Annotated in this window: 48 protein-coding genes, 1 pseudogene and 1 riboswitch (2 of these 50 cut by a window edge); of the genes and pseudogenes, 26 read left to right on the top strand and 23 right to left on the bottom strand. The window is 73.7% G+C overall.

Features of this window, described 5'->3' with window-relative positions:
• Positions 1-465 carry the 3' portion of a GNAT family N-acetyltransferase gene (locus ACSUPT_RS07240; protein ID WP_361664462.1) on the top strand. The gene continues 33 nt to the left of window position 1, outside the view, so 465 of the gene's 498 nt are visible here — the last part of the coding sequence; the start codon falls outside the window, past its left edge; the stop codon is at positions 463-465.
• A gap of 31 nt (positions 466-496) precedes the next feature.
• Here the strand turns inward: ACSUPT_RS07240 and ACSUPT_RS07235 are convergent, their stop codons facing one another.
• Together ACSUPT_RS07235 and ACSUPT_RS07230 are read right to left on the bottom strand one after the other, a co-directional pair.
• Positions 497-748, bottom strand: coding sequence for a hypothetical protein (locus ACSUPT_RS07235; RefSeq protein WP_403504633.1), 252 nt, complete (start codon positions 746-748; stop codon positions 497-499).
• A gap of 205 nt (positions 749-953) precedes the next feature.
• Complete coding sequence (locus ACSUPT_RS07230; protein ID WP_361664476.1) at positions 954-1472, bottom strand: DUF4240 domain-containing protein; 519 nt, start codon at positions 1470-1472, stop codon at positions 954-956.
• A 122-nt stretch (positions 1473-1594) separates the two neighbouring features.
• Here ACSUPT_RS07230 and ACSUPT_RS07225 point away from each other — a divergent pair, with 122 nt between their 5' ends.
• Positions 1595-2545, top strand: coding sequence for an SDR family oxidoreductase (locus ACSUPT_RS07225; RefSeq protein ID WP_351967946.1), 951 nt, complete (start codon positions 1595-1597; stop codon positions 2543-2545).
• Between the two features lie 205 nt (positions 2546-2750).
• Here the strand turns inward: ACSUPT_RS07225 and ACSUPT_RS07220 are convergent, their stop codons facing one another.
• The 6 genes from ACSUPT_RS07220 to ACSUPT_RS07195 all read right to left on the bottom strand — a co-directional run bounded on the left by ACSUPT_RS07220 (position 2751) and on the right by ACSUPT_RS07195 (position 13064).
• Positions 2751-3728, bottom strand: coding sequence for a helix-turn-helix transcriptional regulator (locus ACSUPT_RS07220; protein WP_436943753.1), 978 nt, complete (start codon positions 3726-3728; stop codon positions 2751-2753).
• 109 nt (positions 3729-3837) lie between these two features.
• Positions 3838-6525 (bottom strand): pyruvate dehydrogenase (acetyl-transferring), homodimeric type, encoded by a 2688-nt coding sequence (gene aceE / locus ACSUPT_RS07215; RefSeq protein ID WP_351967948.1) that lies wholly within the window; start codon positions 6523-6525, stop codon positions 3838-3840.
• 442 nt (positions 6526-6967) lie between these two features.
• On the bottom strand, positions 6968-7597 hold the full coding sequence (locus ACSUPT_RS07210; protein ID WP_351967949.1) for a GntR family transcriptional regulator: 630 nt from the start codon (positions 7595-7597) through the stop codon (positions 6968-6970).
• A gap of 168 nt (positions 7598-7765) precedes the next feature.
• Positions 7766-9622, bottom strand: a complete 1857-nt coding sequence (gene sucB / locus ACSUPT_RS07205; protein WP_436943751.1) for a 2-oxoglutarate dehydrogenase, E2 component, dihydrolipoamide succinyltransferase — start codon at positions 9620-9622, stop codon at positions 7766-7768.
• 59 nt (positions 9623-9681) lie between these two features.
• Positions 9682-11070, bottom strand: coding sequence for a dihydrolipoyl dehydrogenase (gene lpdA / locus ACSUPT_RS07200; RefSeq protein WP_351967951.1), 1389 nt, complete (start codon positions 11068-11070; stop codon positions 9682-9684).
• Positions 11071-11543: 473 nt separating this feature from the next.
• Positions 11544-13064: a leucyl aminopeptidase gene (locus ACSUPT_RS07195; protein WP_436943748.1), complete on the bottom strand. Its 1521-nt coding sequence runs from the start codon at positions 13062-13064 to the stop codon at positions 11544-11546.
• 305 nt (positions 13065-13369) lie between these two features.
• Here ACSUPT_RS07195 and ACSUPT_RS07190 point away from each other — a divergent pair, with 305 nt between their 5' ends.
• From ACSUPT_RS07190 to ACSUPT_RS07170, 5 genes are all read left to right on the top strand, one after another.
• The gene (locus ACSUPT_RS07190) at positions 13370-15433 is read left to right on the top strand and encodes a hypothetical protein (protein WP_361660662.1); all 2064 of its coding nucleotides are present in this window, start codon (positions 13370-13372) and stop codon (positions 15431-15433) included.
• Positions 15434-15905: 472 nt separating this feature from the next.
• Entirely contained in the window at positions 15906-17438 is a 1533-nt protein-coding gene (pelF, locus tag ACSUPT_RS07185) for a GT4 family glycosyltransferase PelF (protein WP_351965534.1), read from the top strand.
• Positions 17438-19075, top strand: a complete 1638-nt coding sequence (locus tag ACSUPT_RS07180; protein WP_436943746.1) for a hypothetical protein — start codon at positions 17438-17440, stop codon at positions 19073-19075. Before pelF ends, ACSUPT_RS07180 begins: the two co-directional genes overlap by 1 nt.
• Positions 19076-19108: 33 nt before the next feature.
• A complete protein-coding gene (locus ACSUPT_RS07175) occupies positions 19109-19726 on the top strand; it encodes a spherulation-specific family 4 protein (protein WP_351965536.1) in 618 nt (205 codons plus the stop codon).
• Positions 19723-20571, top strand: a complete 849-nt coding sequence (locus ACSUPT_RS07170; protein WP_351965537.1) for an endo alpha-1,4 polygalactosaminidase — start codon at positions 19723-19725, stop codon at positions 20569-20571. Before ACSUPT_RS07175 ends, ACSUPT_RS07170 begins: the two co-directional genes overlap by 4 nt.
• 141 nt (positions 20572-20712) lie before the next feature.
• On the opposite strand, the gene ACSUPT_RS07165 is transcribed toward ACSUPT_RS07170, so the two are convergent.
• Complete coding sequence (locus ACSUPT_RS07165) at positions 20713-21525, bottom strand: adenosylcobinamide-GDP ribazoletransferase (protein WP_436943744.1); 813 nt, start codon at positions 21523-21525, stop codon at positions 20713-20715.
• Between the two features lie 80 nt (positions 21526-21605).
• On the opposite strand from ACSUPT_RS07165, the pseudogene ACSUPT_RS07160 reads away from it, so the two are divergent.
• Positions 21606-22349 (top strand): annotated as a pseudogene (locus ACSUPT_RS07160) (hypothetical protein); the annotation flags it as partial.
• Here ACSUPT_RS07160 and ACSUPT_RS07155 read toward each other — a convergent pair.
• From ACSUPT_RS07155 to ACSUPT_RS07145, 3 genes are all read right to left on the bottom strand, one after another.
• Positions 22346-23284, bottom strand: coding sequence for a hypothetical protein (locus ACSUPT_RS07155; RefSeq protein ID WP_436943743.1), 939 nt, complete (start codon positions 23282-23284; stop codon positions 22346-22348). The pseudogene ACSUPT_RS07160 and the gene ACSUPT_RS07155 sit on opposite strands and share 4 nt — an antisense overlap.
• Positions 23285-23411: 127 nt before the next feature.
• A complete protein-coding gene (gene cobT, locus ACSUPT_RS07150) occupies positions 23412-24503 on the bottom strand; it encodes a nicotinate-nucleotide--dimethylbenzimidazole phosphoribosyltransferase (RefSeq protein ID WP_399217317.1) in 1092 nt (363 codons plus the stop codon).
• A gap of 30 nt (positions 24504-24533) precedes the next feature.
• Positions 24534-25733, bottom strand: coding sequence for a bifunctional adenosylcobinamide kinase/adenosylcobinamide-phosphate guanylyltransferase (locus tag ACSUPT_RS07145; protein ID WP_351965541.1), 1200 nt, complete (start codon positions 25731-25733; stop codon positions 24534-24536).
• A 91-nt stretch (positions 25734-25824) separates the two neighbouring features.
• On the opposite strand from ACSUPT_RS07145, the gene ACSUPT_RS07140 reads away from it, so the two are divergent.
• Positions 25825-26031, top strand: a complete 207-nt coding sequence (locus ACSUPT_RS07140; RefSeq protein WP_351965542.1) for a hypothetical protein — start codon at positions 25825-25827, stop codon at positions 26029-26031.
• A 148-nt stretch (positions 26032-26179) separates the two neighbouring features.
• On the opposite strand, the gene ACSUPT_RS07135 is transcribed toward ACSUPT_RS07140, so the two are convergent.
• The 4 genes from ACSUPT_RS07135 to ACSUPT_RS07120 all read right to left on the bottom strand — a co-directional run bounded on the left by ACSUPT_RS07135 (position 26180) and on the right by ACSUPT_RS07120 (position 30729).
• Positions 26180-27283 (bottom strand): trypsin-like peptidase domain-containing protein, encoded by a 1104-nt coding sequence (locus ACSUPT_RS07135; protein ID WP_365729351.1) that lies wholly within the window; start codon positions 27281-27283, stop codon positions 26180-26182.
• A 174-nt stretch (positions 27284-27457) separates the two neighbouring features.
• Positions 27458-29245 carry an ABC transporter ATP-binding protein gene (locus ACSUPT_RS07130; RefSeq protein WP_436943740.1) on the bottom strand — a complete coding sequence of 596 codons (1788 nt, stop codon included), beginning with the start codon at positions 29243-29245 and terminating at the stop codon, positions 27458-27460.
• 93 nt (positions 29246-29338) lie between these two features.
• Positions 29339-30073 carry a class I SAM-dependent methyltransferase gene (locus ACSUPT_RS07125; RefSeq protein WP_351965641.1) on the bottom strand — a complete coding sequence of 245 codons (735 nt, stop codon included), beginning with the start codon at positions 30071-30073 and terminating at the stop codon, positions 29339-29341.
• Between the two features lie 59 nt (positions 30074-30132).
• Positions 30133-30729, bottom strand: coding sequence for a DUF3043 domain-containing protein (locus ACSUPT_RS07120; protein WP_351965545.1), 597 nt, complete (start codon positions 30727-30729; stop codon positions 30133-30135).
• A 263-nt stretch (positions 30730-30992) separates the two neighbouring features.
• Here ACSUPT_RS07120 and ACSUPT_RS07115 point away from each other — a divergent pair, with 263 nt between their 5' ends.
• The 5 genes from ACSUPT_RS07115 (at position 30993) to ACSUPT_RS07095 (ending at position 37816) form a co-directional block, all read left to right on the top strand.
• Positions 30993-31787 (top strand): PspA/IM30 family protein, encoded by a 795-nt coding sequence (locus ACSUPT_RS07115; protein ID WP_351965546.1) that lies wholly within the window; start codon positions 30993-30995, stop codon positions 31785-31787.
• 87 nt (positions 31788-31874) lie between these two features.
• Positions 31875-32156, top strand: coding sequence for a PspA-associated protein PspAA (pspAA, locus tag ACSUPT_RS07110; RefSeq protein ID WP_351965547.1), 282 nt, complete (start codon positions 31875-31877; stop codon positions 32154-32156).
• Positions 32157-32455: 299 nt separating this feature from the next.
• Positions 32456-33712, top strand: coding sequence for a sensor histidine kinase (locus tag ACSUPT_RS07105; protein ID WP_436943737.1), 1257 nt, complete (start codon positions 32456-32458; stop codon positions 33710-33712).
• Positions 33709-34458: a response regulator transcription factor gene (locus ACSUPT_RS07100; RefSeq protein WP_351965549.1), complete on the top strand. Its 750-nt coding sequence runs from the start codon at positions 33709-33711 to the stop codon at positions 34456-34458. The genes ACSUPT_RS07105 and ACSUPT_RS07100 overlap by 4 nt, the downstream gene beginning before the upstream one ends.
• A 220-nt stretch (positions 34459-34678) precedes the next feature.
• Positions 34679-37816 carry an efflux RND transporter permease subunit gene (locus ACSUPT_RS07095; RefSeq protein ID WP_436943735.1) on the top strand — a complete coding sequence of 1046 codons (3138 nt, stop codon included), beginning with the start codon at positions 34679-34681 and terminating at the stop codon, positions 37814-37816.
• A gap of 315 nt (positions 37817-38131) precedes the next feature.
• On the opposite strand, the gene nadA is transcribed toward ACSUPT_RS07095, so the two are convergent.
• The gene (gene nadA, locus ACSUPT_RS07090) at positions 38132-39319 is read right to left on the bottom strand and encodes a quinolinate synthase NadA (protein ID WP_436943733.1); all 1188 of its coding nucleotides are present in this window, start codon (positions 39317-39319) and stop codon (positions 38132-38134) included.
• Positions 39320-39554: 235 nt separating this feature from the next.
• Here nadA and erpA point away from each other — a divergent pair, with 235 nt between their 5' ends.
• Positions 39555-39911: an iron-sulfur cluster insertion protein ErpA gene (gene erpA / locus ACSUPT_RS07085; RefSeq protein ID WP_023589056.1), complete on the top strand. Its 357-nt coding sequence runs from the start codon at positions 39555-39557 to the stop codon at positions 39909-39911.
• 270 nt (positions 39912-40181) lie between these two features.
• Here erpA and ACSUPT_RS07080 read toward each other — a convergent pair whose 3' ends face one another.
• Entirely contained in the window at positions 40182-41699 is a 1518-nt protein-coding gene (locus ACSUPT_RS07080; protein ID WP_436943731.1) for a hypothetical protein, read from the bottom strand.
• Positions 41700-41805: 106 nt separating this feature from the next.
• Positions 41806-42009, bottom strand: a complete 204-nt coding sequence (locus ACSUPT_RS07075; RefSeq protein WP_351965553.1) for a hypothetical protein — start codon at positions 42007-42009, stop codon at positions 41806-41808.
• A 128-nt stretch (positions 42010-42137) separates the two neighbouring features.
• Here ACSUPT_RS07075 and ACSUPT_RS07070 point away from each other — a divergent pair, with 128 nt between their 5' ends.
• Positions 42138-43112, top strand: a complete 975-nt coding sequence (locus ACSUPT_RS07070; protein WP_351965554.1) for a carbohydrate kinase family protein — start codon at positions 42138-42140, stop codon at positions 43110-43112.
• A gap of 69 nt (positions 43113-43181) precedes the next feature.
• On the opposite strand, the gene ACSUPT_RS07065 is transcribed toward ACSUPT_RS07070, so the two are convergent.
• Positions 43182-44570 (bottom strand): cysteine desulfurase/sulfurtransferase TusA family protein, encoded by a 1389-nt coding sequence (locus ACSUPT_RS07065; RefSeq protein ID WP_351965555.1) that lies wholly within the window; start codon positions 44568-44570, stop codon positions 43182-43184.
• Between the two features lie 236 nt (positions 44571-44806).
• Between ACSUPT_RS07065 and ctaC the strand changes: the two genes are divergently transcribed.
• From ctaC to ACSUPT_RS07045, 4 genes are all read left to right on the top strand, one after another.
• Positions 44807-45775, top strand: coding sequence for an aa3-type cytochrome oxidase subunit II (gene ctaC, locus ACSUPT_RS07060; protein WP_351965556.1), 969 nt, complete (start codon positions 44807-44809; stop codon positions 45773-45775).
• Positions 45772-47520 carry an aa3-type cytochrome oxidase subunit I gene (ctaD, locus tag ACSUPT_RS07055; RefSeq protein WP_351965557.1) on the top strand — a complete coding sequence of 583 codons (1749 nt, stop codon included), beginning with the start codon at positions 45772-45774 and terminating at the stop codon, positions 47518-47520. The genes ctaC and ctaD overlap by 4 nt, the downstream gene beginning before the upstream one ends.
• A complete protein-coding gene (locus ACSUPT_RS07050; RefSeq protein ID WP_351965558.1) occupies positions 47517-47915 on the top strand; it encodes a cytochrome c oxidase subunit 4 in 399 nt (132 codons plus the stop codon). Before ctaD ends, ACSUPT_RS07050 begins: the two co-directional genes overlap by 4 nt.
• A gap of 111 nt (positions 47916-48026) precedes the next feature.
• Positions 48027-49277 carry a L,D-transpeptidase gene (locus ACSUPT_RS07045; protein WP_351965559.1) on the top strand — a complete coding sequence of 417 codons (1251 nt, stop codon included), beginning with the start codon at positions 48027-48029 and terminating at the stop codon, positions 49275-49277.
• 37 nt (positions 49278-49314) lie between these two features.
• On the opposite strand, the gene ACSUPT_RS07040 is transcribed toward ACSUPT_RS07045, so the two are convergent.
• Positions 49315-49716: a hypothetical protein gene (locus ACSUPT_RS07040; RefSeq protein WP_351965560.1), complete on the bottom strand. Its 402-nt coding sequence runs from the start codon at positions 49714-49716 to the stop codon at positions 49315-49317.
• 202 nt (positions 49717-49918) lie between these two features.
• On the opposite strand from ACSUPT_RS07040, the gene ctaE reads away from it, so the two are divergent.
• The 6 genes from ctaE (at position 49919) to ACSUPT_RS07010 (ending at position 57214) form a co-directional block, all read left to right on the top strand.
• On the top strand, positions 49919-50539 hold the full coding sequence (gene ctaE, locus ACSUPT_RS07035; RefSeq protein ID WP_023589066.1) for an aa3-type cytochrome oxidase subunit III: 621 nt from the start codon (positions 49919-49921) through the stop codon (positions 50537-50539).
• 62 nt (positions 50540-50601) lie between these two features.
• Positions 50602-51411, top strand: coding sequence for a cytochrome bc1 complex diheme cytochrome c subunit (qcrC, locus tag ACSUPT_RS07030; protein ID WP_351965561.1), 810 nt, complete (start codon positions 50602-50604; stop codon positions 51409-51411).
• A complete protein-coding gene (gene qcrA / locus ACSUPT_RS07025) occupies positions 51408-52457 on the top strand; it encodes a cytochrome bc1 complex Rieske iron-sulfur subunit (protein ID WP_351965562.1) in 1050 nt (349 codons plus the stop codon). Before qcrC ends, qcrA begins: the two co-directional genes overlap by 4 nt.
• On the top strand, positions 52454-54079 hold the full coding sequence (gene qcrB, locus ACSUPT_RS07020) for a cytochrome bc1 complex cytochrome b subunit (protein WP_351965563.1): 1626 nt from the start codon (positions 52454-52456) through the stop codon (positions 54077-54079). The genes qcrA and qcrB overlap by 4 nt, the downstream gene beginning before the upstream one ends.
• Positions 54080-54226: 147 nt before the next feature.
• A complete protein-coding gene (gene trpD / locus ACSUPT_RS07015; RefSeq protein WP_351965564.1) occupies positions 54227-55291 on the top strand; it encodes an anthranilate phosphoribosyltransferase in 1065 nt (354 codons plus the stop codon).
• A gap of 162 nt (positions 55292-55453) precedes the next feature.
• A riboswitch (SAM riboswitch) is annotated at positions 55454-55571 on the top strand.
• A gap of 206 nt (positions 55572-55777) precedes the next feature.
• The gene (locus ACSUPT_RS07010) at positions 55778-57214 is read left to right on the top strand and encodes an aminotransferase class V-fold PLP-dependent enzyme (RefSeq protein WP_399217330.1); all 1437 of its coding nucleotides are present in this window, start codon (positions 55778-55780) and stop codon (positions 57212-57214) included.
• A 112-nt stretch (positions 57215-57326) separates the two neighbouring features.
• Here the strand turns inward: ACSUPT_RS07010 and ACSUPT_RS07005 are convergent, their stop codons facing one another.
• Positions 57327-57608, bottom strand: coding sequence for an Lrp/AsnC family transcriptional regulator (locus ACSUPT_RS07005; RefSeq protein WP_351965566.1), 282 nt, complete (start codon positions 57606-57608; stop codon positions 57327-57329).
• Positions 57605-57671, bottom strand: partial view of a rhomboid family intramembrane serine protease gene (locus tag ACSUPT_RS07000; protein ID WP_436943726.1) — the 3' end only. It continues 653 nt past the right edge of the window; only the last 67 of its 720 coding nucleotides appear in the window; its start codon lies beyond the right edge, outside the window; its stop codon occupies positions 57605-57607. Before ACSUPT_RS07000 ends, ACSUPT_RS07005 begins: the two co-directional genes overlap by 4 nt.

Below are 57671 nucleotides of genomic sequence, written 5' to 3'. Positions count from 1 at the left end.
GGCGACGCCGAGGCCCTCAGCCTGCTCGACCACACGACCTGGTCCCCGGTGCACGCCGTGACGCCGCGCCCGCAGCCGCCGTTCGACCCGTTCTTCGACGCCGACCACCGCCCCGAGGACTACCTCGTCGCGGACCTCGGGGACGGCCCGGTCGGCTACATCCGCATCGGCTTCCCCACGCGCCTCGCCTGCAACCGCCATGTGCGGCAGATCCAGGGCCTCGTGGTGGCCGAGTCCGTACGGGGCCGGGGCATCGCCCGCGCGCTGCTGCGCGCCGCCTGCGACGAGGCGCGCCGCCGGGGCGCCGTGCGGATGACCCTGCGCGTCCTCGGCCACAACGGGCCCGCGCGCGCCCTGTACGCCTCGGAGGGCTTCGCCGTCGAGGGCGTCCTGCCGGGGGAGTTCCTGATCGACGGGGCCTACGTCGACGACGTGTTCATGGGGCGGTCCCTGCTCGCCGGGTGACCGTGCGGGGCGGCCGCCGGGACCGGGAGGGTCAGGCGGCGACCAGGATGACCGGGTAGAGCACGCCCACCCCGCCGGTGAGGAGGCCGGCGGCGCACAGGCCCCGGCCCAGCCCGCGGCCGAGGCCCAGGAACCCGAACGTGACCGCGAGGCTGCCGGACAGCAGCGGGATCGCGATGCCGACGAAGCCCGCGAAGACGGCGGCGACCAGGGCGATCACGCCGAGGAAGAGCGACACCGGCCCGTAGAGGGTGGCCGGGCTGTCCGCGGAACCGGTCGTCATGTCGAGCTCCTCGCCTCTGGGCGTCGGTCGTCCCCCGGGGCCCGCACGCGGCGGCCCCGGTCCTCATCCTGGCACCGCGGGGCGCCCCGCCGGGGGCCGTTCGGGCAGGACCGGCGGGGGTGAGGCGGAGATCACGTACGGCCGACCGCCGGAGGCACCGCCTCCGGTCCCGCCGGGCGCGCGACAGCCCGGGGGGACGGCGCGGCTATCCGCCGAAGCGGTCCCACAGGCGGGGCAGCCGCTCCGCGAGGGCCTCGTCGTCGTCCAGGTCGAGCGGGGTGCCCCGCGGCTCGGGCGGCGGTGTCGCCAGGCCCAGGTCCGGTGTCTCCACGCCGGTCAGCGCCTCGTACGCCTCGTCCGCCACGAAACCGATCTCCTCGCCGTCGCCGTCGACCGACGGGTCGAAGTCCTCCAGCAGCTCGGCGAGGACCTCCGGATCGTGCACGGCGCCCTCGAACACCTCCCGGCCCTGGCCGATCAGCCAGCACCGGAAGTAGTCGAACACCTCGTCGGCCGTGGTGCCCAGCAGGATCGCCGCGGCGGCCCGCAGGTCCCAGGTGTCCGCCCGGTTGTAGCGGGCCTCGAAGTGGCGGGCGAAGTCGAGCACGGCGTCGGGGTCGAGCTGCACCAGGCGCTCCACGAGCAGCTCGGCGTGGTCGTCGGGGTCGCGCTCGGCGGCCTCGCGGGTCGAGTCCACCAGTTCCCAGAACTCCGTCTCGTCCATCACGGGACCAGCATCCGGTGTCGCGGGGCGCGGCGCACGCGGAGAACCCGCCGGACACGACACGGGAAACCGGACGGGAAAACCGGACAGGAGATGTCGCCTTTGGGTGGCACGGTCGCCTCATGACGACGAACACCACCCCCACCCAGCAGGAGAACCAGCCGCTCGCCGGCACCGTCGCCCTCGTCGCGGGCGCCACCCGGGGCGCGGGCCGGGCCATCGCCGTCCAGCTCGGCGCCGCCGGGGCCACCGTCTACGCCACCGGGCGCACCACCCGCGCGCGCGTCAGCGAGGTCGGCCGGGCGAGCGAGACGATCGAGGAGACCGCCGAACTGGTCACCGCCGCCGGCGGCCGGGGCATCGCCGTGCCCACCGACCACCTCGTGCCCGGCCAGGTGCGCGAGCTGGTCGACCGCATCGACGCCGAGCAGGGCCGACTCGACGTGCTGGTCAACAGCTGCTGGGGCGGCGACCACCTCCTCGTGCCGACCTGGAACGCCAAGATGTGGGACATCGACCTGGAGCAGGGGCTGCACATGCTGGACCTCGGCGTCCGCACGCATGTGATCACCAGCAGCATCGCCCTGCCGCTGCTGGTGCGCCGCCCCGGCGGGCTGGTCGTGGAGATGACGGACGGCAACGCCGAGTACAACCGCCGCTTCCGCGAGCAGTTCTACTTCGACCTCGCCAAGACCGCCCCCATCCGCATGGCGTTCGGCCTGGCCCACGACCTCCGGGACGCCGGAGGCACCGCCGTGGCCCTCACCCCCGGCTTCCTGCGCTCCGAGGAGATGCTCGACCACTTCGGCGTACGGGAGGAGAACTGGCGCGACGCCTGCGCGCGGGAGCCGCATTTCGCCATCGCCGAGTCGCCGGTGTACGTCGGCCGGGCCGTCGCCGCGCTCGCCGCCGACCCGGACAAGGCCCGCTGGAGCGGCCAGTCGCTCAACAGCGGGCAGCTCGCCAAGGAGTACGGCTTCACCGACGCGGACGGATCGCAGCCGGACGCCTGGGGGTACTTCCGGGACGTCGTCCACGGCGGCAAGGACGGCACGGCCGACGACTACCGCTGAACCGCACGGCGCCGGGCCGGCCGCGTCCCGCCGGCCCGGCGCCCCGTACGGCCCTCCCGCGCCGCCCGCGCGCCCGCGGGAGGGCCCCGCGGCCCGCACCGGTCCCGCGGCCGCGGCACCGCCCCGCAGGGCCTCCCGCCGGACCCGCGCGCCTACGCCCGGCCAGTGCGCCTACGCCCTGCGCGCCTACGCCCGGCCAGTGCGCCTACGGCCGGTCCGGGCCGTACAGCCGGGCCATCCGCTCCGCCGCCCGCGCGAACCGCTCGCGCAGCGCCGCGGGCTCCAGCACCTCGGCCTCCGGGCCCAGCCCCAGCAGCTGCCCGAACGCCACGTCCTCGGACTCCACCGGAAGGGTGACCGTCACACGTCCGGCGGGGTCCGGGGGCCCGGCCGCGTCCAGCGCCTCCCGCGCCGCCGCCCGGTCCGTGACGTACGGCAGGCCGCGCGCCCCCGCCTCGGTCAGCCGCACCACGACCGCCGTACGCAGCAGCGACCGCGCGAACTGGGCGGCCCGCTCCTCCCAGAACCCGGGCAGGTCGAACGCCTCGTCCCGCTCGAACCCCTCCTCGCGCACCGCGACCCGCGCGAACCGGTCCACCCGGTACACCCGCACCGCGTCCCCGGCCCGCGCGCACAGGTACCAGACACCCGCCTTCAGCACGAGCCCGTACGGCGCGAGCTCCCGCTCCACCTCGCCCTCGCCGCGCCGGTAGACCGCGTCCACCAGCCGGTCGCCCCACACCGCCTCCGCGATCACCGGCAGCAGCTCCGGCGTCTGCGGCTCCTGGTACCAGCCGGGCGCGTCCAGATGGAACCGCTGCGCCGCCGAGTCCGACGCGTCCCGCAGCGACGGCAGCAGCGCCGCCGACACCTTCAGGCGGGCCGCCGACGCCGCGTCGTCCAGCCCCATCTCGCGCAGCGCGCCCGGCACGCCCGACAGGAACAGCGCCTCGGCCTCGCTGCGGGCCAGCCCCGTCAGGCGGGTCCGGTAGCCGCCCACGAGCCGGTAGCCGCCGCCGCGCCCCCGGTCCGCGTACACGGGGACACCCGCCTCGGACAGGGCCAGCGCGTCGCGCGTCACGGTCCGCTCGGACACCTCCAGCTCACGGGCCAGCTCGGCGGCGGTCATGGACGGCCGGGACTGGAGCAACAGCACCATCTTGATCAGACGAGCGGCACGCATCCCGCCATGATGCCCCGCCCCGTGACCCGGACCGCGCCCGGATACGGCCGTGCCCCCGGCCGCCGCGCGGGGCGGCGGCCGGGGGCACGGGCGCGTGGAACGGGGAGCCTTACAGGCCGTACCGCTCGCGGGCGTCCTTCACCGCGGAGGCCGGGACCTCGCCGCGGCGGGCCAGCTGGGCCAGCGCGGCGACCACGATCGACGGGGCGTCCACGCCGAAGTGGCGGCGGGCCGCCTCGCGGGTGTCCGACAGGCCGAAGCCGTCGGCGCCCAGCGACGTGTAGTCCTGCTCGACCCACTGCGCGATCTGGTCCGGGACCTGGCGCATGTAGTCGCTGACGGCCAGCACGGGACCGGGCGCGTCGGCCAGCGCCTGGCGCACGTACGGCACCCGCTCCTCGCCGCGCAGCAGCGCCGCGTCGGCCTCCAGCGCGTCGCGCCGCAGCTCCGTCCAGGAGGTCGCCGACCACACGTCGGCGGTCACGCCCCACTCCTCGGCCAGCATCCGCTGCGCGTCCAGCGCCCAGTGGATCGCCGTGCCGGAGCCCAGGAGCTGGATGCGCGGCGCGCCCTCGGCGCCCGAGCCCTCGCGGAACCGGTACAGGCCCCGGATGATGCCCTCGTCGACGCCCTCGGGCTTCGCCGGCTGCGGCATCGGCTCGTTGTAGACGGTCAGGTAGTAGAAGACGTTCTGGTCCTCGCCCGGGGCGCCCTCGCCGTACATCCGGCGCAGACCCTCCTTGACGATCACCGCGACCTCGTAGGCGAACGCCGGGTCGTAGGTGAGCGCGGCCGGGTTGGTCGCGGCGATGACGGGCGAGTGGCCGTCGGCGTGCTGGAGGCCCTCACCGGTGAGGGTGGTGCGCCCGGCGGTGGCGCCGACGAGGAAGCCCCGGCCGAGCTGGTCGGCGAGCTGCCACATCTGGTCGGCGGTCCGCTGCCAGCCGAACATCGAGTAGAAGATGTAGAACGGGATCATCGGCTCGCCGTGCGTGGAGTACGCGGTCGACGCGGCGATGAAGTCGGCCATCGAGCCGGCCTCGGTGATGCCCTCGTTCAGGATCTGGCCGTTGACGGCCTCCTTGTAGTACATCAGCTGGTCGCGGTCGACCGGCTCGTACGTCTGGCCCTTCGGCGAGTAGATGCCGAGCGACGGGAAGAGGCTCTCCATGCCGAAGGTGCGGGCCTCGTCGGGGACGATCGGCACCCAGCGCTTGCCGGTCTCCTTGTCGCGGACCAGGTCCTTGACGAGCCGTACGAACGCCATGGTCGTCGCGACGGACTGCGAGCCGGAGCCCTTGTCGAACGCGGCGAACGCCTTCTCGGCCGGGGCCGGCAGCGGGGCGACCGGGTGGACGCGGCGGGCCGGGGCGGGGCCGCCGAGCGCCGCGCGGCGCTCCTGGAGGTAGCGGACCTCCGGCGCGTCGGCGCCCGGGTGGCCGTAGGGCACCTGGCCGTCGGCGAACGCGCTGTCCGGGATGGGCAGGCCCAGGCGGTCGCGCATCTCCTTGAACTCGTCCACCGTCAGCTTCTTCATCTGGTGGTTGGCGTTCTTGGACGCGAAGCCCTTGCCGAGGGTGTGGCCCTTGACGGTCTGGGCGAGGATCACGGTCGGCGCGCCCTTGTGGGAGAGCGCGGCCTTGTACGCGGCGAAGACCTTGCGGGACTCGTGGCCGCCGCGCGAGTAGTGGAAGCACTCGATGATCTTGTCGTCGGACAGCAGCTTCGCCATCTCGACGAGCGCCGGGTCCTTGCCGAAGAAGTCCTCGCGGATGTAGGCCGCGTCACGGGTCTGGTACGTCTGGACCTGAGCGTCCGGCACCTCGCGCAGGCGGCGGACGAGGGCGCCCGTGGTGTCCAGCTGGAACAGCTCGTCCCAGGCGGTGCCCCACAGGGTCTTGACCACGTTCCAGCCGGCGCCGCGGAACTGGGCCTCCAGCTCCTGCACGATCTTGAAGTTGGCGCGGACCGGGCCGTCGAGGCGCTGCAGGTTGCAGTTGATGACGAAGGTCAGGTTGTCCAGGCCCTCGCGGGCGGCCAGGGCGAGCGCCGCGGTCGACTCGGGCTCGTCCATCTCGCCGTCGCCGAGGAACGCCCACACGTGCGAGGCGGAGACGTCCTTGATGCCGCGGTTGGTGAGGTAGCGGTTGAAGCGCGCCTGGTAGATGGCGGAGAGCGGGCCCAGACCCATGGAGACGGTCGGGAACTCCCACAGCCACGGCAGGCGGCGCGGGTGCGGGTAGGAGGGCAGGCCGTTGCCGCCGGACTCCTGCCGGAAATTGTCGAGGTGCGCCTCGGTGAGGCGGCCGTCCAGGAAGGCGCGGGCGTAGATGCCGGGGGAGGCGTGGCCCTGGATGAACAGCTGGTCGCCCGAGCCGTCCCGCTCCTTGCCGTGGAAGAAGTGGTTGAAGCCCGTCTCGTAGAGCCAGGCGGCGGAGGCGAAGGTGGCGATGTGGCCGCCCACGCCGTACTTGGAGCCGCGGGTCACCATGGCGGCGGCGTTCCACCGGTTCCAGGCGGTGATGCGGGCTTCCAGCTCCTCGTCGCCGTCGAAGCCGTAGCCGGCCTCGGCGGCGGTCGGGATGGTGTTGACGTAGTCCGTCTCCAGCAGCCTCGGCAGCGCCAGACCGGCGTCCTGGGCCCGCTCCAGGGTGCGGCGCATCAGGTACGCGGCACGGTGCGGCCCCGCCGCGGCGGTCACGGCGTCGAGGGACGCCTGCCACTCGGCGGTCTCCTCGGGGTCGCGGTCCGGGAGCTGGTCGAGCTCGCTCGGCTGGATGCGGGTGGGGTCGGTCATAATCGCCGCCTTCCGGAGTCGAAGGGGTGTGGAGCCCTTGGTCTTGGCAGGACAGGGCGAGGGGGACCTCTGTTGAAGTCCGCCGACGACTGTACGACCGTGATCGATGATCGATCAAAGGGTAAGCGGCAAAATCTTATGTCAACGGGCAAAGTCGGCATCGGGTGCCAGGATTTTGGGCACGCGGTGCCGTGTTTTCTTAGGTGCCCCGATCATGTGAGCACGCCCACCCCGAAGTGAGCGCGCGCTGCCGGCGCCGCGAACCGGTTGCGGGCCGCCTCCCCCGAGCTCTCGGCTTCGCTCGGGCAGGGGCCCCATCGTCCTGGGGGTGCCCCCTGGACGAAGTCCTTGGGGGAGGAACGCACGCCCGCAGCGGGGGCGGCCCGTACGGGTGGGCGCGGCAGGGCCGGGGCGCGCTCGTGGGCGGCGCGCGCGCCGGGGGTCAGGCGCGGGGGGCGCAGCCCAGGACGTGGGCCTTGACCAGCGCACCGATCTCGGGATCCCGCCGCCGGAACGCCTCCACCAGCTCCTGGTGCTCCTGCGCGTACTCCTTCTGCACCGTGCCGAGCCAGCGGATCGACAGCGCCGTGAACACCTCGATGCCCAGCCCCTCCCAGGTGTGCAGCAGCACCGCGTTGTGCGCGGCGCGCACCAGCTCCCGGTGGAAGCCCACCGTGTGCCGCACCTGCGCCGTCCCGTCGCCGTGGGCGTCCGCCTCGTACAGCGCCGCCACATGCGGCTCCAGCGCCGAGCAGTCCGCCGCCAGGCGCTCCGCGGCCAGCTCGGCGGCGATCTGCTCCAGGCCCGCCCGGACCGGGTACGACTCCTCCAGGTCCGCCGCCGTCAGATTGCGCACCCGCACGCCCTTGTTGGGCGCCGACTCGATCAGCCGCAGGCTCTCCAGCTCCCGCAGCGCCTCCCGTACGGGCGTCTGGCTGACCTGCAGCTCCGTCGCGATGCGGCGCTCCACGATCCGCTCGCCCGGCTTCCAGCGGCCGCTGACGATCCCCTCCACGATGTGCTCGCGGATCTGTTCCCGCAGCGAGTGCACGACGGGGGGCGGGGTGGTCATGGAGGGGGCTCCTTCGCTGCCGCGGCGGTCGACGCCATCCCGGCCATTATTCCGCCCGGGTACTCCCCGGTACGCCGCCCGGGTGCCCCCGCGACTGCGACGGCGCCCCCGCGCCGGACAACTGCCGGGCGGGGGCGCCGAGTTGGACGTACGTCCGGGTGACCGGGGTTACAGACCCAGGTCGACCTCGAACTCGCCGGCCTCCAGGATCGCCTTGACGGCGGTCAGGTAGCGGGCGGCGTCCGCGCCGTCGACCAGGCGGTGGTCGTACGACAGGGTCAGGTACGTCATGTGGCGCACGGCGATGGTCTCGCCGAGCTCCGGGTGGTCCACGACGACCGGGCGCTTCACCGTGGCGCCGATGCCCAGGATGGCGACCTGGTTCGGCGGGACGATGATCGTGTCGAACAGCGCGCCGCGCGAACCGGTGTTGCTGATGGTGAAGGTCGCGCCCGCCAGCTCGTCCGGGGTGATCTTGCTGGCCCGGACCTTGGCGGCCAGGTCGGCGGTGGCCTTGGCGATGCCGGCGATGTTCAGGTCGCCCGCGCCCTTGATGACCGGCGTCATCAGACCCTTCTCGGAGTCCACGGCGATGCCGATGTTCTCCGAGTCGAAGTACGTGATGGTGCCCTCGTCCTCGTTGATCCGGGCGTTGATGACCGGGTGGGCCTTCAGCGCCTGGGCCGCCGCCTTGACGAAGAACGGCATCGGGGAGAGCTTGACGCCCTCGCGCGCGGCGAAGGTGTCCTTCGCGCGGGCGCGCAGCCGCATCAGCTTGGTGATGTCGACCTCGACGACGGAGGAGAGCTGCGCCTGGCTGTGCAGCGCCTTCATCATGTTGTCGCCGATGACCTTGCGCATGCGGGTCATCTTCACCGTCTGGCCGCGCAGCGGCGACGCCTCCAGGGCCGGGGCCTTGGCGGCGGCGGGGGCCGCGGCGGCGGCCGGAGCGGCCGGGGCCTTGGCGGCCTCGGCGGCGGCGAGGACGTCCTGCTTGCGGATGCGGCCGCCGACGCCCGTGCCCTTGACGGACGCCAGGTCGACGCCGTTCTCCGCGGCGAGCTTGCGCACCAGCGGGGTCACGTACGCGCCCTCGTCCGTCGCGCGGGCGGCGGGAGCGGGAGCGGCGGGCGCGGCCGGCTGGGCCGGAGCCGGAGCGGCCGGAGCCGGAGCCGGAGCCGGGGCGGCGGGCTGCGCCGGGGCGGCCGGGGCCGGAGCGGCCTGAGCGGGCGCGGGCGCCGGAGCCGGGGCGGGCGCCGGAGCCGGAGCGGCCGGAGCCGGGGCCGGGGCGGGGGCGGGCGCCGGAGCCGGGGCCTCGGCGGGGGCCGGGGCCGGAGCCGGGGCCTGAGCGGCCGGGGCGGCACCCGCGGCACCGATGACGCCCAGCTTGGCGCCGACCTCGGCGGTCTCGTCCTCACCCACGGTGATCTCCAGCAGCGTGCCGGAAGCCGGGGCGGGGATCTCCGTGTCGACCTTGTCCGTGGAGACCTCGAGCAGCGGCTCGTCGGCCTCGACGGAGTCGCCGACCTGCTTCAGCCAGCGCGTGACGGTGCCCTCGGTCACCGACTCGCCCAGCGCGGGCAGGACGACGTCGGTGCCCTCGGCCGAGCCGCCGCCGGCGGCGGCCTCGGCGGTCGGGGCGGGGGCGGGGGCGGCGGCCTCGGTCGACGGCGCGGCCTGCGGGGCCTCCTGCGCCGGGGCCGGGGCGGCGGCCGGGGCCTGCGGGGCCGGGGCCTCGGCGGGAGCCTCGGCGGCGGCCGGGGCCGGAGCCTCGGCCGGGGCGCCCGTGCCGTCGTCGATGACGGCCAGCTCGGCGCCGACCTCGACGGTCTCGTCCTCGGCGACCTTGATGGAGGACAGCACGCCCGAGGCGGGGGCGGGGATCTCGGTGTCGACCTTGTCGGTGGACACCTCGAGCAGCGGCTCGTCGGCCTCGACGCGCTCACCCTCGGCCTTCAGCCAGCGGGTGACGGTGCCCTCGGTGACGCTCTCGCCGAGCGCCGGCAGGGTTACGGAAACCGGCATGGTTTCACTTGCTCCTAACGAACTTGTGCGGTAAGTGGTCGCGCCCGGTGACTGGTGCGTCAGTCGTGGGAGTGGAGGGGCTTGCCCGCGAGGGCCAGGTGGGCCTCGCCGAGCGCCTCGTTCTGCGTCGGGTGGGCGTGGATGAGCTGGGCCACCTCGGCAGGCAGGGCCTCCCAGTTGTAGATCAGCTGGGCCTCGCCGACCTGCTCGCCCATGCGGTCACCGACCATGTGGACGCCGACCACCGCGCCGTCCTTGACCTGGACGAGCTTGATCTCGCCCGCGGTCTTGAGGATCTTGCTCTTGCCGTTGCCCGCGAGGTTGTACTTCAGCGCGACGACCTTGTCCGCGCCGTAGATCTCCTTGGCCTTGGCCTCGGTGATGCCCACGGAGGCGACCTCGGGGTGGCAGTACGTCACCCGCGGCACGCCGTCGTAGTCGATCGGGACGGGCTTCAGGCCGGCCAGCCGCTCCGCGACGAGGATGCCCTCGGCGAAGCCGACGTGCGCCAGCTGCAGGGTGGGGACGAGGTCGCCCACGGCCGAGATCGTCGGCACGTTGGTGCGCATGTACTCGTCGACCAGGACGTAGCCGCGGTCCATGGCGACGCCCTGCTCCTCGTAGCCCAGGCCCTGCGAGACCGGGCCGCGGCCGATCGCGACCAGCAGCACCTCGGCCTCGAAGGTCTTGCCGTCCGCCAGGGTGACCTTGACGCCGTTCTCGGTGTACTCGGCGCTCTGGAAGAACGTGCCCAGGTTGAACTTGATGCCGCGCTTGCGGAAGGCGCGCTCCAGCAGCTTCGAGCTGTTCTCGTCCTCGACCGGGACCAGGTGCTTCAGGCCCTCGATGATCGTGACGTCGGTGCCGAAGGACTTCCACGCGGAGGCGAACTCGACGCCGATGACACCGCCGCCGAGGATGATCGCCGACTCCGGGACGCGGTCCAGGGTCAGCGCGTGGTCCGAGGACAGGATGCGGTTGCCGTCGATCTCCAGACCCGGCAGGGACTTCGGCACGGAACCCGTGGCGAGCAGCACGTGGCGGCCCTCGACGCGCTGGCCGTTCACGTCCACGGAGGTCGGGGAGGACAGGCGGCCCTCGCCCTCGATGTACGTCACCTTGCGGGAGGCGACGAGACCCTGCAGGCCCTTGTAGAGGCCCGCGATCACGTCGTCCTTGTACTTGTGGACGGCCTTGATGTCGATGCCCTCGAAGGAGGTCAGGACACCGAACTGGTCCGCCTCGCGGGCCTGGTCCGCGATCTCCCCGGCGTGGAGCAGGGCCTTGGTGGGGATGCAGCCGTTGTGCAGGCAGGTGCCGCCGAGCTTGTTCTTCTCGATGAGTGCGACGTCCAGGCCAAGCTGCGCTCCTCGCAGGGCCGCGGCGTAACCGCCACTGCCACCGCCGAGGATCACTAGGTCGAAAACGGTGCTGGCGTCGTTCGCCACGTCACGTCCTCCATGCATGTGCGCCGGTCGCCGGTCCTCGATGACTGGCGGCGGCTGGTGTTCGGCCGCTGTCTCTTCGGCCCTGTGGTGGGGGCCCTGTCCTGCCGGGAACCCATCTTCGCACTTGTCGCGCCGGTCCGGGACGCGGGGCCGGTACCTGAGACGGGGCGCGGGCACGCGGACGGCCCCGGACGGGTGATGTCCGGGGCCCGTGCGCGCGCGGCTCGCGGACCCCGCGGGGCCGCTCGCGCGTGCGCCTGCGCGTGGAGCCGCGGGGCGCCTCACAGGTGCCGCGCGTGGAGCCGTGGCGCCGTGAGCGGAGCCGAAGGGGCGCGCGGGTGTCGAGGAAGCGAGCACGGTCGCTTCCTCGACACCCGCGTGGAGCGCCCCGGAGGCGCAGTGATCCAAAAGACACGGTCCCTTCGCTGCCGGCCCTCCCCGGGCCGGCAGCCCTCCCCGGGACCAGCCGGGCGTCAGCCCAGGTCCCCCTCGGCGGCGCGCTCCGCCAGCCGGACGAGCGTGCGGACCGCCGAGCCGGTGCCGCCCTTCGGGGTGTAGCCGTACGGGCCGGACTCGTTGAAGGCCGGGCCGGCGATGTCGAGGTGCGCCCAGGTGATGCCCTCGCCGACGAACTCCTTCAGGAAGAGACCGGCCACCAGGCCGCCGCCCATCCGCTCGCCCATGTTGGCGATGTCGGCGGTCGGGGAGTCCATGCCCTTGCGCAGCTCGACCGGGAGCGGCATCGGCCAGGACTGCTCGCCGACCTCCTCGGCGGTCTCGTGGATCGCGGTGCGGAAGGCGTCGTCGTTCGCCATGATGCCGAACATGCGGTGGCCCAGCGCCAGCACCATCGCGCCGGTCAGGGTCGCCACGTCGACGATCATGTCCGGGTTCTCCTCCGACGCGCGGGTGATCGCGTCGGCGAGCACCAGGCGGCCCTCGGCGTCGGTGTTGAGCACCTCGACGGTCTTGCCGCTGTACATGCGCAGCACGTCACCCGGGCGGGTGGCCGAGCCGGACGGCATGTTCTCGGCGAGCGCCAGCCAGCCGGTGACGTTGACCGGCAGGCCGAGCCGGGCCACGGCCACGACGGCGGCGAACACGGCGGCGGCGCCGCTCATGTCGCACTTCATCGTCTCGTTGTGGCCGGCCGGCTTCAGGGAGATGCCGCCCGAGTCGTAGGTGATGCCCTTGCCGATCAGGGCGAGCGTCTTCGTCGCGTCCGGGTGGGTGTATGCCAGCCGCACCAGGCGCGGCGGGTTCTCCGAGCCGGCGCCGACGCCGAGGATGCCGCCGTAGCCGCCCTTGGCGAGCGCCTTCTCGTCCAGGACCTGGACCTTGAGGCCGTTCTCCTTGCTGGCCGCGGAGGCGACCGCGGCGAACGCCTCGGGGGTCAGGTCGTTGGGCGGGGTGTTGATCAGGTCGCGGGCGCGGTTGACCTCCTCGGTCACCGCCAGCGCGCGCTCGGCGGCCGCCTTGGCCGCCTTGTCGCGGGGCTTCGCGCCGAGGACGACGACCTCGCCGAGGGGGCCCTTGGCGTCCTTGCCGCGCTCCTGGTAGGCGGTGAAGGCGTACGCGCCGAGCAGCGCGCCCTCCGCGACCGCCGCCACGTCCTGCGCCGCCTCCACGGGCAGGGCGAAGCCGGCCTTCTTGACGCCGGTCAGGGCGCGGGCGGCGGAACCGGCGGCGCGGCGCAGCGCCTCGGCGCCGTACGCGTCGTCCTTCTCGGGCGCCTTGCCGAGACCGACGGCGAGGACGAGCGGGGCCTTCAGGCCGCCGGAGGCCGGCACCTTGGTCACCTCGCCCTCGGCGCCGGACGCGCCGAGGGTCTCCAGGACGTCGGCGAGCTTCCCGTCGAACGCCGAGTCCACGGCCTCGGCGCCCGGCGCGAGGACGAGCCCCTTGCCGCCGTCCGACGCCTTGGCGACACCGACGACGAGGGCGTCGGCGCGCAGCGTCGCGGCACCGGCGTTGCTGAGAGTGAGAGCAGTCACGGTGGTGAAATCTCGCTTCCGTTGAGTCGTTCGGCGGCCGAAACGCGGGCCCGCCGTGCCCGCCGCATGGTAATTCCGCCCCTCGGCGTGGCGGGCACGAGCCTACGCGCGCGTAGTGGCCTCGCTCACGGGGGCGGTCGTTCACCCGCAAGAGGCTTCTCTTTCATGTTTTGCGGATCAGCTCATGAGAGCTGCGTCACACTCCCTGCAATCGAGCGAGTCGACCGCGTACCCGTTTGCATCATCGCCACAGATCCTCCCGATGCGGGCACGTCGCTCGGGAGCACCGCCAGGGGGGAATTCCCATGCACCACCACGGAGTCCGGGCCCGAAGAGTCGCCGGGGCGCTCCTCGCCGCCGCGCTGCTCACGGCCCTCGTGCCCGCCTCCGGCGCGGGCGCCGCCACCGCCGACACGGCCGTCGCGCCCCGCGTCGACCTGACCGTCCTCGTCGTCGACGACGGCGGCGGCGCCGTCGCGGCCCTCGCCTCCGAACTGCGCGCCACCGGGGTGCCGTACCGCAGGGTCGCGCTCACCGACCCCGGCCGGCCCGTCATCGACGCGGCGTTCCTCGCCGAGCCGCGCGACGCCGCGACCGGCCGGCCCCGCGCCCGCTACCAGGGCGTGGTCCTGCCCGACGAGGCGCCCCGCGGGCTCGGCGCCGACGAGCGGGCCGCGCTCGCCGCGTACCAGCGGACGTACGGCATCCCGCAGGTCGACGCCTACACCTGGGCCCACCCGGGCGTGGGCCTCGACCACACCGACCAGGGCGGCTTCACCGGCGTCCTCGACGGCACGCCCGCGGCGGTCACCGCGGCCGGCAAGGCCGGCCCGTTCCGCTACCTCGACGGGCCGGTCGTCTTCGAGGACAACGACCCGTCCGTGGACGAGAGCTACGGCTACGCGGGCCGCCCCCGCGAGGGCTACACCAGCCTGCTCGACATGCCCGTCCCCGGCGGCGGCCGGGCCAGCCTGGTCGGCGAGTACGCCCACGACGGCCGCCGCGAACTGGTCGTCACCTTCGCCTACAACCAGCACCAGCGGCAGTTCCGCGCCCTGGCCCGCGGCATCGTGGAGTGGCTCACCCAGGGCGTCCACCTCGGGCTCAGCCGCCACCACTTCGCCGTCCACGTCGACGACGTCTTCGCGCCCGACTCCCGCTGGGACACCGAACGCAACTGCACCCCCGGCGACTTCGACTGCCCCGGCGGCGACGGCACGGGCCGGCCCGCGATCCGGATGACCGCCGACGACGCCCGCCACGCCGCCGCCTGGCAGCAAAGCGCCGGGATCACCCTCGACCTGGTCCACAACGCGGGCGCGGGCGAGCAGTGGAAGGCCGCCCACGGCGGCAGCGACCCGCTCACCGACCAGCTCCTCGCCGACCGCGCCCGGTACCGCTGGATCAACCACACGTACACGCACCCGTTCCTCGGCTGCGTCCAGGACACCTCCACCGTGCCGTGGAAGTGCGCCACGGACGCCTCCGGAGCCACCCTGTGGACGAGCCGCGCCACCATCTCGGCGCAGATCCGCGACAACCACGCCTGGGCCGTCGCCAAGGGCCTGCCGGTCGACCGCGCCGAACTCGTCACCGGCGAGCACTCCGGCCTCGCCACGCTGCCCCAGCAGCCCCGCGACAACCCGAACCTGGCGCCCGCCCTCGCCGACAACGGCGTCCGCTGGATCGGCAGCGACAACTCCCGCGAGCCCGCGCAGCGCCCCGTCGGCACGGCCCTCACCGTGCCCCGCCACCCCATGAACGTGTACTACAACGTCGGCACCGCCGCCGAGATGACCGACGAGTACAACTGGATCCACACCAGCCGCGCCGACGGCGGCAGCGGCGCCTGCGAGAACAACCCGGTCTCCACCTGCCTGCCCGCGCCGCTGGACCCGGCCACCGGATTCCGGTCGTACATCGCGCCGCTGGAGGCCCGCATCGCGCTCGGCCACATCCTGGCCGGCGACCCCCGCCCGCACTACGTCCACCAGTCCAACCTGGCGGAGGAGCGCCTCCTCTACCCGGTCCTGGACGAGGTCATCGCCGGCTACCGGGGCCTGTTCGCCGACAACACCCCCCTGCTCAACCCCCGCCACCGCGACATCGGCACGGAGCTGAAGCGCCGCGCCGACTGGGAGCGCGCCCTCGCCTCCGGCAAGGTCACCGCGTACCGCGTCGGCACGGAGGTCACCGTGCAGGCGCCCGCGGGGACGGCCGTGCCCGTCACCGCGCCCGAGGGCACCCGCGAGCGGACGCTGCTCGGCACCGCGGTCTTCGGGACCCCGTACGCGGGCGCCCGGTCGGCCTGGGAGACTCCGGGGACGTTCCAGACCGCGATCCGCCTGACGCTGCCGGCGGCCACCTGACCCTTTGACCATCCGACCGTTTGACCATCCGACCGTTTGACGACCTGACCCTTTGGCGGCCTGCCCCTTTGGCCGTCTGATCCGTTGACCGCCTGGCGCCGGGCCGCCTGCCGCCGGGCCGTGCCGCCTGACGCCCGGCACCCGGCGGCGGCGCCGGAGCCCGCCGCGGCGACCGCCCGCCGGGACGGTCACCGGACGACCGGCCGGCCCGGCGCGACCGGTCCGGCCCGGCGCCACCGGACACCGCCCTGTCGGCCGGCGAGCCCACGGCCCGACGCCGGCGCGCCCGGCCCGCACCCGACCACCGCACCGCCCCACCTCCGGCCCGCCCGCGTACCAGCCGGACCACCGCACCCGCACCCGCACCCGACCACCGCACCCGCACCGCACCGCACCGGGACGGCCACCGCACCGGCCCGGTGCCTCGCCGGCCCGCGTCACCGGCCCGACCGTCCACCCCGGGGGATCCACCATGTTCAGCAGCGGCCGCCATGTCACCCTGCTCACCGAAGGCACCTATCCGCACGTCCACGGAGGCGTGAGCACCTGGTGCGACCAGCTCGTCCGGGGCATGCCCGACGTCGACTTCCAGGTCCTTGCCCTCACCGGCAGCGGCCGCGAACCCGTCGTCTGGGAGCTGCCGCCCCACGTCTACCGGCACACCTCGTTCCCCCTGTGGGGGCCGGCGCCCGGCCGCTCCCGGCCCCTCGCCCGCCGGGAGCGCCGCCGTTTCATCGACACGTACGAGCGGTTCCTCCTCGCGATCCTCGACCCGGCCGCGCCCCGCACCCACTTCGCCGACGGCCTCTTCGCGCTGGCGGAGCTCGCCCGCGAGGGGCGGCTGTCTGCGGCCCTGCGCTCCGAGGCGGCCCTCAGGTCCCTCATGTGGATCTGGACCCTGCCGCACCTCGCCACGGCCGCCGCCCGGCCCACCGCCCACGACGCGCTGACCGCCACCGACCTCCTCGAACACGCGCTGCGCCCGCTCGGCGCCCGCATCCCGGACGACTGCGTCGCCCACGCGGTCTCCAGCGGCCTCGCCACCCTGCCCGCCCTCGTCGCCCAGCACCTCGACGGCGTACCGTTTCTCCTCACCGAGCACGGCATCTACCTGCGCGAGCGCTACCTCGGCTACCGGACCGAACCCCAGCGGTGGCCCGTCAAGGCGCTGCTGCTCGGCTTCTACCGCGAGCTGAACTCCCTCGGCTACCGCAAGGCCGACCTGATCACCCCGTGCAACCGGTACAACCGCCGCTGGGAGGAGCGCGGAGGCGCCCCCGCCGACCGCATCCGCACCGTCTACAACGGCGTCGACCCGCACGCCTTCCCCCTCGCGGGGCCCGAACCGGCCACGCCCACCCTCAGCTGGTGCGGCCGCGTCGACCCGATCAAGGACCTGGAGACCCTGATCCGCGCCTACGCCCTCGCCCGCGCCGGACTCCCCGAGCTGCGTCTGCGCCTCTTCGGCCCCGTCCCCGCGGGCAACGAGGACTACCGGACCCGCCTGGAGAAGCTCGCCGCCGAACTCGGCGTCGCCGACGGCGTCTCCTTCGAGGGCCGCGTCGACGACGTCGCCGGCGCCTACGCGGCGGGCACGCTGGTGCTGCTGTCCTCCATCAGCGAGGGCTTCCCGTTCTCCCTCATCGAGGCCATGTCCTGCGGCCGCGCCACCGTCTCCACCGACGTGGGCGGCGTACGCGAGGCCGTGGGCGACACGGGCCTCGTCGTCCCGCCCCGCGAACCGGCCGTCATGGCGGAGGCCGTCCTCGCCCTGCTGCGTGACGACGCGCGCCGCGCCGAACTGGGCCGCCGCGCCCGGCAGCGGGTCGTCGACCAGTTCACCCTGCGCCGCACCGTCGACCAGTTCCGCCGGGTCTACCTGGAGCTGGCCGGACTCCCCGAGCCGCGGCCCGTCCCGGCCGCCGACCCCGGCGACTGGACGCTGCAACTGCGCCTCGCCGACCCGTGGCAGCACCGCGAGCCGGTCACCGAGGGGGCGATGTGATGAGCGGCTCCCTCTGGCTCACCCCGCCCGGCTCCTCCGCCGGAACGCCCGCCTCCGGGATACCCGGCGCCCCCGCCGGAACGCCCGCCCCGACCACGGCCCCCGGCGCCCCCGCCGGGACGTCCGCCTCCACCGCGCGCGTCGACACCCTCCCGTACGTGCCCCGCCCGGCCCGGCAGCGCCCCGGCTGGGCCGCCGCCGACCCGGTGGACGAGCTGACGGCCCGTCTGGAGGAGCTGATCGCCCAGGCCGTCCACCCCGACGAGATCGCCGCCGTCCTGGAGTCCGACGGCATGACGGACGACCACATACGGCTCACCTACGGCCGGGAGGACTCCTTCGCCCTCGCCGAGGACCTCTACGCGCGCGTGGAGCGCCGCCACCCCGAGCCGCCCGTCCCGCCCGCCGAGCCCTGGCACACCGGGCTCGGCGCGTGCCTGCTGCGCGGCCTCGTCTTCGCCCTGCCCGGCCTCGCGTACGTGCTGGGCGCGCCCCTGCTCGACGGCCCGCCCGCCGCGTTCGGGCTGCCCGCGGGCACGGTGCCGCTGCTGGCCGGCGCCGTCACCGGCTGGGCGTGGAACCAGGCGCTCGCCCACCGCGCGTACGCCTGGCTGGGGCTGGGCGACCGGGCCGCCGCCGCCCGCACGCTGCTCACCGGCGGGCCGCTCGGGGCGCTGCTCGGCGCGCTCGTCGCCGTCGCGGCGGCCCGGCCCGACCAGTGGGGCGCCGTCGCGTTCGCCGCGGGGCAGTCGCTCTACCTGGCGGCCGCGACCGCGCTGCTCGTACTGGGGCGGGAGAAGGGCCTGTTCGGGGCGCTCCTGCCGCTGGCGGCCGGTGCGGCGGCCACGCTGTGGACGGCGCCGCCCGGCGCGCTGCGCGTGGCGCTGCTCCTGCTGTCGCTCATCGCGGCGACGGGCCTCGCCGTCCGCGCGCTGACCGCGGAGGGCGCGCTGCGGGCCGGGGCCGCGGCGAGGGAGCGGGGCCGCGCGACGACGGGGGAGCGGACCGGGCGCTCCCGGCCGGGGTATCGGACCGGGCGGCCGGCCGCTCCCCGGTTCGCCGCGTCCCTCCCGTACGGCCTGTTCGGTCTCGGCACCGGGCTGCTGGTGCTGTACGCGGCGCTCGGGGACGTCCTCGCCCACGGTCCGGCCGCCGCCGTGGCCGCCCCGGCGGCGGTGGCGCTGACGCTCTCCATGGGCCCGGCGGAATGGCTGCTGTATCGATTCCGCGCCGAGACCCTCGCCGGGCTGCGCGCCGCCACCGGCCCCGCGGCGTTCCGCCGTGTCGCCGGCGGCACCCTCGTGCTGTGCCTCGCCTGCTATCTGACGGTGCTCCTGGTGCTCGCGGCGGTCTGTACGGCGCTGATCACCGGCGCTCCCGAACCGGGCGGCCCGTGGCTGGTGACGCTGCTGACGACCGGGGCCGTACTGTGGACGGCGCTGCTGCTCCAGTCGTTCGGCGCGGTGCTCGCCGCCGCCGTCGTGTGCGCGCTCGCGGCGGGGGCGCAGACGGTGGCCCTCGCGACCGGAGCGGGCGACCCGCGCGCCGTGGGCGCCCTCGTGGCGGGCGCCGCCGCGCTCACGCTCGTCGCGCTGTGCGCCGTGCTGCTCGGGCGGGTGACCGCCCACCGCCGCTGACCCGCGGACGACCACCCACCACCCGAGGACCCCATGCATCTGCTCGTTCCGTACTACGAGCATCCCGCCGACCGCCCGGCCGAGTGGGACGCGCTGATCGCCGCCGCGCCCCGCCTGTACGGCGTGGTGCTCAACCCGGCCAGCGGCCCCGGCGCCGCCCCGGACCGGGAGTTCGCCGCCGTCGCCGCCCGGCTGCGCGCCGCCCGCGTCCGGGTCCTCGGGTACGCCGACACCGACTACGGCCGCCGCCCGCACGCCGACGTCGTACGGGACCTGCTGCGCCACCGGGACTGGTACGGCGCGGACGGCGCGTTCCTCGACCAGGCCGCCACCGACCCGGCCCTGCTGGGGCACTACCGGCGGCTCGCCGTGGCGGCCCGCGCGGCCGGCGCCGCCACGCTCGTCCTCAACCACGGGGCGCCGCCCCACCCCGCGTACCTCCCGCTGGCCGACCTTCCGGTGACGTTCGAGGGCCCCTGGGAGGCGTACGCCGGGCGCGCCCCGGAGCCGCCCGGCGCGGAGCGGTACGCCCACCTCGTGTACGCCGCCCCGGCGGACGCTCCGGTCGCCGCGCCCGTCCGGTGCGTCGTCCCCGGGGCGGGGGCACATCCCTGGGGAACCCTCCCGCACGCACTGGAGCACCGCCCATGAAACGCCCCTCCCTGCCGGTCGCCGTCGCGGCCGCCCTGGCCCTGCTGCTCGCGGGCTGCACCGCCGGACCCGACGACCGCGACCCGCCGCCGCGCGGCACCCCCGCCCCCGGCGGCTCGGCGGACGCGAGCACGAGCCCGCCGGCGGCCCTCTGGCGGCCCGCGCGGGGCACGGCGTGGCAATGGCAGCTCACCGGCCGCCTCGACCCGACCGTGGACGTCCCGGTCTACGACATCGACGGCTTCGACCAGCCCGCGTCCGCCGTCGCCGACCTGCACCGGCGCGGCCGCAAGGTCATCTGCTACCTCTCCACCGGCGCCTGGGAGGACTTCCGCCCCGACGCGTCCCGCTTCCCGGCCTCCGTGCTGGGCAAGGGCAACGGCTGGGAGGGCGAGCGCTGGCTCGACATCCGCCGCACCGACGTACTGGAGCCGCTGATGGCGGCCCGCATCGACATGTGCCGCGACAAGGGCTTCGACGCCGTCGAACCGGACAACATGGACGGCTACGCCAACGACACCGGCTTCCCCCTGACCGCCGCCGACCAGCTCGCCTACAACCGGCTCATCGCCCGGCTCGCCCATGAGCGAGGCCTGTCCGTGGCGCTGAAGAACGACCTGGACCAGATTCCGGAGCTGGTCGGCGACTTCGACTTCGCCGTCAACGAGCAGTGCGCCCAGTACGACGAGTGCGACGCGCTGAAACCGTTCCTCGACGCGGGGAAGGCCGTCCTCCACGTCGAGTACGAGCTGCCGGCCAAGGCGTTCTGCCCCTTGGCGCGGAGCACGGGCATGAGCTCGATGCAGAAGAAGTACGACCTGGGGGCCTGGCGCAAACCCTGCTGACCCGGGCGGCCCCGCGGCCCGGCCCCGCCGGTCGCCTGGCGGCCTGTCGGCCCGGCCCCGTCGGCGTTCGGCCTGCCTGCCTGGCGGCCTGTCGGCGGCCGGCGTGCCCGGAGGCCTTGCCGGCCTCTCGGCGTCCGGTCCTCAGCCCAGCGTCAGCACCACCAGCGCGGCGGTCGCCGCCGTCTCCGCGACCGCCCCGAACACATCGCCCGTCACCCCGCCGAACCGGCGCACGCACCGGCGCAGCAGCATCTCCGCCGCGCCCAGGGCGACCAGCGCGCCCCCCGCATGCCCCAAGGCGCCGTACGCCGCCGAGGGCGCCCCCACCAGCGCCCCGGCGCCCGCGCACCCGGCCACCACCAGCGCGCCCGCCAGCAGCGCGCCCCGCACCGGCACGGTGCCCGCCACGACCGCGCCCAGCCCCTCGGGGCGGGCCGCCGGGACGCCGGTCCGGGACGCCAGGGTGAGCGCCAGGCGCGCGACGGCGCCCGACAGGACGGCCGCGGCCGCTCCGCGCGCCCACCCCTGCCCGTACAGCTCGTACAGCGCCGCCACCTGGGCCAGCAGCACCAGCAGCAGGGTCACCACGCCGAACGGCCCGATGTCGGAGCGCTTCATGATCCGCAGCGCGTCCTCGGCGGGCTTGCCGCTGCCGAGCCCGTCGGCCGTGTCCGCCAGCCCGTCCAGGTGCAGGCCCCGCGTGAGCACGGCGGGCACGGCCGCCGAGGCGACGGCGGCGAGCAGCGGACCGGCCCCGAGCAGCAGGAGCAGCACCCCGGCGGCCGCCGCGCACCCGCCCACGACGAGCCCGGCGACCGGCGCGCAGAGCATCCCGGTGCGGGCCGCTTCCCGGTCCCAGCGCGCCACGCGCGCGGGCAGGACGGTGAGCGTGCCGAAGGCGAAGCGCAGGCCGTGGAGGCGGGGGAGCGGGTCGGTGGTCGTCACGGCGCGCACACTAGCGCCTGCCCCGCGCCCGAGAGATGGATAGATTTCGGCATATCGCCTCATCCGGCATGATTCCGATCGGGGGTGGCATGGGTCACTGGTTCACCCGCAACATCGTGGAGCCCGGCAAGCTCCCCCTGCTGCTGGCGCTGACGTCGTTCGTGCTGACCTTCCTCGTCACCCGGACCGTCACCCGGCTCATCCGGGCGGGCCGGGGCCCGTTCCGGAACATCACCACCGGCGGCGTCCACATCCACCACGTGGTGCCGGGCGTCGTGCTCACCCTGATCGGCGGATTCGGCGCGATCGGGGCGCGGGGCCACACCGCGGCCGCCGTCTGCGCGCTGGTGTTCGGCGTCGGGGCGGGGCTGGTCCTGGACGAGTTCGCGCTGATCCTCCACCTCGCGGACGTGTACTGGACCGAGCAGGGCCGCCGGAGCGTGGAGGCGGTGGTGCTCACCACGGCGCTGGTCGCCCTGGTACTGGCCGGATCGTCACCCCTGGGCGTGGACGCGCTGACGCCGGACGAGCGGCAGGACCGGGTGAACGTGCTGGCCACCGTCGGGACGAACCTGCTCTTCGTCCTCGTCACGCTGCTGAAGGGCAAGCTGCGCATGGCGGTCGTCGGGGTGCTGGTGCCGTTCGTCGCGGTGGTCGGCGCGCTGCGGCTGGCCCGGCCCGGCTCGCCGTGGGCGCGGCGCGTGTACCGGCGCAGGCCGCGCACCCGCGCCAGGGCGGTCCGCCGCGCCGACCGCCACGACCGGCGCTGGGCGCGGCTCGGCCGCCGCTTCCAGGAGCTGATCGGCGGCGCCCCCGACCCCGTACCGCCTCAGCCCGCGCCGCCGGACGCCCCCGGCCCCGACGACCCGCCCGGCACCGGCACGCCGCACGGCCCCGTACCCCCGGCGCCTCCGGCCCCCGAGGGCAGGCCCGGCACCGGTACTCCGCCCGGCCCCGACGACCCGCCCGGCACTGGCACGCCGCACGGCCCCGTACCCCCGGCGCCTCCGGCCCCCGAGGGTAGGCCCGGCACCGGTACTCCGCCCGGCCCCGACGACCCGCCCGGCACCGGTACGCCGTCCGGACCGGGGCGTCCCTGAGCCCCGGGCAGCCGCCCGCGCCACCGCGCCACCCCGTACGCGGCCACCGCCGCCGCCAGGGCCGCCAGGTGCTCCTTGCCCGCCAGGTTGGGCTTGACCACCACCTCGACCACCATGGCGGCGATCACCAGCCACCCCGTCAGCCACGCCCGGTACCGCCAGCACACGAACACCGCCAGCCCCACCACGGCCGCCGACGGGCCCGTGTCCACGACCCGCGCGTCCGACGCCGGCAACCCCAGCAGCGGGACGTCCGGGCCCAGGGCGACGCCGAGGCGCGCGTACATCGTCCCGGCCAGCGTCGACACGTACGCGCCGACCAGCGTCCGCGTCCGGCCCAGGCAGATCTCCGCGATGCCGAACACGACCAGGATCTGCGCCAGCGCGCCCCACACGGGCAGGTCCAGCGCCGGTACGAACAGCGACAGCGGCGTCCGCAGCAGCGCCACCCACAGCGGCTCCCCGGCCCGCACCGACCCGACGGCCTGCACCGGCCCGTACCCCCACGGCTGGTTCTGGACCAGCTGGAACAGGGCCGTCAGGCACACCGCCCCCAGGGTCAGCGGCACCGCCCGCCACCGGCGCGCGGCCGGCGCCGCCCGCACCGTGCCGAACAGCGGCCCCCACTCGCGGCGCGCGAACGCCCGTACTGCCGGTCCGGCGGTCAACCGAATCCCCCCTGAGAACGCGAAAAGGCATGAGACGCGAGCGGACCGGGCCGCCGCGTGCCATGCCTCACCGCACACCGGCGCGGCCACCCCCGGCACACGGGGGCGACCGCACCGGTGGCGGGCGTCAGTCCGTACCGTCCTCCCCGGACACGTCGTGCGGCAGCGGCTGGTCGGGCCGCACCGGCAGCTCCGCGGCGAGTGCCGCCGCGGCCTGGACGAGGGGGAGGGCGAGCAGCGCCCCGGTTCCTTCGCCCACTGTGACGCCGTGGTCCAGCAGCGGGTTGAGCGCCATCCGGTCGAGCGCCTTCGCCTGCGCGGGCTCCCCGCTGACCTGCCCGGCCAGCCACCAGTCGGGCGCCCGGAACGCGGCCCGCTGCGCCACCAGCGCGCACGCCGCCGATACGACACCGTCCAGGATGACCGGCATCCGCCGCACCGCCGCCTGGAGCAGGAACCCGGTCATCGCCGCGATGTCCGCGCCGCCCACCGTCGCCAGCAGCTCCAGCTGGTCGCCCAGCACCGGCCGCGCCCGGCGCAGCGCGTCACGGACCGCCGCGCACTTGCGCATCCACGCCAGGTCGTCGATGCCCGCGCCGCCCCGGCCGGTCACCACCGACGCGTCCGTCCCGCACAGCGCGGCGACCAGCGTGGCCGCGACCGTCGTGCCGCCGACGCTCAGATCGCCCAGCACCACCAGGTCGGTGCCCGAGTCGGCCTCCTCGTCCGCGACGGCCATGCCGAGCCGTACGGCCCGCTCGGCCTCGTCCGCCGTGAGGGCGTCCTCGATGTCGATCCGCCCGCTGCCGCGCCGCACCCGGTGCCGTACGACGTCCTCGGGCAGCAGCTCCGGGTCGCAGTCCAGGCCCGCGTCCACGATCCGCACCGGCACCCCGGCGCGCCGCGCCAGCACGGCGACCGGGCTGGCCCCGTCCAGGACACCCCGTACGAGCGCGTGCGCACCGCCGGCCGGACGGCCCGACACATCGAGCGCCGCCACCCCGTGGTCCCCGGCGAACAGCACGGCCTTCGGCCGCTCCACCGGCCGTACGGGCACGGCGCCCTGCGCGGCGGCCAGCCACTCCCCGAGCTCGTCCAGGCGGCCGAGCGCGCCCGGCGGCACCGCCAGCCGCTCCCGGCGTTCCTCGGCGTCCCGGCGGACGCCGCTGTCCGGACGCTCGATCAGTTCGGAGAAGTCGTCGAGATTCAGCCTGCTCATTCGCGGAACAGTACCGGGCCGACAAGACGATCAGCCGCGCAGCACGAGAACCTGCCCCGACACCGCGAGCAACACCTGCTCGCACTCGTCCGCGAAGGCCGCGTTCAGCCGCCCGAGCTCGTCCCGGAAGCGCCGCCCGGCCGCCGTCGCGGGCACCACGCCGGAGCCCGTCTCGTTGGTCACGGCGACGACCGTGCGGGTCGTGGCGCGGACGGCGGCGACCAGCTCGGCGACCCGCTCGCGCAGGGCCTTCTCACCCGTACGGGCCCAGGTGTCGTCGTCCCAGGCGCCGACCCGGTCCATCGCGTCGGTCAGCCACAGCGACAGGCAGTCCACCAGCAGCGGCGGCCCGTCGGCGGCCAGCAGCCCGGCCACCTCGCAGGTCTCCTCGGTCCGCCAGGAGGAGGGCCGCCGCTCCCGGTGCGCGCCGACGCGGGCGGCCCACTCGGCGTCGCCGTCCCGGCCGCCGCCGGTCGCCACGTACACGACGTCCGGGTACGCCTCCAGGCGCCGCTCCGCCTCCAGGGACTTGCCGGACCGGGCGCCGCCGGTGACCAGGGTGCGCCGGGGCGGCACGGGGACCTCCCGGTACGCGCCGACCGTCAGCGTCGTCCCGTCCGGTACGGCCCTGGCGCCGGCCGCGGCGAGCCGCCGGTCCAGCTCCGGGCCGGGCGGCACGTCGTGGTCCAGGTGCACGGCCAGCACGTCGGTGTCGGGCCCCACCGCTCCGGACGCCCGCAGCCGGGCCAGCGCGTCGGGGCGCGCGGTCGCGTCGAGCGCGACCAGGTCGTACGGGCGCTGCGGCGCGGCCACCCCGGCGGGGGCGCCGCCCGGCGGCAGATACAGCAGCCGGACGCCCTCCAGGGACGTCACCTCGTATCCGGTGCCGGGCGCGTCCATGGGCACGGCGCGCACGCGGTGCCCGCTGATCAGGGTGAGCTCCCGCCCGTCGGGGACCCGGCCGGCCGACGGCAGCCCGGCGGGCAGCTCGACGGGCGGCCCGTCGTGCGGGTGCGTCAGCAGCACCTGCCGTACGCCGGTGAGGGTGTGCCCGGCGCGGGCGGCGGCGAGGGCGGCGCCGGGCGTGAGGTCGAGGAGGAGCGCGCCGTCCACGAGCAGCGAGGTCGCGGCGCGCGCGTAGGGGCCGCGGGCGGTGGCGCACGCGGCGCAGGGGCAGCCGGGGCGGGGCAGGCCGGCCGGGGCTCCGGTGCCGAGCAGAGTCAGTTCCACGTACCCGATCCTCCCGCGAGCCCCGCACGACTGCGCGCCCGGCTACGCTGCGGGCAGGAACCAGCACTGGTGCGGACCCTGGGAGGGGCACATGGCGTGGACGTGGCGGTTCGAGAAGGCCGACGGCACGGAGGTGGAGCCGGCGGTGCGTCCGGAGGAGTTCACCACGCAGGGCGACGCGGAGTCGTGGATCGGCGAGACCTGGCGCGACCTCCTGGAGGGCGGCGCGGAACAGGTGTCCCTCTACGAGGACGACACCAAGATCTACGGCCCCATGCCCCTGAACGCCGAAGCCTGACCGCCTCGCCCGCTCGCGGGCGCGCCCGCTGTGCCCACCCTGCCCCGAGGTCTCGGCTTCGCCCGACCGGGGGCCGCGGCGGACACAGCGGGTGAGTCCGCAGGGCAGGACGGTCTCCGGGAGGCAGGGGGCGCAGGGGGCCTCCGGGTCACATCTCGCCGAGCGTCACCTGGGCCGTGCGCGGCTTGCCGGCGCGGAGGAAGCGGACCGGGACCTTCTGGCCCGGTTTCAGGACCGCCAGCGCCTCCAGCAGCGAGGTGATCGTCGTGATCTCGGTGTCGCCCACGCGGGTGATGATGTCGCCCACCCGCATCCCGGCCCCCTGCGCCGCCCCGCCCTCCATGACGCGCTCCACCGCGACGCCCGTCGGCCGGTAGTCGTCGTCCAGCACGGTCCGCCCCGAGATCCCCAGCGCCGCCCGCCCCGACTCGCGCACGCTCCCGAACCTCACGATCTGGTCCGCGACCGTGCGCACCATCGACACGGGGATGGCGAACCCGATCCCCGGAGCCGTCCCGCCGCCCGTCTCCGGGTCGGCGGCCGCGAGCGTCGGGATGCCGATGACCTCGCTGTTCAGATTCACCAGCGCGCCCCCGCTGTTGCCCGGGTTGATCGGCGCGGACGTCTGCACCATGTTGCCGATCGTGGCCCCCGTGCCCCCGCCGCTCCGGCTCTCGCTCACCGTGCGGCCGATCGCCGACACGATGCCCTGCGTGACGCTGCCGGACAGCCCCAGGGGCGACCCCATGGCGAGGACGATCTGCCCCACCTCCACCTTCGCCGAGTCGCCGAACCGCGCCGGGCGCACCCCGTCGGGCAGCGGGCCGTCCAGTTTGATCACGGCGAGGTCCTGCTCCGGGTAGCTGGAGATCAGCCGCGCCGCGAGCGGCTGCTCCCGCGTGGCCACCGTGACGCGGAAGCTCCGGGCGGAGCCGACGACATGGGCGTTCGTCACGATGTGGCCCTCCGCGTCGTACACGACTCCGGAGCCCAGGCTGTCGCCCGCCTCGATGGTGACGACCGACGGCAGCACGTTCTTGATGACGGCCTGGTACTCGCTCTGCAGGTCGCCCGGCTGGCGCGGCGCGGGCGCCGGTGCCTGCGCCCGCGCCGTACCGGACGCCCGCGGACCGGCCGCGGCGGGTCCGGCGGGCGGCAGCGCCGTGGTGCATCCGGCCAGCAGGGCCGCCGCGCCCACCGCGGCGACGAGGGGCAGCGACAGCGCACGCACACGCGACAGGAGGGCATCCATGTCCGGAGTATCCCTTTTGCGGCGCTGTTCCTGCCCCCGCAGCGCACCCGATCAGGGGGCCCGGCCCCTTGGACCGCGCCTCCCCGGAGCGGCCGCCCTGCCTGAGCCCCGCCGTCTGGACCGCGCCTCCCCGGAGCGGCCCCGCAGGCCTGGCCCCGCCTCGCCGGAACCCCGCTACCCCGTCGCCAGGAACTGCGTCGCCGCCAGCTCCGCGTACAGCGGATCGCCCGCCACCAGCTCCGCGTGGGTGCCCACCGCCCGCACCCGCCCGGCGTCCATCACCACGATCCGGTCGGCCAGCGTCACCGTCGACAGCCGGTGCGCCACCACCAGCACGGTCACCTCCCGCGCCACCTCCGCGACGACGTCCCGCAGCGCCAGCTCGTTCACCGCGTCCAGCTGCGACGTCGCCTCGTCCAGAAGCAGCAGCCGGGGCTTGCGCAGCAGCGCCCGCGCGACGGCGACCCGCTGCCGCTCCCCGCCGGACAGCTTCGAGCCGCGGTGCCCCACGACCGTGTCCAGCCCCTCCGGCAGCCGCTCCACCAGCGCGTCCAGACGGGCCCGTACGAGCACCTCGCGGATCTCCTCGTCCGTCGCCTCGGGCGCCGCGAAGACCAGGTTCTCGCGGAGCGTGCCCGCCAGCACCGGAGCGTCCTGCTCCACGTACCCGATGGCGCCCCGCAGCGCGGCGACCGGCCAGTCCCGCACGTCCCTGCCGTCGACCAGGACCCGGCCGCCGGTCGCCTCGTAGAACCGCTCGACCAGCCCGAACACCGTCGTCTTGCCCGCGCCCGACGGCCCGACGAACGCGGTCATCCCCGGCCCCGGCACCTCGAACGACACCCCGTGGTGCACCTCCGGCAGGTCGTCGCGGTACCGGAAGCGCACGTCCTCGAAGACCACCGAGGCCGGCCCCCGCCCGGCCGGCCCGTCACCGGCCCCCGCCGTACGCCCCGGCTCCTCGGCCTCCAGCCGCTCCGCCTCCTCGATGCGGGCGATCGCCGCCGACCCGACCTGGTACTGCGTCGCCGCCTCGACCAGCTCCGATATCGGCTCGATCAGATAGAACAGGTACAGCAGGAAGGCGATCAGCTCCGCCACGGTGATCGCACCCGAGGCCACCCGCGCCCCGCCGATGCCCAGGACCGCCAGGAACGACACCTGCACCGCCAGCCCCACCGACGAACCGGCCAGCGCCTGCCACTTCGCGGCCTTCACCCCGTGCCGCCACGCGTCCCGCGCCGCCGCCTCCACGACGGCCGTCTCCCGCTCCTCGGCGCCCGACGCCTTCACCGTGCGGAACGCGCCGAACGCCCGCTCCAGACGGCTGGAGATCTCACCGACCGCCTCCTGCGAACGCCGCGTCGCCTCCGCGATCCGCGGCATGGCCAGCGCGAACGCCCCGCCGATCAGCACGATCACGCCCAGCGTCACCCCGAGCAGCACGGCGTCCATCAGCAGCATCATCGCGAGCGCCGCGAAGAACCCCAGCGCACCGGTCACCGCCGACACCACCGACCGGGTCGTCACCGCCCGCAGCAGCGTCGTGTCCGACGTGATCCGCGACATCAGGTCGCCCGGCTGCGTCCGCTCCACCTCGGCGAGCCGCAGTCGCAGCAGCCGCCCGATCAGCGACCGGCGGGCGGCGAGCACCACCGACTCGGCGGTCCGCTCCAGCACGTACGAGCCGGTCGCCTGGACCGCCGCCCCGGCGACCACCAGCACGGTCAGCCCCAGCAGGACGCCCGTGATCGACTCGTCCCGCCCGAGCCGCTCCACCAGCGCCTTCGCGGCGAGCGGCTGAGCCAGCCCGGCCACGGTGCCGATCAGCGCCAGCAGCGTGCCGAGGGCGACGACCGCGCGGTGCGGCCGGAAGTGCCGGTACAGGGCCCGCCAGGTCTCGCGGGCGGGCAGCCGGGGCGTCGAGGCCCCCTTCTCCGAAACGATCTCACCACTGCTCACACCGGCAAGGACGCGAAAACCCCGCCCGCACCTGCCTCATGGGCGGTACGGGCGGGGTCCACGCGCACGGGTGCCGTCTCCGGTGCGCCCCGCTCAGCCCCGCACTCCGCACAGGTGCAGCAGCGACGCCACCCTGCGGTACGGGTCGGTGCGCCCCGCGCGGTCCTCCGCGGCCAGCAGCCGGTCCAGCTCCTGCGCCGCCGGCAGGCCCTCGTCCTTGGGCACCGTGTCGGTGAAGACCCGCACGCCGTACCAGGCCTGCAGCGGCGCCGCGATCCCGGCGAGCGTCGCCGTCAGCGTGTCGAGCCGGTCGGCGCGCATCGGCACGCCCAGCTCGCTCGCGCAGGTGTCCGCGTCGAACGCGGCGAGCGCGCCCGCCCAGTCCCCGGCCAGCCCCGGCCGCATGGCCAGCGCGTCCGCGTTCCGTACGACCAGGGACAGCAGCCCGCCGGGGGCGAGCATCCGGGCGAGCCCGGCCAGCATGGCGTCGGGCTCGTCCACGTACATCAGGACGCCGTGGCACAGCACGACGTCGAAGCTGCCGGGCGTGAAGTGCACACCGGTCTCCCGGCCGTCGCCCTCGATCAGCCGGAACCGCTCGCGGATGCCGGCCGGCTCCCCGGCCAGCGCCTCGCGGGCGACCCTCAGCATCTCCGGGTCGGACTCCAGGCCGGTCACCGTGTGCCCGGCCCGGGCCAGCCGCAGGGCCTGCGTGCCCTGGCCCATGCCGACGTCGAGTATCCGCAGCCGCTGACCCACCGGGTAGCGGGCGGCTATCTGCTCGTCCAGCTGCCGCGCGATCAGCTCCTGGCGGACCGTGTCACGCAGTCCGCCGAGCCCGCCCAGCCATTCCGCCGCCGTGCCTCCGCATCCGGAGACCGCGGTGCTCAGGGCCGCTCTCCCCGTTTGACCTGCGGCTTCGGCAGCCGCAGGCGGCGCATCTGGAGCGAGCGCATCAGGGCGTACGCCACGGCGCCGCGCTTCGGCTCGTCCGGGAAGCGCTGCTTCAGCTGCTTCTTCAGGCGGATCGCAAGACCGATCGAGTCCACGATGATCAGCACGATCACGCCCAGCCACAGCATCGTGGCGATGGCCTGCATGTTGCCGACCTGGATCACCGACAGGACCAGGATCACCAGCGCCAGCGGCAGGAACATCTCGGCGACGAAGAACCGCGAGTCGACGAAGTCCCGCACGAAGCGGCGGACCGGCCCCCGGTCGCGGGCGGGCAGGAAGCGCTCGTCGCCCGAGGCCAGCGCCTCGCGCTGACGGGCCAGGTCGGCACGCCGGGCCTCGCGCTGGCGGCGCATCGCCTCCTTGCGGTCGAGCGGTGGCGTCACCGCGCGGCGGCGCTGGGACTGGGCCTCGCTCCGCTTCGGGGTCGGGCGGCCCTTCGGGGCCTGCGGGTCGCGGGGCTGCTTGGAGAGGTCCGCCGTCACCTTGCCGGTGGGGGCCTTCTCATCCTTCGAACGGCTACGGAACACAAAGCCCAAGGGTACGGGGTGCCGCGCATGGACCCCACCCCGGCGGGGAACGATCCGGCAACGGCCCGCGTCCCCATCGGCAGGCCCCGACGGTCGCCCCGACGTCCTTCTACTCCCTGCGCCGGAGAAGAGGACGCCGCCAGTCGTCCTTGGGGAGGAGCGCAACAGCGCTCGAACAGTGCGGTAATGGAAGCAGGGCCCGTACTGTGGGTTCTGTCGGAGTGCTGCAGCCGAGTCGGTTCAGAAGGGGGCGCGCGAAGCCCATGAGCGGTGTCATGAAGCGTATGGGGATGATCTTCCGCGCGAAGGCGAACAAGGCCCTGGACCGGGCCGAGGACCCGCGCGAGACCCTCGATTACTCGTACCAGAAGCAGCTGGAGCTGCTCCAGAAGGTCCGGCGCGGCGTGGCCGACGTGGCGACCTCCCGCAAGCGCCTCGAACTCCAGCTGAACCAGCTGCAGAACCAGTCCGCCAAGCTGGAGGACCAGGGCCGCAAGGCGCTGGCGCTCGGCCGCGAGGACCTCGCCCGCGAGGCGTTGTCCCGGCGCGCGGCGCTCCAGCAGCAGGTGACCGACCTGGAGACGCAGCACCAGACGCTCCAGGGCGAGGAGGAGAAGCTGACCCTCGCCGCGCAGCGCCTCCAGGCCAAGGTGGACGCCTTCCGCACGAAGAAGGAGACCATCAAGGCCACGTACACCGCCGCGCAGGCGCAGACCCGCATCGCCGAGTCGTTCTCCGGCATCTCGGAGGAGATGAGCGACGTGGGCGTGGCCATCCAGCGCGCCGAGGACAAGACGGCGCAGCTCCAGGCCCGCGCCGGCGCCATCGACGAGCTGCTCGCCTCCGGCGCCCTCGACGACCAGTCGGGCCTCGCCAAGGACGACATCCAGGCCGAGCTGGACCGCCTGTCGGGCGGTACGGACGTGGAGCTGGAGCTGCAGCGCATGAAGGCCGAGCTGGCCGGCGGCACGACCCCGCAGCAGGCCATCGAGGGCGGCGACGGCACCCAGCAGGGCCAGGCGCAGGGGCAGACCCGGCCCCGGTTCGACAAGAGCTGAGACCCGGCGAGGGCCGACCGGCCGGGCCCGCCGGGCCCCGGCCGGCCCGACGCGGGCCTCCGATCCGAGACCGAAGGACGGCGCGACATGATCGTACGGATCATGGGGGAGGGCCAGGTCAGCCTGGCCGACGGGCACTTCGCCGAGCTGGACGAGCTGGACGACGAGCTGCTCGCGGAGATGGAGACCGGTGACGAGGCCGGCTTCCGCCGGACCCTGCACGCCCTGCTGGACCGGGTCCGCGAGCTGGGGGAGCCGCTCCCCGACGACTCGCTGGAGCCGTCCGAGCTGATCCTCCCCTCCCCGGACGCCACCCTGGACGACGTGCGCGCCCTGCTCTCCGACGACGGCCTGATCCCGCCGGTGTAGCGGGTACGGCGCCGATCCGGACGCACGGGCGCAGGCGCCGGCCCGGAGCCCTCGGGCGCGGCGGCACGGCCCCCTTCCACCGTGCCCTCCCGCCGGTCCGGCGCCGATCCGGCCGTCCAGCCGCGCATCCGGCACACCCCCTGGCACGTCGCCCCTTCGCGGGCGGCGCACCCCCGCACCCCGCCGCCGCTCCCTCGGCGCGCCCCCGCACGTCCGTGCCCTCGCACGTCCGTGCCCCGCCGTCCACCCGCGGGTGGCGGCCGGCGGGGAGGCTCCGCCGCCGGGGCTACCCTCTCGGTGTGCCGGCCCAAGGAAACGCCCTCACCCGCTGCCGCGACTGGCTCCGCGCGCACCCGCTCGCCTGCGACGCCCTCCTGGCCGCGGCTGTCCTCGGGGCGATGGTCCTCGGCTCCTTCGCCGACCCGCACGGCAACGGCACCGGCCCCACCTTCGGCACCCGCTCGCCCCGCCCGGCCGGTGTCGTCCTGATGGTGGCGGGCGCCGCCGCCCTGGTGGCCCGGCGCCGCGCGCCCAAGGCGGTGCTCGCCTGCACGGCCGCCGCGACGGTCGCCGAGTTCGTGGCCGGCGACCCGCCCGCGCCCGTCGCGATGAGCGCCGTCGTCGCCCTGTACACGGTGGCCTCCCGCACCGACCGGCCCACCACCTGGCGGGTCGGCCTCGCCACCATGACCGTCCTGACGGCCGCCGCGATGTCCTTCGGCTCCTCCCCCTGGTACAGCCAGCAGAACCTGGGCGTCTTCGCCTGGACCGGCATGGCAGCGGCGGCGGGCGACGCGGTCCGCAGCCGCCGCGCGTTCGTGGACGCCATACGGGAGCGCGCCGAACGCGCCGAACGCACCCGCGAGGAGGAGGCCCGCCGCCGGGTCGCCGAGGAGCGCCTGCGCATCGCCCGTGACCTGCACGACGTCGTCGCCCACCACATCGCCCTGGTGAACGTCCAGGCCGGGGTCGCCGCCCATGTCATGGACCGCCGCCCCGACCAGGCGAAGGAGGCCCTCGCGCACGTCCGGGACGCCAGCCGCTCCGCGCTGGACGAGCTGCGCGCCACGGTCGGGCTGCTGCGCCAGTCCGGCGACCCGGAGGCCCCCACGGAGCCCGCGCCGGGCCTGGGCGTCCTGGACGACCTGCTGGAGACCTTCCGCAAGGCCGGCCTGCCCGTGCGCCTGGCCCGCACCGACCAGGACACGCGCCTTCCGGCGGCCGTCGACCTCGCCGCGTACAGGATCGTCCAGGAGGCCCTCACCAACGTCCGCAAGCACGCCGGCCCGGCCGCGACCGCCGAGGTGAGCGTCCTGCGGGTCGGCCCGACCATCGAGATCACCGTCCTCGACGACGGCGGCACCCCCGCCGCCCGCGTCAAGGCACCCGCCGAGCCGCCCCCCGAACGGTCCGGCGGACACGGCCTGCTCGGCATGCGCGAGCGGGTCGCGGCCCTCGGCGGCGCCCTGTCCACCGGCCCCCGCTACGGGGGCGGCTTCCGCGTACAGGCGATACTTCCCCTCACCGCACGCTCCGGGGAGGACCTGGTCCCATGACGACGAACGAGCCGATCAAGGTGCTGCTCGCCGACGACCAGGCCCTGCTGCGCAGCGCGTTCCGGGTGCTGGTCGAGTCGGAGCCGGACATGCGGGTCGTCGGGGAGGCGTCCGACGGCGCCGAGGCGGTCGCCCTGACCCGCGCCACCTCGCCCGACGTGGTGCTGATGGACATCCGCATGCCCGGTACGGACGGGCTCGCCGCGACCCGCGAGATCTCCGCCGACCCGGCGCTCGCCCACGTCCACGTGGTGATGCTGACGACGTTCGAGGTCGACGAGTACGTCGTGCGGTCGCTGCGCGCCGGGGCCTGCGGCTTCCTCGGCAAGGGCGCAGAACCGGACGAGCTGCTCAGCGCCATCCGGGTCGCCGCCGCCGGTGACGCCCTGCTGTCGCCCGCCGCCACCAAGGGCCTGATCGCCAGGTTCCTCGCGCAGGGCCCGCCGGGGCCGTACGACCTGACGGCGGACGCGGACGGAGACGGCGCCGCCGCCGGCGGCGGGCGCCCCGGCGGGCCGGGCGGGCACGCCGAGCGGCTCGCGGGGCTGACGGGCCGCGAGCGGGAGGTCCTCGGGCTGGTGGCCGCCGGGCTGTCCAACGACGAGATCGCCGGGCGCCTCGCGGTGAGCCCGCTGACGGTCAAGACCCATGTGAACCGGGCCATGGCGAAGCTCGGCGCCCGCGACCGCGCCCAGCTGGTCGTCTTCGCGTACGAGTCGGGGCTGGTACGCCCGAGGGTGGACTGAGGGGCCCTCCGGCGTACTCCGAACGTGGTAGCGGGCGGCGCGAGGAATGGACCTGGGGGCGAGGGAACCACCCTCCCCGATGGCGGATGGTGTGAGGGTCCGTACGCCCGACCCTCCCGACCCCTGCCCGATCCGCCTCCCGCCCCGCCGCACCGGCGGCGGCCGCGGGCGGTCCGGGCGGCCACGCCGCGCCACATCCGGAAGAGAGACCCACGACGCCATGTCCTGGCTGTCCAGATTCAGCCTCGCCCAGCGGGCCCTCATCGGCCTGATGTCGATCGTCGCGCTCGTCTTCGGCACGATCGCGATACCCCAGCTCAAGCAGCAGCTCCTGCCGTCCATCGAACTGCCCATGGTCTCGGTCCTCGCGCCGTACCAGGGCGCCTCGCCCGACGTGGTCGAGAAGCAGGTCGTCGAACCCCTGGAGAGCTCCCTCGAAGCCGTCGACGGCATCAAGGGCGTCACCTCGACGGCCAGCGAGGGCAACGCCCTGATCATGGCCACCTTCGACTACGGCGACGAGTCGACCAAGCAGCTCGTCGCCGATGTCCAGCAGGCGGTCAACCGCGCCCGCGCCCTGCTGCCCGACGGTGTGGACCCGCAGGTCGTCGCCGGCTCCACCGACGACATCCCGACCGTCGTCCTCGCCGCGTCGTCGACGGCCAAGGACCAGCAGGCCCTCGCCGACCTGCTGGAGCGGACCGTCGTGCCCGCCCTGGAGGAGATCGAGGGCGTCGGCCAGGTCTCCGTCAGCGGCGTCCAGGACCTCCAGGTCTCCGTCACGCCCGACGACCGGAAGCTCGCCGCAGCGGGCCTGACGACCGTCCAGCTCGCGGACGCCCTCCGGTCGGGCGGCGCCACCGTCCCGGCCGGTTCGTTCGCCGAGGCCGGCGAGAGCCGCACCGTGCAGGTCGGCGGCGGCTTCACCACCCTGAAGCAGATCGAGGACCTGCGCATCCCGCCGGCGCAGCCCGGCAAGGGCGGGGCGGTCCGCCTCGGCGACATCGCCACCGTGAAGCAGGAGGAGTCCGCCCGTACCTCCCTGACCCGGACGAACGGCAGGCCCAGCCTCGCCGTGATGGCGACGATGGACCAGGACGGCAGCGCCGTCGCCATCTCCGACGCCGTCGCCGAGAAGCTGCCCGACCTGCGGAAGGACCTGGGCGAGGGCGCCGAGCTGACCGTCGTGTCCGACCAGGGCCCGGCAGTCGCCAAGTCGATCTCCGGCCTCACCACGGAGGGCGCGCTCGGCCTGGTCTTCGCGGTCCTCGTCATCCTCGTGTTCCTGGCGTCGATCCGCTCGACCCTGGTCACGGCGGTGTCGATCCCGCTGTCCGTCGTCCTCGCGCTGCTCGTGCTGTGGAGCCGCGACCTGTCGCTGAACATGCTGACGCTCGGCGCGCTCACCATCGCCATCGGCCGGGTCGTCGACGACTCGATCGTCGTGCTGGAGAACATCAAGCGGCACCTCGGCTACGGCGAGGAGCGCCGGCCCGCGATCCTGACGGCCGTGCGCGAGGTGGCCGGCGCGGTGACCTCGTCGACGCTGACCACCGTCGCCGTCTTCCTCCCCATCGGCCTGGTCGGCGGCATGGTGGGCGAGCTGTTCGGCTCGTTCTCGCTGACCGTGACGGCCGCGCTGCTGGCGTCCCTGCTGGTGTCGCTGACGGTCGTGCCGGTCCTGTCGTACTGGTTCCTGCGCGCCCCCAAGGGCACGTCGGCCGACCCGGACGAGGCGCGCCGCGCCGCCGAGGAGAAGGAGGCCCGCAGCCGCCTGCAGCGGATGTACGTGCCGGTGCTGCGCTTCGCGACGCGCCGCCGCCTCACCAGCCTGGGCATCGCCGTCGTGGTGCTGCTCGGCACCTTCGGGATGGCGCCGCTGCTGAAGACGAACTTCTTCGACCAGGGCGAGCAGACCGTCCTGTCGGTCAAGCAGAAGCTGCCGGCGGGCACCAGCCTGGACGCGATGGACGCGGCCGCGAAGAAGGTCGAGAAGGTCCTCGCGTCGGCCGAGGGCGTCGAGGACTACCAGGTGACGGTCGGCTCGTCCGGCTTCATGGCCGCGTTCGGCGGCGGTACGGGCGCCAACCAGGCGTCGTACCAGGTGAAGCTGGCGGAGTCGGCGTCGTCCGAGGAGGTCCGGGACCGGATCGACGAGGAGCTGGGCCGGCTCGAGGGCATCGGCGACACGACGATCGCCGCCGGCGACGGCTTCGGCAACCAGGATCTGAGCGTCGTGGTCAAGGCGGCCGACGCCAAGACCCTGCGCGAGGCCGCGGAGGCCGTACGGGCGGAGGTGGCCGAGCTGAAGGACGTCACCGACGTGCAGAGCGACCTCGCCCAGTCGGTGCCGCGCGTGTCCGTGCGGGCCACCGCGAAGGCGGCCGACGCCGGGTTCGGCGACGCGGCGCTCGGCATGGCCGTCGCCCAGGCGGTGCGCGGCACCCCGGCCGGCAAGGCGGTCCTGGACGACACCGAGCGGGACGTCGTCATCACCTCCGCCAGGCCCGCCCGCACCCTCGCGGAGCTGCGGGCGCTGCCGCTCGGCCCGGTGAGGCTCGGCGACATCGCGGATGTGAGGCTGGTCCCCGGACCGGTCTCGATGACCCGCATCGACGGCTCGCGGGCCGCGACGATCACGGCGAGGCCGACCGGCGACAACACGGGCGCCGTCAGCGTCGAACTCCAGAAGAAGATCGACGCCCTGGATCTGCCGGACGGCGCGACCGCGTCCATCGGCGGTGTCTCGGAGGACCAGCAGGAGGCGTTCGCCAACCTGGGCCTGGCCATGCTCGCGGCCATCGCGATCGTGTTCATGCTGCTGGTGGCGACGTTCCGCAGCCTGGTCCAGCCGCTGATCCTGCTGGTGTCGGTGCCGTTCGCGGCGACGGGCGCGATCGGCCTGCTGGTCGCCACGGACACGGCGATGGGCGTCCCGGCGATGATCGGCCTGCTGATGCTGATCGGCATCGTGGTCACCAACGCGATCGTGCTGATCGACCTGATCAACCAGTACCGGGCGCAGGGCCTCGGCGTGGTCGAGGCGGTCGTCGAGGGCGGCCGCCACCGGCTCCGCCCGATCCTGATGACCGCGCTGGCCACGATCTTCGCCCTGGTCCCGATGGCGCTGGGCATCACCGGCGAGGGCGGCTTCATCGCCCAGCCGCTGGCGGTCGTGGTGATCGGCGGCCTGATCACCTCGACGCTCCTGACGCTGCTCCTGGTGCCGACGCTCTACGCGATGGTCGAGCTCCGCAAGGAACGCCGCGCGGCGAAGCGTGCGGCGAAGCGCGGCACGGCCACCCCGGAGGCCGGTACGGAGGAGGGCGCCGACTCCCTGGCCGCCGCCACCCGCTGACACCACCCCGCTGCGGGCCCCGCCCCCAACCCGGCGGGGCCCGCGGCGGCCCCCGAGCCTGCTGCGGATACCCGGCCGGTACCGCTACGGGCACCCGGCCGGTCTTGCTGTGGGCAATCGTTCCGCAGGGCGGAACGGGTGGGCACCGCCCATGACGGGCGGCGCCCGCAACCCGTACCCGCGCCCCGCGCACCCGGCACCGCCGGGACCCCCCGGCTCCGGGTCCGTACAAGAAACCCCCGCGCACGCGGAAACGCCAAGAGGGGCGCCCCCCCCACCAGGGGGCGCCCCTCGGGCATGCGCGCGGCGCGGCGGTTACGGCAGCGCCAGCATCCGCTCGAGCGCCAGCTTGGCGAAGTGCTCGGTCTCGGCGTCCACCTGGATCCGGTTCACCAGGTTGCCCTCGGCCAGCGACTCCAGCGCCCACACCAGATGCGGCAGGTCGATCCGGTTCATCGTGGAGCAGAAGCACACGGTCCGGTCGAGGAAGACGATCTCCTTGCCCTCGTCGGCGAAACGATTCGCCAGTCGCCGCACCAGGTTCAGCTCCGTACCGATGGCCCACTTCGACCCGGCGGGCGCCGCCTCCAGGGTCTTGATGATGTACTCCGTGGAGCCCACGTAGTCCGCCGCGGCGACGACCTCGTGCCGGCACTCGGGGTGCACCAGCACATTGACGCCCGGGATGCGCTCGCGGACCTCGTTGACCGAGTCCAGCGAGAACCGGCCGTGCACGGAGCAGTGCCCGCGCCACAGGATCATCTTCGCGCCGCGCAGCTCCTCGGCGGTGAGCCCGCCGTTCGGCTTGTGCGGGTTGTAGACGACGCAGTTCTCCAGGGACATGCCCATGTCGCGCACGGCCGTGTTGCGCCCGAGGTGCTGGTCGGGCAGGAACAGGACCTTCTCGCCCTGCTCGAAGGCCCAGTCGAGGGCGCGCCGGGCGTTGGACGAGGTGCAGATGGTGCCGCCGTGCCGGCCCGTGAACGCCTTGATGTCGGCCGAGGAGTTCATGTACGAGACCGGGACGGTGACGTCCGCGATCCCCGCCTCGGTGAGGACGTCCCAGCACTCGGCGACCTGCTCGGCGGTGGCCATGTCGGCCATCGAGCAGCCGGCGGCCAGGTCGGGCAGGACCACCTTCTGGTCGTCGCCGGTCAGGATGTCCGCCGACTCGGCCATGAAGTGCACACCGCAGAAGACGATGTACTCCGCCTCGGGCCGGGCGGCCGCGTCCCGGGCGAGCTTGAAGGAGTCGCCCGTGACGTCCGCGAACTGGATGACCTCGTCGCGCTGGTAGTGGTGGCCGAGGACGAACACCTTGTCCCCGAGCTTCTCCTTGGCAGCGCGGGCGCGCTCCACCAGGTCCGGGTCGGACGGCGAGGGGAGGTCGCCGGGGCACTCGACGCCCCGCTCGCTCTTGGGGTCGGCCTCGCGGCCGAGCAGCAGCAGGGCGAGCGGCGTCGGCTGGACATCCAGGGGCTGGGCGGTGGTCACGTCACGCACCCTTTCTACTGAGCCTTTTCGTCTAATTGACGCTATCTATCATAACCGGCTCGCGTCACTTTGACGATGTCCATAGTGTCGATGTGACGAATTCGCGGTCCACAGGCCGGTGCTTGCGCGCGACGCGGTGTGCGAGCATGAAAGGGAAGGACCGGGCGCGGCCCGGAATGAATCGGCGACCCCGCCGGTTGCACCCGTCGGCAAGCAGTCTCCGAACAACCCGGGAGAAAAGCAGATGTCCGTATCGGACGAGAAGACCACTGTCAGTGACGGCATCATCCTGACGGACGCCGCCGCGGCGAAGGTCAAGGCCCTGCTCGACCAGGAAGGCCGCGACGACCTGGCGCTCCGTGTCGCCGTTCAGCCGGGTGGCTGCTCGGGCCTGCGCTACCAGCTCTTCTTCGACGAGCGCTCGCTCGACGGCGACGTCGTCAAGGACTTCGACGGCGTCAAGGTCGTCACCGACCGCATGAGCGCTCCGTACCTGGGCGGCGCCTCCATCGACTTCGTCGACACCATCGAGAAGCAGGGCTTCACCATCGACAACCCGAACGCCACGGGTTCCTGCGCCTGCGGCGACTCCTTCAGCTGATCCGCTGACGGCGGCGCGCCCGCCCACGCCGAAACGACGGCCCCCCGACCCCTCCCGGTCCGGGGGCCGCCGCTTTCCGCCTGCCGCGCGCCATCACGCATCTGCCGCCGCGCCCGGTCGACGCGCGCCGCCCGCCCGCGCCCCGCGCAGGCGGACGGAGGCTCACCGGCGGAGCCGTACGCCGCGCCCGGCCCCGCCGGCCGGCACCGGCGGCCCGCGCACCGCGCCGAGCCGCCGCCGTGCCGGGGCCCGCGGGCCCCGGCCCGTGCGTCACCGCACCGGCGCGCCCGGCCCCGGCAGGGGGCGGCCCGTCGCCGCGTCGACCACGGCGCGCTTCCCGACCGGCGCGTCCAGCGTCACCGTCGCCTCCACCTCCAGCGCGATCGCCACGCAGGCCCGATTCGGCCCGCCCGGGATCTCGAACAGCCGCAGCCGCACCTGCGAGTCCGTCTCGTAGACCCGCACCAGGTACGGGTTGCACACCCCGCCGCCGAACGACACCCGCAGCCGCCGGTCCTGCGGCGTGTACGGATGGACGGTCAGCTGCGACGGCTCCGCCTTCGGGTACAGCCGCTCCAGCGGCACCGCCGGGTAGCCGAACCGGTGGGGCCGCCCGTCCCGCTCGCCCTCGAACAGCCACGTCGGCACCAGCGTCGCCCCGGTGCGCCCGGACATCGGCGACAGCCCGAGCACGGCGCCGCGGATGGTCACCTGGGGCTCACCGGGCCCCTTCGGCGGCTTCGTGCCCGGCTCGCACGGACCGGACGGGTCGGCGCCGGCCCCCTGGACGCCCGCGCCCGGGTCCACGGCGCCGACGTCGTGGGCGGCCGCACCCCCGGTGCCCGCTCCGGCGGCACCCGGCACCCCGGCCTGCGGCGCGCCGGCGCCGTCCCCGTGCGGCACGGGCGTCGCGCAGCCGCCGACGCCCCTCCTCGGCCACACCGCGCCCACCGTCTGGTTCAGCTCGCGCACCGCCTGCTCCGCGCTGATCACCGGATACGCCTCACCGCGCGCGAGGTCGCGCAGCCGCCCCTCGGCGACGACCACGCCGCCACCGGGGTCCACGGTGAACTCCGGCCCCCACTCCAGGGTCGGCAGCCCGTCGACCCGCGGCTCGGCGGTCACCCGCCGCATCGACTCCCGCGTCTCCGAGCGCACGGCGGCGTCCGCCATCCCCAGCGCCTTCAGCATCGGCGCCACGGCCCGCCGGGCCGCCTCGTCGCTCACCGGCCGGTCGCCCGGGCCGGTCCCGCACCGCTTGCCCCGCGCGCAGTCGTCGCCGACCGGGCCGCGCGCCTCGTACCGCCAGTCCCCGGTCTCGTAGACGTTCAGCGACGGGCCCGAGCCGTCCTTCTGCGGGCCGACCCGCCAGCCCACCGGGCCCTTCACCGGCGGCGCCGTGAAGCCCAGGGCCTTCGCCAGCCGGGCCGCGTCCGCCGCCGTCACCTTCCCGGGCGCCCGGTACGCGTGGCCCTTCTCCGGCGCGTCCGGCAGCGGGCCCGCCACCCGGTACCGGTCACCGCCGTACGGGTCCGGCTCACCGGGCGCGATGCCCGGCCCCGTGCCCTCGCCGCCCGGTGCCGTGCCGCCGGGCGACGGGGACAGGGCGGGCCCGCCGCGCCCGTCCACCGCGGCGCCCGTCGACACCGCGTCCGAGCCGCCGGAAGGGGCCACCGCCAGATACGTCCCGCCGCCCGCCACCAGCACCGCGGCCGCCACCCAAGCGGCCGCGAGCGGCGGCCGCCGCCGGCCCGGGCGCACATCCGTGCTGGTCTCCGTCTCGCTCACCGCAACGCTCCTTCGTCGGTCCACGTCACCAGTCGTATCCCCGTCTGACCGGAGACAGGGGTGTGACGGAGCGGACGGGCGAGCGGTTCCCTGAGCCGTACGGGTGTCAGACGCCGTACTCCGCGGTGGCCGCGATGAGCCGGACGGACGAAGGCTCCACCACCACCCCGTGGATCAGCGAAGGCGGCACCGGCGCGGGCGCCGCCACCGCCGGCACCCTCCAGTGCGGCGCCATCCGCGCGGAGTCCCCGCGCAGTTCCGCCAGGGTGACCTCGGGCTCGGGCCGCTCACGCGTGATGTTGTTCGCCATATCGGCACCGTACGCAGGCCACGCCCGACCGAGAAGACCTACTATCGGGTAGTTTCCGCTCTTCGCGGGTGGCCCGTCACCCGGTAGCGTGAACTGTCCATGCTGTCTCCCCGCAGGAGCATCCCGCCGTGCGTATCGCAGTCACCGGCTCCATCGCCACCGACCACCTCATGACCTTCCCCGGCCGATTCGCCGACCAGCTCGTCGCCGATCAGCTGCACACGGTCTCCCTCTCCTTCCTCGTCGACAACCTCGACGTCCGCCGGGGAGGCGTCGGCGCGAACATCTGCTTCGGCATGGGCCAGCTGGGCGCCCGCCCGATCCTCGTCGGCGCCGCCGGGTCCGACTTCGACGAGTACCGCGCCTGGCTCGACCGGCACGGCGTGGACACCGAGTCCGTACGGATCTCCGAGGTCCTCCACACCGCCCGCTTCGTCTGCACCACCGACGCCGACCACAACCAGATCGGCTCCTTCTACACCGGCGCCATGAGCGAGGCCCGGCTCATCGAGCTGAAGGCCGTCGCCGACCGCGTCGGCGGCCTGGACCTGGTGCTCATCGGCGCGGACGACCCCGAGGCGATGCTCCGCCACACGGAGGAGTGCCGGAGCCGCTCCATCCCCTTCGCCGCCGACTTCTCCCAGCAGATCGCCCGCATGGACGGCGAGGAGATCCGCACGCTCCTCGACGGCGCGACGTACCTCTTCTCCAACGAGTACGAGAAGGGCCTCATCGAGTCCAAGACCGGCTGGAGCGACGAGGAGATCCTCGGCCGCGTCGGCCACCGCGTCACCACCCTCGGCGCCCGCGGCGTGCGCATCGAGCGCGTCGGCGAACCCGTCATCGAGGTCGCCTGCCCCGACGAGGAGGCCAAGGTCGACCCGACCGGCGTCGGCGACGCCTTCCGCGCCGGCTTCCTGTCCGGCCTGTCCTGGGGCGTCGGCCTGGAGCGCGCCGCCCAGGTCGGCTGCATGCTCGCCACGCTGGTCATCGAGACGCTGGGCACGCAGGAGTACACCCTGCGCCGCGCCCACTTCATGGAGCGCTTCACCAAGACGTACGGCGACGAGGCCGCCGCCGAGGTCCGCGCGCACCTGTCCTGAGGCACGCCGGTTCCGCCGCGCCCACCCGTACCGCGGGGGCGCGGCGGAGCGGTTCGGCGCCGCGGGGGCTCAGGCCCGCCGCCGCACCACGTACGCCGTGCCCCCGTCCGCCGGCTCCTCGCCCACGTACTCCTGGCCCCGCATCCCGCACCACGCCGGGATGTCCAGCCGGGCCGCCGCGTCGTCGGCGAGCACCCGCACGGTCCCGCCCACCGGCACGTCGCCGATCACCTTCGCCAGCTCGATCACCGGCACCGGGCACCGCTTGCCCAGCGCGTCCACCACCAGCTCGCCGCCCCCGCCGGACACGTCCCCGGCCGGCCCGGCCACCGGAGCCCCGAGCCGCTCCCGCACCCCGGACACCACCCCCGGCAGCACCTCCAGGAAGCGCTCCACCTCCTCCTCCGCCACCCCCAGGGGGAGCGAGATCCGGACATTTCCTTCCGACAGCACACCCATCGCCCGCAGGACATGGCTGGGCGTCAGCGTCGAACTGGTACACGACGAACCAGACGAAACGGAGAAACCGGACCGGTCCAGCTCGTGCAGCAGCGCCTCACCGTCCACGTACAGGCACGAGAAGGTCACCAGATGCGGCAGCCGCCGCTCCGGGTCGCCCACCACCTCCACCTCGGGCACCGACGCCGCCACCCGCGCCCTGATCCGCTCCACCAGGCCCCGCAGCCGCCCCGCCTCCGCCGCGGCCTCCTCCCGCACCGCCCGAAGCGAAGCCGCCGCCGCCACGATCGCCGGCAGGTTCGGGAACCCGGGCGACCGCCCCGACTCCCGCTCGTCCGCCGGCCCCGGCACCGCGAACCGCACCCCCTTGCGCACCACCAGCAGCCCCACGCCCGCCGGGCCGCCCCACTTGTGGGCGCTGCCCGCCAGCAGCGACCAGTCGCCCTCCACCGGCCCCCACGCCAGCGACTGCGCCGCGTCCACCAGCAGCGGCACCCCCGCCGCCCGGCACGCCCCGGCCACCTCCGCGACCGGCTGCACCGTGCCCACCTCGTGGTTGGCCGACTGCAGGCACGCCAGCGCCGTGTCCTCGCGCAGCGCCCGCGCGTACGCCTCCGGGACCACCGCCCCGGTCCGCTCCACCGGCACCCGCGCCACCGCCCCGCCGGCCGCCTCGTGCGCCTCCGCCGCGTGCAGCACCGACGAGTGCTCCACCTCCGACACGACCAGGTGCCGCCCCGTCCGCCGGCGCCCCGCCAGCGCCGCGGCCACGCCCGAGTGAACCGCGTGCGTCCCCGAAGGGGTGAACGTCAGCTCGTCCGGGCGGCACCCCACCGCCTCCGCCGCGGCCTCCCGCGCCGCGTCCAGCAGCATCCGGGCGCGCCGCCCCTCCCGGTACAGGCGCGCGGGATCGGCCCACCCCTCGTCCAGGGACGCCTGGAGCGCCTGGCGTGCGACGGGGTGCAGGGGAGCGGAGGAAGCGACGTCGAAGTAGGCCACACCGACACGCTAACTCCGTACCGTCCGGAGGCCCGCGAACGGGCCCGCCACCTGCGTTCCCGACCCGAAAGAGGGGTCCGGCGGCGCGTTGGGCACCCTCCCCGCGCGACGCCAAATAGCGTCCAGTAGGGTTTGGTCCGCATAAACATCCAAACCCCTGCCCGCGTCAGGGCGGCGACCGACCAGCGAGACGGCCGCAGCCGAACCCGCGGGCGAGACTCTCGGGAAGGCGCTACGTGAGTCCCAACGGCTCCGACCGCTCGTCGCGGCGCCCGATGCGGCGGAAGCTGCCGCAGGTGCTGACTGCGGGCCTGATCCTGGCTACCGCCACCGGTTGCTCGTACAACTGGGAGGACTTCCCTCGCCTCGGTATGCCCACCCCGGTGACGGAAGAGGCCCCGCGGATCCTCTCCCTCTGGCAGGGCTCGTGGGCGGCTGCGCTCGCCACGGGCGTGCTCGTGTGGGGCCTGATCCTGTGGAGCGTCATCTTCCACCGGCGCAGCCGCACCAAGGTCGAGGTTCCTCCGCAGACCCGGTACAACATGCCCATCGAGGCGCTGTACACGGTCACCCCGCTCATCATCGTCTCGGTGCTCTTCTACTTCACCGCGCGTGACGAGTCCAAGCTCCTCGCTCTCTCCGAAAAGCCGGCTCACACCATCAACGTGGTCGGCTACCAGTGGAGCTGGGGCTTCAACTACATCGAGAACGTGGACGGCGACGCCGCCACGGGCGCCAAGCCCTCCCCGGAGCTTGCCGCCATTCCGGACAAGTGGCAGAAGCAGTTCCCCGCCGGTGCCGAGGGCGTCCACGACTTCGGCATCCCGGGGACGCGGAACCCCCAGAACGGCAACCCGGGCCCGACGCTGTGGCTGCCCAAGGGCGAGAAGGTCCGGTTCGTCCTGACCTCCCGCGACGTCATCCACTCCTTCTGGGTGGTCCCCTTCCTGATGAAGCAGGACGTCATCCCGGGCCACACCAACGCCTTCGAGGTGACCCCCACCAAGGAGGGCACCTTCCTCGGCAAGTGCGCCGAGCTGTGCGGCGTCGACCACTCCCGGATGCTCTTCAACGTCAAGGTCGTCTCCCCTGAGCGCTACCAGCAGCACCTCAAGGAGCTGGCCGAGAAGGGGCAGACCGGCTACATCCCGTCGGGCATTCAGCAGACGGACCCGGCCAGGAATGCGGAGAAGAACCAACTGTGAGCATCCTCAACGAACCTCAGGGTGCCGCCACGGCAGCTGACGGCTCGAAGGAGCCGTACGAGAACGAGCTGCCCGTCCGGCGCAAGCAGCCCGGCAACGTCGCCGTGAAGTGGCTGACGACCACCGATCACAAGACGATCGGCACGCTCTACCTGGTCACCTCGTTCGTCTTCTTCTGCATCGGCGGTCTGCTGGCGCTCTTCATGCGCGCCGAACTGGCCCGTCCCGGCACGCAGATCATGTCGAACGAGCAGTTCAACCAGGCGTTCACGATGCACGGCACGATCATGCTGCTGATGTTCGCGACGCCGCTGTTCGCCGGTTTCGCGAACTGGATCATGCCGCTGCAGATCGGCGCGCCCGACGTGGCGTTCCCGCGGCTGAACATGTTCGCCTACTGGCTCTACCTGTTCGGCTCGATCATCGCCGTGGCCGGCTTCCTCACCCCGCAGGGTGCCGCCGACTTCGGCTGGTTCGCCTACACCCCGCTGTCGGACGCCGTCCGCTCCCCGGGTGTCGGCGCCGACATGTGGATCATGGGTCTGGCCTTCTCCGGCTTCGGCACGATCCTCGGCTCGGTCAACTTCATCACCACGATCATCTGCATGCGCGCCCCCGGCATGACGATGTTCCGCATGCCGATCTTCACCTGGAACGTGCTGCTGACCGGTGTCCTGGTCCTGCTCGCCTTCCCGGTGCTGGCCGCCGCGCTCTTCGCGCTGGAGTCCGACCGGAAGTTCGGCTCGCACATCTTCGACCCGGCCAACGGCGGTGCCCTGCTCTGGCAGCACCTCTTCTGGTTCTTCGGCCACCCCGAGGTGTACATCATCGCGCTGCCGTTCTTCGGCATCGTCTCGGAGATCGTCCCGGTCTTCAGCCGCAAGCCGATGTTCGGCTACATCGGCCTGGTAGCCGCGACCATCGCGATCGCCGGTCTGTCCGTGACCGTGTGGGCCCACCACATGTACGTCACCGGCGGTGTGCTCCTGCCGTTCTTCTCCTTCATGACCTTCCTGATCGCGGTCCCGACCGGTGTGAAGTTCTTCAACTGGATCGGCACCATGTGGAAGGGCTCGCTGTCCTTCGAGACCCCGATGCTCTGGACGATCGGCTTCCTGGTCACCTTCACCTTCGGTGGCCTCACCGGTGTGATCCTGGCCTCGCCGCCGATGGACTTCCACGTCTCCGACTCGTACTTCGTCGTCGCGCACTTCCACTACGTCGTCTTCGGCACCGTGGTCTTCGCGATGTTCGCCGGATTCCACTTCTGGTGGCCGAAGTTCACCGGCAAGATGCTGGACGAGCGCCTCGGCAAGATCACCTTCTGGACGCTGTTCATCGGCTTCCACGGCACCTTCCTCGTCCAGCACTGGCTGGGCGCCGAGGGCATGCCGCGCCGCTACGCGGACTACCTCGCCGCGGACGGCTTCACCGCCCTGAACACGGTCTCCACGATCAGCTCGTTCCTGCTGGGCATGTCGATCCTGCCGTTCTTCTACAACGTCTGGAAGACCGCCAAGTACGGCAAGCAGATCGAGGTCGACGACCCGTGGGGTTACGGCCGGTCGCTCGAGTGGGCCACGTCCTGCCCGCCGCCGCGCCACAACTTCCTCACGCTGCCGCGCATTCGCTCGGAATCCCCGGCGTTCGACCTGCACCACCCTGAGATCTCCGCGATCGACCAGCTCGAGAACCAGGGCCGCAAGGACACCGCGCTGGTCGGCGGCAAGGAGGCCGGCAAGTGAAGATCCAGGGCAAGATGTTCATCTGGCTGAGCTTCTTCATCCTGGCCATGGCCGTGCTGTACGGCCTGTGGTCGAAGGAGCCGGTCGGCACCACCGCGCTGTTCATGGCCTTCGGCCTGGCGATCATGGTCGGCTACTACCTGGCCTTCACGGCCAAGCGCGTGGACGCCATGGCCCAGGACGACAAGGAGGCCGACGTCGCGGACGAGGCCGGTGAGCTCGGCTTCTTCTCGCCGCACAGCTGGCAGCCGCTCTCCCTGGCCATCGGTGGCGCGTTCGCCTTCCTCGGCGTCGCCCTCGACTGGTGGCTGATGTTCTTCTCCCTGCCGGTCATCCTGATCGGCATCTGGGGCTGGGTCTTCGAGTACTACCGTGGTGAGAACCAGAACCAGTAACCACCCGCAGCGGTGAGAGGGACCCGGCGGTCTTCCGTAAGGAGGCCGCCGGGTCCCTCTTTTGCAGCCATCCGGCGTGCCGCGTTCGACAGCCGTTCCTACGGTGTGCTTATGAGCCACAAGCCGAGCGTCCGCATCGCCCTCAGCTGCTCCCTGCTGGTCGTCGCCGCAGGTGCCGGCGCGGCCGGCTGCTCCGACGGGCCGGACGGCCACCCGCTCGCCGCGCGTCCCTACGACGCCGCACGGCAGATCGCGTTCGCCGGCCTCCCCGACAACCGCGAGGCGCCCCTCGACAAGCCCCTCGCCATCACCGCCAAGGACGACGACGCCCGCATCACGGACGTCACCGCCGTCGACGAGGCCGGCCACCACCTGGCCGGAGAGCTCTCCTCCGACGGCCGCCGCTGGCGCTCCACGGCGCCGCTCACCGCCGGTGCCCGCTACACCGTCCGCGTCGCCACCGAGAACAGCGACGGCGCCCCCGGCGCCCGTACGCTGGCCTTCCAGACGGCCAGGGCGGAGAAGGTCGTGAAGGTGGAATTCGGCCCGGAGGCGGGCAAGTACGGCGTCGGACAGCCCCTCACGGCCACCCTCAGCGCCCCCGTCACCTCCCAGGCGGGCCGCGCGGCCGTCGAACGCTCCCTGAAGGTCAGCTCCACGCCCGAGGTCACCGGCGCCTGGCACTGGGTCGACGACAAGAAGCTGCACTTCCGGCCCCGGGAGTACTGGCCCGCCGGCGCGTCCGTCACCCTGACCAGCACCCTCGCCGGGGTGCACGTCGAGCGCGGCGTCTACGGCACGGCCACCCCGCCGCTCAGGATCGACATCGGCGACCGGGTGGAGGCCATCACCGACGCCTCCACCCACCAGATGGTGGTCAAGCGCAACGGAGAAGTGATCAACACCATTCCGGTGACCACCGGCAAGCCCGGCTTCGCCACCCGCAACGGCGTCAAGGTCGTGCTGGAGAAGCAGCCTTTCGTACGGATGCGCAGCACCACCGTCGGCATCGCCGAGGGCAGCAGCGAGTCGTACGACCTGCCCGTCCACTACGCCACTCGGGTCACCTGGAGCGGCGAGTACGTCCACGCGGCGCCCTGGTCGGTCGGCTCGCAGGGGTACGCCAACGTCAGCCACGGCTGCGTCGGGATGTCCACCTCCAACGCCGCCTGGTTCTTCGAGAACATCCGGCGCGGCGACATCGTCCAGGTCGTCAACAGCCAGGGCGAGGAGATGACCCCGTTCGGGAACGGCTTCGGCGACTGGAACCTGCCCTGGGACCGGTGGCGTCAGGGCAGCGCCGTCCAGGCGACCACCCGCGAGGGCGCCACCCCGGCCCGGCTGAGCCCCCGCCCGCTCTGAGCGGCGCGCCCGGCGCGCAGGGGCCCCGGAGGCCGGCTCAGGCCTCCACGGACAGCCGGCTGCGCAGCAGCCCCGCCAGGGAGTCGGCCAGCTCCGCCGGGTCGACCGGCAGCGTCACCGCCGCGTCGGCCCGGCTCCAGGTCGCCAGCCACGCGTCCTGGGCCCGCCCGATCAGCAGCAGCACCGGCGGGCAGTCGAAGACCTCGTCCTTGATCTGCCGGCACACGCCCATGCCGCCCGCCGGAACGGCCTCGCCGTCCAGCACGCACACGTCGACCCCGCCCTGGCCCAGCCGCTCCAGCACGGCCGGCAGGGTCGCGCACTCGACGTACTCGACCGGGGGAACGTCGGCCGCGGGGCGCCGCCCGGCCGCCAGCCGCACCTGCGCGCGGGTGTTCGCGTCGTCGCTGTAGACCAGTACGGTGGCGCTGGACTGCATGGTTCCTCCGAGTTCGTAACGGGCAGTGCTCGGTAACCGATGCGGCGGATGCTACTCCGTCACACCGCCCGTCAACACCGGTCCGACACCGCCCGGAACGCCGCTTCGATGGGCCGTTCGAGGCCGCTCGGGGGGCCGGCCGGGGGCGGGGACACTCCGAACGGCACCCCCCGGAGTGAGGGCGGGATAAGCGACCGACATAATGTCGGTCGTGGCGACAGCAACGACAGTAGATACCGGGCACGCGCACCCGTCGGTCAATCGGCCGAACCTCACCAGCGTCGGAACCATCATCTGGCTGAGTTCCGAGCTGATGTTCTTCGCGGCCCTCTTCGCGATGTACTTCACCCTGCGTTCGGTAACGGGTGCCGAATACTGGTCCGAGCAGGCGGGCCACCTGAACTTCCCGTTCTCGGCGACCAACACCACGATCCTGGTGCTCTCCTCCCTCACCTGCCAGCTCGGCGTCTTCGCCGCCGAGCGCGGCGACGTGAAGAAGCTGCGCGCCTGGTTCATCGTGACGTTCATCATGGGCGCGATCTTCATCGGCGGCCAGGTCCTCGAGTACACCGAGCTGGTCAAGGAGGCGGGCATGTCCCTCTCCTCCGGCCCGTACGGCTCCGTGTTCTACCTGACCACGGGCTTCCACGGCCTCCACGTGACGGGTGGCCTCATCGCGTTCCTGCTGGTTCTCGGCCGGACGTACGCAGCGAGGCGGTTCACTCACGAGCAGGCAACCGCCGCCATCGTCGTGTCCTACTACTGGCACTTCGTCGATGTCGTCTGGATCGGCCTCTTCGCCACGATCTACATGATCAAGTAATCGGGCAAGACCCGAAGTTCCAGCAAGCATCGACGCAGAAGATCCTGACACCGGGGTAATCCGTGAAAAAGCTCTCCGCACGACGACGCCATCCGCTGGCGGCGGTCGTCGTCCTACTTCTCGCGCTGGCGGCCACTGGGGGGCTGTACGCCGCGTTCGCACCCGCGAGCACGGCCCAGGCCGATGAGACCGCCCAGTCCCTCGCCATCGAGGAGGGCAAGAAGCTCTACACCGTCGGCTGCGCCAGCTGCCACGGCACCGGCGGTCAGGGCACCTCCGACGGTCCGTCCCTGGTCGGCGTCGGCTCCGCCGCCGTCGACTTCCAGGTCGGCACCGGCCGTATGCCCGCGCAGCAGCCGGGCGCCCAGGTCCCGCGGAAGAAGAACATCTACACGCAGGCCCAGATCGACCAGCTCGCGGCGTACATCGCGTCGCTCGGCGCCGGTCCCATCACCCCCACCGAGAAGCAGTACAGCGTGGAAGGGGCGGACGTCGCCAAGGGCGGCGAGCTGTTCCGCAACAACTGCGCCCAGTGCCACAACTTCACCGGTAAGGGTGGCGCGCTCACCGAGGGCAAGTACGCGCCGAGCCTTGACGGCGTCAGCGAGAAGCACATCTACGAGGCCATGCAGACCGGCCCGCAGAACATGCCGTCCTTCCCCGACACGACGATGCCGGAGAAGGAGAAGAAGGACATCATCGCGTACATCAAGGCCGTGAACGGTGAGGAGACGCCGACCCCCGGCGGCTTCGCGCTCGGCGGCCTGGGACCGGTCAGCGAGGGCCTGTTCGGCTGGATCTTCGGTCTTGGTTCGCTGATCGCTGTCGCCATCTGGGTCGCGGCCCACACCGCTAAGGCCAAGAAGTCATGAGTAGCCAAGAGATTTCCGAAGAGAGCCTGCCGAGCGAGCAGGACAGCGCGCACGGCAAGGCGCTAGCCGAGAACCCGTTCGCCGACCCGGGGCTGCCGCCCCACAAGCCCCGCATCCAGGACATCGACGAGCGGGCCGCCAAGCGCTCCGAGCGCACGGTCGCCCTGCTCTTCACGACGTCGATGCTGGCCACCGTGGCCTTCATCGCCTCGTTCGTGATCTTCCCGGTCGACAAGATCGTGTACGTGTGGCCGCTCGGCCATGTGAGCGCGACCAACCTGTCGCTCGGCCTGACGCTGGGCATCGCCCTCTTCTGCATCGGCGCCGGCGCGGTCCACTGGGCCCGCACGCTGATGTCCGACGAGGAGATCGCCGACGAGCGCCACCCGATCGAGGCTCCCGCCGAGGTCCGGGCCAAGGTCATGGCCGACTTCGCCCAGGGTGCGGAGGAGTCCGCGATCGGCCGGCGCAAGCTGATCCGCAACACGATGTTCGGCGCGCTGGCCATGGTGCCGCTCTCCGGCCTCGTGCTGCTGCGCGAGCTGGGTCCGCTGCCCGAGAAGAAGCTCTTCCACACCTCGTGGCAGAAGGGCAAGCAGCTCATCAACATGAACACGATGGAGCCGCTGCGCCCCGAGGACGTCGCGGTCGGCTCGCTCACCTTCGCCATGCCGGAGGGCCTGAGCGAGGAGGACCACGACTTCAACAACAAGATCGCCAAGGATGCCCTGATGATCGTCCGGATCCAGCCGGAGGACATCAAGGACAAGCGCGAGCTCGAGTGGTCCCACGACGGCATCGTCGCGTTCTCCAAGATCTGCACCCACGTGGGCTGCCCGATCTCCCTGTACGAGCAGCAGACCCACCACGTCCTCTGCCCGTGCCACCAGTCCACCTTCGACCTGTCCGACGGCGCCCGCGTCATCTTCGGCCCTGCCGGTCACGCCCTTCCGCAGCTGCGGATCGGCGTCAATGACAAGGGCAACCTCGAGGCGCTCGGCGACTTCGAGGAGCCGGTCGGTCCTGCATTCTGGGAGCGCGGATGAGCACCGCATACGACACGAAGCGGAAGGCGCCCGCCGGTGAGCGGGTGGCCGACTGGGCGGACGGCCGGCTCGGGATCTACTCCCTGGCCAAGGCCAACATGCGGAAGATCTTCCCGGACCACTGGTCCTTCATGCTGGGTGAGATCTGCCTCTACAGCTTCATCATCATCATCCTCACGGGTGTGTACCTGACGCTGTTCTTCCACCCGAGCATGAACGAGATCGTGTACCACGGCTCGTACGTGCCGATGCAGGGCGTCCGGATGACCGAGGCGTACGCCTCGACGCTGGACATCAGCTTCGACGTCCGCGGTGGTCTGCTGATCCGGCAGATCCACCACTGGGCCGCGCTGATCTTCATCGCCGGCATGTTCGTGCACATGATGCGCGTCTTCTTCACCGGCGCGTTCCGCAAGCCGCGTGAGATCAACTGGCTGTTCGGCTTCCTGCTGTTCGTCCTGGGCATGTTCACCGGTTTCACCGGCTACTCGCTCCCGGACGACCTGCTCTCCGGCACCGGTGTGCGCTTCACGCAGGGTGCGATCCTGTCCGTGCCGGTCGTCGGCACGTACCTGTCGATGTTCCTCTTCGGCGGCGAGTTCCCCGGCCACGACATGGTCGCCCGGTTCTACTCGATCCACATCCTGCTGCTGCCGGGCATCATGCTCGGCCTCGTGGTGGCGCACCTGATCCTGGTCTTCTACCACAAGCACACGCAGTTCGCGGGCCCCGGCCGCACCAACAAGAACGTGGTCGGCATGCCGCTGCTGCCGGTGTACATGGCCAAGGCCGGCGGCTTCTTCTTCCTGGTGTTCGGTGTCATCGCGGTCATCGCCGCGCTGTTCACCATCAACCCGGTGTGGGCCCTCGGCCCGTACCGCCCGGACATGGTGTCCACCGGCGCCCAGCCCGACTGGTACATGGGCTTCGCCGAGGGTCTCATCCGCGCCATGCCCGGCTGGGAGATCAACGTGTGGGGCCACACGTTCGTCCTGGGCGTGTTCCTCCCGCTGGTCCTGTTCGGCGTGATGCTGGCCGCGATCGCGGTCTACCCGTTCATCGAGGCGTGGATCACCGGCGACAAGCGCGAGCACCACATCCTGGACCGCCCGCGCAACGCCCCGACGCGCACCGCGCTCGGCGTCGCCTGGATCACCGGCTACATGATCATGCTGATCGGCGGTGGCAACGACATCGTCGCCACCTACTTCCACCTGTCGATCAACGCGGTCACCTGGTTCGTCCGGATCTTCTTCTTCGTCGGACCGGTCATCGCCTTCATCGTCACCAAGCGGATCTGCCTGGGTCTCCAGCGCCGCGACCGCGACAAGGTGCTGCACGGCCGCGAGACCGGCATCATCAAGCGGCTGCCGCACGGTGAGTTCGTCGAGGTCCACGAGCCGCTCAGCCAGGCGCAGCTGCACGCGCTCACCGCGCACGAGCAGTACCAGCCGGCGGAGATCGGCCCGACGGTCGACGAGAACGGTGTCGAGCGGAAGCCGACCCGCGGGCAGAAGCTCCGCGCGAAGCTCAGCAAGGGCTACTACGGCGAGGGGAACCAGATCCCCAAGGCCACGGTGGAGGAGTACAAGGAGATCAGCGCGGGCCACGGCCACCACTGATCCCCCTTCCCCCGGGGCCGCGGTCCCGGGGGAACCCAGTCGATCGCCACGGCGAGAGCCCCGTCCAGTCAACGGACGGGGCTCTTTGCCGTCCCCGGGGCTCGCTAGGCTGGACCCGTCAACCTCGACACGGACCCAGGAGCGACCATGAGCGCTGTGCCACCCGCTGGAGGCTCTACCGCGGCGGGCCGCTCCTGGCCCGTCGTCCTCGACACCCTGCTCTCGGGACGGGACCTCGACGCGGACGCGACCGCGTGGGCGATGGAGCGCATCCTGAGCGGCGAGGCGACGAACGCGCAGATCGCCGGGTTCGCCGTCGCGCTGCGCGGCAAGGGCGAGACCGTGGAGGAGATCTCCGGCCTCGTCCGCACCATGTACGCCCACGCCCGCACCATCGACGTGCCGGGCCCGTCCGTGGACATCGTCGGCACGGGCGGGGACGGCGCGAAGACCGTCAACATCTCCACCATGTCGGCCGTCGTCGTGGCCGGTACGGGCGCGAAGGTGGTCAAGCACGGCAACCGCGCCGCCTCCTCCGCGTCGGGAGCATCCGACGTCCTGGAGAAGCTCGGCGTCAATCTGGAGCTGAGCCCGGAGCGGGTCGCCGAGGTGGCGGAGGAGGCGGGCATCACCTTCTGCTTCGCCGTCAAGTTCCACCCCGCGCTGCGGCATGTCGCCGCGGCCCGCAAGGAGCTGGGCATCCGGACGACGTTCAACTTCCTCGGCCCGCTCACCAATCCGGCGCGGGTGCGCGCCCAGGCGACGGGCGTCGCCGACGCGCGGATGGCCCCCATCCTGGCGGGCGTGCTCGCCGAGCGCGGCTCGTCGGCGCTGGTGTTCCGGGGCGACGACGGCCTGGACGAGCTGACCACGACGTCCGGGTCCCGGGTGTGGGTCGTACGGGACGGGGCCGTGCGCGAGGAGGCCTTCCACCCGCGGGACGTGGGCCTCGACGTGGTGCCGGTGGAGGCCCTGCGCGGCGCCGACGCCTCGTACAACGCCGATGTGGCGCGCCGACTGCTGGCCGGGGAGACCGGGCCGGTGCGGGACGCGGTGCTGCTGAACTCCGCGGCGGCGCTGGTGGCGCTGGACCCGGTGGACGCGCCGCTGGCCGAGCAGTTGCGGGCCGGGATGGCGAAGGCCGCCGAGTCCATCGACTCGGGCGCGGCCCGCGAGGTCCTGGAGCGCTGGGTGCGGGCCAGCAACAGCTGAACCCCCGTGTGCCTGTGGCGCCGCGTCCGTGAGGGGCGCGGCGCCACAGGCGTACGAGGGGGGCGCGGCGGGTTCGGTGGGCGCCCGGCGCGCGGGGTCTGTCCGCCATCCGGACGTCCGTCTTGCGGCGCGACCGGGGGTGTGTGGCAGGATGCTCGGCAAGGTCATGAGTGACAGCGACTACGGCCCCGGCCCGCTGTCCGGCAACCCTCCGTCCGTGGCGGGGTGCCCCGGGTGAAGACCAGGCCGCGGGCAGCGAGGTCCGCGGCAAGCGCGGACCCCTGCACACCCTGGGGTCCTGGTCCCGAGGGAGCAGTCACGTGAGCAAGCGAATGCGCTAGGGCTTCTCGGCCCCTTCTTCCCCCTCCTCCGCGCGGGCTTCGTCAGCGCCGCGCGTCGAGGCAACTCCCGTGTGCGGTACGGCCGTCGAGCCGTCCCCGCGGGACGTCACCCCCATTCGCCCTGTCCTCGCCGGGAGAGTCCGCCATGTCCGCGTACCCGAACACCGCCACCGCCCCCGTCTCCGCCGCCGTCTCCACCGCCCCCGTCTCCGCCGCTCCCGCCTCCGACGCCGAGTCGCGCGCCGCCGGCCCGTCGCTGCCGCTGCCCGTCCTGGGACGGGACGTCACCGTGCCGCTCGTCACCGGCGGGGAGGTCGCCTACGCCGCGCTGGACTACGCGGCCAGCGCCCCGGCGCTCCAGCGCGTGTGGGACGACGTCGCCGCGTACGCCCCGTACTACGGGAGCGTGCACCGGGGCGCCGGCTACCTCTCGCAGCTGTCCACCGACCTGTTCGAGAACAGCCGCCGCACGGTCGCGGAGTTCCTCGGCTGCCGCGCCGGTGACGAGGTGGTGTTCACCCGCTCGACGACCGACTCGCTGAACCTGCTGGCCCACGCCCTGCCCGAGGGGTGCGAGGTGTTCGTCTTCGAAACCGAGCACCACGCGTCGCTGCTGCCCTGGCGGAACGCCCGCGTGACGTATCTGGACGCGCCGCGCACGCCCGGGCGGGCGGTGGAGACGCTGGAGCGGGCCCTCGCCGACCGGGAGCCCTACGGGCCGGCGCTGGTCTGTGTGACGGGTGCGTCGAACGTGACCGGCGAGCTGTGGCCCGTACGGGAGCTGGCGGCGGCCGCGCACGCGCACGGGGCGCGGATCGTGCTCGACGCGGCCCAGTTGGCGCCGCACCACCCGGTGGACGTGGCGGATCTGGACGTGGACTGGGTGGCCTTCTCCGGGCACAAGCTGTACGCCCCGTTCGGGGCCGGGGTGCTGGCGGGGCGCGCGGACTGGCTGCGGGAGGCGGAGCCGTACCTCGCGGGCGGCGGGGCGTCGCGGACGGTGTCCCGGCGGGCCGACGGCGGGGTGGACGTCGCCTGGCACACGACGGCCGCCCGGCACGAGGCCGGCTCGCCGAACGTGATCGGCGCGTACGCCGTCGCGTCGGCGTGCCGGGCGCTCGTGGAGGCCGGGTTCGACGCGCTGGTGGCCCGTGAGCGGGAGCTGATCGCGCGGGTGCGCCGGGGGCTGGCGGAGGTGCCGCAGGTGCGGGTGCTGTCGCTGTTCGGCGACGACGCGCCGCGCGTCGGCGTGCTGTCCTTCGTCGTGGACGGCTGGAACAGCTCGCACTTCGCGGCGGCGCTCTCCGCCGAGTACGGCATCGGGGTCCGCGACGGGCTGTTCTGCGCCCATCCGCTGGTGCGGACCCTGCTGGGCGGCTCGGAGCGGGAGCCCGGGGAGTGCGGGGCGCCGGAGGGCGGGCCGGGGGAGAGGTCGCTGAACGCCATCCGGGTCAGCTTCGGCGCGGGGACCCCGGACGAGCACGTGGACCGCTTCGTGCGGGCCGTGCGGGAGCTGGTCGCGGACGGCGCCCGGTGGAGCTACCGCACCGAGGACGGGCGCTGCGTGCCGGACCGCGGCTGAGGCGCGCGGCCCGCGCCGGAGCGTTCCGTGGCCGATTCCGCCTCACCCGTTCGGGTGAATTGGGGGCGGCGTCGGCCACGGGCCGGGACCCCGCGGGCGGGGCCCGGCGCGGTCAGGTGTCGAGGCCGATCGCGAAGGCGGCCTCGAGGTCGTGCTGCGAGTACGTGCGGAACGCGACGTGCGTGTCCGTGGCGACGACGCCGGGGATCTTGCTGATGTGGCCGGGGATGACGTCCGCCAGGTTCTCGTGCTTCGGCACGCGGACCATGGCCACCAGGTCGTAGGTCCCGGTCACCGAGAAGACCTCGCTGACGTTGTCGAGCGCGGCGATGGCCTCCGCGATCTCCGGAATGCGGTCCACGCTGGTCTTGATGAGCACGATCGCGGTGATCACGGCTGTCCCTCTCCCTCGGTGGCCGCTGCTGGGGCCTTCACTCTAATGCCCCGGTAGCGGGCC

Origin of the sequence: Streptomyces sp. SudanB25_2051 (assembly GCF_964272635.1) — a bacterium.
Lineage (GTDB): Bacteria > Actinomycetota > Actinomycetes > Streptomycetales > Streptomycetaceae > Streptomyces.
Note: the sequence above shows the minus strand (reverse complement) of the source record. Positions and strands in the feature narration are given on the sequence as shown.

Bases quoted from the DNA above. Each gene is read 5' to 3' on its own strand.
- ACSUPT_RS07100 (WP_351965549.1), top strand. From the start codon at position 33,709: ATGACGACGAACGAGCCGATCAAGGTGCTGCTCGCCGACGACCAGGCC.
- ACSUPT_RS07220 (WP_436943753.1), bottom strand. From the start codon at position 3,728: ATGCGTGCCGCTCGTCTGATCAAGATGGTGCTGTTGCTCCAGTCCCGG.
- ctaE (WP_023589066.1), top strand. From the start codon at position 49,919: ATGTCGGTCGTGGCGACAGCAACGACAGTAGATACCGGGCACGCGCAC.
- ACSUPT_RS07225 (WP_351967946.1), top strand. From the start codon at position 1,595: ATGACGACGAACACCACCCCCACCCAGCAGGAGAACCAGCCGCTCGCC.
- ACSUPT_RS07075 (WP_351965553.1), bottom strand. From the start codon at position 42,009: ATGGCGAACAACATCACGCGTGAGCGGCCCGAGCCCGAGGTCACCCTG.
- aceE (WP_351967948.1), bottom strand. From the start codon at position 6,525: ATGACCGACCCCACCCGCATCCAGCCGAGCGAGCTCGACCAGCTCCCG.
- ACSUPT_RS07115 (WP_351965546.1), top strand. From the start codon at position 30,993: ATGAGCGGTGTCATGAAGCGTATGGGGATGATCTTCCGCGCGAAGGCG.
- pelF (WP_351965534.1), top strand. From the start codon at position 15,906: ATGTTCAGCAGCGGCCGCCATGTCACCCTGCTCACCGAAGGCACCTAT.
- ACSUPT_RS07170 (WP_351965537.1), top strand. From the start codon at position 19,723: ATGAAACGCCCCTCCCTGCCGGTCGCCGTCGCGGCCGCCCTGGCCCTG.
- qcrB (WP_351965563.1), top strand. From the start codon at position 52,454: ATGAGCACCGCATACGACACGAAGCGGAAGGCGCCCGCCGGTGAGCGG.
- ACSUPT_RS07135 (WP_365729351.1), bottom strand. From the start codon at position 27,283: ATGGATGCCCTCCTGTCGCGTGTGCGTGCGCTGTCGCTGCCCCTCGTC.
- ACSUPT_RS07210 (WP_351967949.1), bottom strand. From the start codon at position 7,597: ATGACCACCCCGCCCCCCGTCGTGCACTCGCTGCGGGAACAGATCCGC.
- qcrA (WP_351965562.1), top strand. From the start codon at position 51,408: ATGAGTAGCCAAGAGATTTCCGAAGAGAGCCTGCCGAGCGAGCAGGAC.
- ACSUPT_RS07095 (WP_436943735.1), top strand. From the start codon at position 34,679: ATGTCCTGGCTGTCCAGATTCAGCCTCGCCCAGCGGGCCCTCATCGGC.
- ACSUPT_RS07040 (WP_351965560.1), bottom strand. From the start codon at position 49,716: ATGCAGTCCAGCGCCACCGTACTGGTCTACAGCGACGACGCGAACACC.
- cobT (WP_399217317.1), bottom strand. From the start codon at position 24,503: ATGAGCAGGCTGAATCTCGACGACTTCTCCGAACTGATCGAGCGTCCG.
- ACSUPT_RS07180 (WP_436943746.1), top strand. From the start codon at position 17,438: ATGAGCGGCTCCCTCTGGCTCACCCCGCCCGGCTCCTCCGCCGGAACG.
- pspAA (WP_351965547.1), top strand. From the start codon at position 31,875: ATGATCGTACGGATCATGGGGGAGGGCCAGGTCAGCCTGGCCGACGGG.
- ACSUPT_RS07010 (WP_399217330.1), top strand. From the start codon at position 55,778: ATGTCCGCGTACCCGAACACCGCCACCGCCCCCGTCTCCGCCGCCGTC.
- ACSUPT_RS07140 (WP_351965542.1), top strand. From the start codon at position 25,825: ATGGCGTGGACGTGGCGGTTCGAGAAGGCCGACGGCACGGAGGTGGAG.
- ACSUPT_RS07175 (WP_351965536.1), top strand. From the start codon at position 19,109: ATGCATCTGCTCGTTCCGTACTACGAGCATCCCGCCGACCGCCCGGCC.
- ACSUPT_RS07230 (WP_361664476.1), bottom strand. From the start codon at position 1,472: ATGGACGAGACGGAGTTCTGGGAACTGGTGGACTCGACCCGCGAGGCC.
- trpD (WP_351965564.1), top strand. From the start codon at position 54,227: ATGAGCGCTGTGCCACCCGCTGGAGGCTCTACCGCGGCGGGCCGCTCC.
- erpA (WP_023589056.1), top strand. From the start codon at position 39,555: ATGTCCGTATCGGACGAGAAGACCACTGTCAGTGACGGCATCATCCTG.
- ACSUPT_RS07045 (WP_351965559.1), top strand. From the start codon at position 48,027: ATGAGCCACAAGCCGAGCGTCCGCATCGCCCTCAGCTGCTCCCTGCTG.
- ACSUPT_RS07235 (WP_403504633.1), bottom strand. From the start codon at position 748: ATGACGACCGGTTCCGCGGACAGCCCGGCCACCCTCTACGGGCCGGTG.
- ACSUPT_RS07190 (WP_361660662.1), top strand. From the start codon at position 13,370: ATGCACCACCACGGAGTCCGGGCCCGAAGAGTCGCCGGGGCGCTCCTC.
- sucB (WP_436943751.1), bottom strand. From the start codon at position 9,622: ATGCCGGTTTCCGTAACCCTGCCGGCGCTCGGCGAGAGCGTCACCGAG.